Source organism: Pseudomonas sp. BP01 (genome assembly GCF_022760795.1).
Taxonomy (GTDB): Bacteria; Pseudomonadota; Gammaproteobacteria; order Pseudomonadales; family Pseudomonadaceae; genus Aquipseudomonas; species Aquipseudomonas putida_Q.
Window position 1 is genome coordinate 1 of sequence record NZ_JAFBKA010000006.1, and the last position, 57,671, is coordinate 57,671.

Here is a 57,671-nt window from a genome sequence, read left to right on the forward strand (position 1 = left end):
GCCCCACCCAGCCCCAAAGCCATAACCCTTAGTGCCCAAAAAAAGGGATCCGCCCCCATGCCTTTGCGCCAACTATCCATCCAGTGGAAGATCACCCTGCTCGCCGGCCTCTGCCTGGCCGGCATCGTCACCTTGCTCGTCGGCCTGTCGTTGTACCGCATGGACCACAGCTCGGACCTGGTCAAGGCCAGCAGCATGCAGATGCTGACCGAAGCGGCACAATCGCGCATCGAGTCGCAGGGTGAAGTGCAGGCGCTGAACATCCGTCGCCAGTTCATGGACGCCTACCAGTACGGCGCCGGCTTCGCCCGCCAGGTGCTGTTCCTGCGCGAACAGGCAGAAAAGCGCTACCTCGACGCGTTTGACCTGCGTGAGGACATGACCCGCCAGGTGCGCACCGCCCTGCAGGCCAACCCCGACCTGCTCGGCCTGTCGCTGGTGTTCGAGCCCAACGCGCTGGACAACAAGGACAACCTGTTCGCCGGCAAGCCGGAGCTGGGCAGCAATGAAACCGGGCGCTTTGCCCTGTACTGGTCGCAGCCCCGTGCCGGCCAACTCACCGCCATGGCGCTGCCTGAACATGACATGGCCAACACCGAAATCGGCCCCAGCGGCCAGCCGGCCAACACCTGGTGGGTGTGCCCGCGTACCACCGGCAAGGTGTGCGTGGTAGAACCCTACTTCTATGATATCGATGGCCAGCAGGTACTGATGACCAGCATCGTTTTCCCGCTGGCCGTCAACGGCAAGACCATTGCAACGCTGTCCATCGACATCAACCTCAACAGCTTGCAGGCCCTGAGCCAAGAGGCCAGCCGCAGCCTGTACGAGGGCCGCACCACGGTCGGTATCCTCAGCCCGGTCGGCCTGCTGGCCGGCTATAGCGCCGATGCCAGCAAGCTGGCCCAGCGCTTCGACCAGGTTGACACGGCCAAGGGCGCAGAACTGGTACGCAAGCTGGCTGATGGCAAGCTGACCATCCTGCACGACCAGCAGCGCCTGAAGGTGCTGGCCGCGTTCCGGCCGATCCCCGACGCGCAACCCTGGGGCGTGCTGCTGGATGTGCCGGAAAATGCCCTGACCGGGCCTGCCGAAAAACTCAAGCAGGAACTGGACGCGTTGAACACCAGCGGTACCCTGCTGGAGCTGGGCTTGGGCCTGGCGGCAGCCATCGCCGGCCTGCTGATGGTGTGGTTGATGGCCCGCGGCGTTACCCGGCCGATCCTCGGCGTGGCCGCCATGCTCAAGGACATTGCCAGCGGCGAAGGCGACCTGACCCGCCGCCTGACCTACCAGAAGCAGGACGAGCTGGGTGAACTGGCCGGCTGGTTCAACCGCTTCCTGGACAAGTTGCAGCCGACCATCGCCGAGGTCAAGCGCTCGGTACAGGCTGCCCGGGGCACCGCCGACCAGTCTTCGGCAATTGCTACGCAAACCAGCGCCGGCATGGAGCAGCAATACCGCCAGGTCGACCAGGTGGCCACGGCCTCGCACGAAATGAGCGCTACCGCCCAGGACGTGGCGCGCAGCGCGTCCCAGGCTGCACAGGCCGCCCGTGATGCCGACCAGGCCACCCGCGAAGGCCTGGCGGTGATCGACCGCACCACCCAAAGCATCGATGCCCTGGCGGCCGACATGAGCAACGCCATGGCCGAAGTCGAGGGCCTGGCGCAGAACAGCGAGAAGATCGGTTCGGTGCTGGAAGTGATCCGCTCGATTGCCGAACAGACCAACCTGCTGGCGCTCAACGCGGCCATCGAGGCAGCCCGCGCGGGTGAAGCCGGCCGCGGCTTTGCCGTGGTTGCCGATGAAGTACGCAACCTGGCCCGACGCACCCAGGAGTCGGTGGAAGAAACCCGCCAGGTGATCGAGGCCTTGCAAGACGGCACCCGCGAAGTGGTCGGTGCCATGGACAACAGCCACCGTCAGGCCCAGGGCGGTGTCGAACAGGTTGGCCAGGCCGTGACTGCGTTGCAGCGTATCGGCCAGGCGGTGACGGTGATCACCGACATGAACCTGCAGATCGCCTCGGCCGCCGAAGAGCAAAGCGCGGTGGCCGAAGAGATCAACAGCAACGTGGCAACCATCCGCGATGTCACCGAATCGCTGTCGGGGCAGGCCAACGAGTCGGCGCGTGTCAGCCAGTCCCTGAACAGCTTGGCCAACCAGCAGCAGGCGCTGATGGACCAGTTCCGCGTCTGAGGCAAACGGGGCCGTCCCGCGCGGCCCTGAGCCTCGCCATCACCTCGTCGTCTACACTTGCCCCCACCCCCAAGGCGCGGCAAACGACGAGGTCTGGATGAACAAGTTTTCAACGCTGCTGGCCGGCCTGATGCTGGCCGTAGGCCTGGCCAACACCCACAACGCTGTATTGGCAGAGCAACGCCCACCGATCCATTTCGGTGCCATCGGCTGGGAAAGCGGTGCCCTCACCACCGAAATCCTGCGGCTGATCGTGGAGCGCGGATATGGCTACACCACCGATACCCTCCCCGGCAGCACCGTCAGCATGGAAGTGGCCCTGGCCCGCAACGACCTCCAGGTGATCGCCGAAGAGTGGGCCGGACGCAGCCCTGCCTGGGTCAAGGCCGAGCAGGCAGGCCAGGTATTCGCACTGGGCGACACCGTCAAGCACGCAGAAGAAGGCTGGTGGGTACCCGCGTACGTGATCGAAGGCGATGCTGCTCGCAAGTTGAAGCCTTTGGCGCCCAAACTGCGCAGCGTCGACGACCTCAAGCGCTACCCGCAGGTCTTTCGTGACCCCGAGTCACCCGACAAGGGCCGTTTTCTGAACAGCCCCAGCGGCTGGACATCGGAAACGGTGAACAGCCAGAAACTCAAGGCGTATGGCCTGGATGAGCTGTATACCAACTTCCGCAGCGGCTCCGGTGCGGCGATGGATGCCGAAATCGGCTCGGCTATCCGCCGTGGCCAGCCAGTGCTGTTCTACTACTGGAACCCGACCCCGTTGATGGGGCGATACAAACTCATCCGCCTGCAAGAGCCGCCGTTCGATGCCCAGGCCTGGGCCACCCTGACAGATGCCGCCAACCCTGACCCGAAGGGCAGCCGCTCACTGCCGGCGAAACTGTCCATCGGTGTATCCAAAGCCTTCCGTGATGGCTACCCGGACCTGGTCGCGGTGTTCGAGCAGGTCGACCTGCCGATCGATCGGCTTAACAAGGCGCTGGCCGTCATGAGCGAAAAGCGCACACCACCGCGCGAGGCCGCCCAGACCTTCCTGCGTGACAACCCAGAGGTGTGGAAAGCCTGGCTGCCTGCCGACGTTGCCAACAAGGTCGAGGGCAGCCTGTGAGCAATGGCTTTCCCCAAGCCCTGCAATTTTCTTTCGCTGACAGCGTAAACAGGCTGGTCGACTGGCTGGTGCTGAATTACGGCGATCACTTGCGCACGTTCTCTGACCAACTGCTGCAACTGTTGGTCGGCCTGGAGAACGGGCTGCGACTGCTACCCTGGTGGCTGCTGTTGCTACTGGTTGGCCTGCTTGCCTGGCACGCCAGCCGCAGCCTGCTGCGCAGCGCGGTACTGGTGGCGCTGCTGGCCCTGATTGGCATGCTCGGGCTGTGGGACAAGCTGCTGCAAACCTTGGCCTTGGTACTGGTGAGTACCGGTTTGTGCGTGCTGGTGGGCGTGCCGCTGGGCATACTGCTCGCTTCCCGGCCACTGGCCAGACGCCTACTGCTACCGGTACTGGATGTGATGCAGACGCTGCCGGCCTTCGTTTACCTGATCCCGGTGCTGATGCTGTTCGGCCTGGGCAAGGTCCCCGCCGTTTTCGCCACGCTGATCTACGCCCTGCCGCCACTGGTGCGGTTGACCGAACTGGGCCTGAGCCAGATCGACCCTTCGCTGCTGCAGGCCGCACACGGCCTGGGGGCCAGCCGCTGGCAGCGATTGCGGCGCATTGCCATGCCGCTGGCGCTGCCAAGCATCATGGCCGGGCTCAACCAGTCGGTAATGATGGCCTTGTCGATGGTGGTGGTGGCGTCGATGATCGGCGCCCGCGGGTTGGGTGAGGATGTGCTGGCGGGCATCCAGACCTTGAATGTCGGCCAGGGTGTGGAGGCCGGCCTGGCGATCGTCGCCCTGGCGATGGTGATCGACCGGATCAGCCAGGCGTATGGGCGTATTGAGCGCTGAACAATGTTGCCTGTACCGGCCCTATCGCCGGCAAGCCAGCTCCCACAGGCTCAGCACAATGGCCGCTGCCTGTGGAGTACCTGTGGGAGCTGACTTGCCGGCGATAGGGCCGGGCCTGACAATACTGCCCTGTCAGCTTGTAACCGGATCTCCTCCGCATGTCTCTCAAAGCCTTGCGCACCCTGGTAACCATCGCCCGCCACGGCACCTTCGCCCGCGCCGCCGACCTGCTCAGCCTCACCCCTTCGGCGGTGAGCCTGCACATCAAGACCCTTGAAGACGAGTTGCAGGCACCCCTGTTCGACCGCAGCCGCAGGCAGGTGGTGCTGACCGAAGCAGGCCAGTTGGCGGTGGCCCGTGCCGAGACCCTTCTGGCTGCCTACGACGAGCTGGCCGACGCTGTGGCCAGCGGCCCTAGCCTGCGCGGCCGCCTGCGCCTGGGGGCGATCCATACCGTACTGGCGCGGCGCCTGCCCAAGGCGCTGGTGTGGATCAAGGCCCACTACCCGCAGTTGCACATCAGCGTGGCCTCGGGCATGTCGGCGGAGCTGGCACGCCGGGTGGAAGACGGTGAACTGGACGCGGCGATCACCACTGAGCCGGTCAGCCCGTACCCACAAAGCCTGGATTTCACGCCGCTGTTCGAGGACCACTTCTGGGCCATCGCCAGCCCCGAACTGGCCGGGCACACGGTACCGGAGCTGCTCGCCAGTCAACCGTTCTTGCGTTTCGACAAGCGCGCCTGGGCCGGGCGGCAGATCGAGCAGGAACTGCGCCGCCAGCATTTGCAGGTGAGCGAGCAGATGGAGCTGGACAGCCAGGAAGCCTTGGCAAGCATGGCCGTCATGGGCCTGGGCGTGGCGATCATCCCAATGGCAGACGACGACCTGAAACGCCTGCCGCCGGCCACCTGCCTGCCGTTTGGCGAACCGCAACTGACCCGGCGTGTGGTGTTGCTGGAGCATGAGAAAAGCCAACGACGGCATTTGAGCGCGGTGTTGAAGACTGCGCTTGAAGCGTAGTTGCAATTACTGACTGTCCTGGCGGGGTCTCTGTGGGAGCGGGCGCGCCCGCGAACACCGGCGCAGCCGGTGCCATCCATCGCATTGGATTCTTCGCGGGCACGCCCGCTCCCACAGAGGCCGTGTAATGCCTAAACCATGCATTTTTTCTCAACAGTCAGTGCAGAAAACAACGTTTTTACAGATCAGTCCCGAGCAGTAGTCTGTGCCCGTACCCGACCACGGACCGTCGACCATGCTCCACTTGCTGCTGACCACCCTGCTACCGATCATCCTGCTGATCACCCTGGGTACTTTCCTGCGCCTGCGCGGCTTTCTGGCCGAGGGTTTCTGGCCCGGCGCCGAGCGCCTGAGCTACTACGTACTGCTACCTTCGCTGTTCCTGCACGGCCTGGCCACCGCCAACCTCGATGGCGTACCGGTGATGGGCATGGTCGGGGTACTGATGCTCTCGACCCTGGCCGGCGCCGTGCTGCTGGTGATGTACCAGGGCGCGATCAACCACGACGGCGCTGATTTCACCTCGGTCTTTCAAGGCGGCATCCGCTTCAACAACTACATCGGCGCCACCCTGGCCGCCGGCATCTACGGCAGCGCCGGCATTGCCCTTGCAGCAGTGGCCAATGCCGCCATTGTGCCCTTGGTCAACCTGCTCTGCGTACTGGTGTTCGCCCGTTTCAGCGCCCGCCACAGCTCACCGGCCACGGTGCTGCGGGCAATCTTCGCCAACCCGTTGATCGTCGGCTGTGCTGGTGGCCTGCTGCTGCGGGTGACGGGGCTGGGCTTGCCGCCGGGCATCGAACCCACGGTCAAGGCGCTGGGCCAGGCCGCCCTGCCGCTGGGCCTGCTGTGTGTGGGCGCAGCGCTGGGTGGGGCCAGCCTGGGCCAGCAGGTGCGCCCGCTGATGGCGGCGTCGGCGTTCAAGTTCCTGGTCATGCCCTTGACCACCTGGGGCCTGTGCCGCGTGCTGGGCCTGAGTGGCCAGGCAGCTGTGGTGGCAGTGCTGTTCCAGGCCCTGCCCACCGCTTCGTCCTCCTATGTGATGGCCAGGCAAATGGGTGGCAATGCCCCCCTGATGGCTACCATCATTGCCCTGCAGACCGTAGCCGCCGCTGCCACCCTGCCTTTGGTATTAATGCTTACGCTTGGCTAGACTGGCAATTAGCCCCCATTCGGAAGCTTTGCCATGCGCGCTGCCTGGATAGTGATTGGCTTGACCTCGGCCCTGCTTGCAGGCCCCTTGCATGCTGCCGGTACAGCCAAGGCCGCGGCGGCTGAAGACAAGGCCGAAGTACTGGAAGAAAAGGTGGCCCACGATGCCCCACCGCCGAAAAAAACAGAAAAACTGACCTCAAGCGAAGCCCAGGCAGTCGACCCGGCCGGCCAGGCGCCACTGGACGACAGCATTACCTGCCTGGCCCGCACCATCTATTGGGAAGCCAAGGGCGCCGATGCCGAAGATATGTCAGCCGTAGCCAGCGTGGTACTCAACCGCCTGGGCCATGATGGTTTCCCCGATACCATCTGCGGCGTGGTCAAGCAGGGCGTGGAGACCAAGGCCTGCCAGTTTTCCTGGTGGTGCGACGGGCGCCCGGACCAGGTCGAGGAAGCGCAACGCTACGATGTGGCCAAGGAAATTGCACGCAAGGCGCTCAACCAGCAATTGAAAGACCCCACCGGCGGTGCACTGTACTTCCACGACCGCACGGTGCACCCCGATTGGGCAAAGGCCTACCGCAAGACTGCGCAGACCACGCACTTCCTGTTTTACAAGCCCAACCAGGCGTTGGCCCGTTGATGCCAAAACGTTGAAAGCTTTAGCTTGATACGAATGATTAGCAACCCATCGCACTTTTCCGGCGACCACTGGTCTACTCCCTCTTTTGCCGCCCGCAACCATTGCCGGCGTTTTCATTGCTTTGCACCAGCTAGGGCCAAAAGCCCCGGGCTTGTGTAGGATGAGCAGCGCATACCACGACGCTGCCAGTCATAGGGAGATCAACATGCGCGTCCTGCCATCCGTTGCCGCCTTCTCGCTGGGCCTGGTTGTCTCGACCGGGGCACTGGCTGTCACCGGCGAAGAGGCGCAACTGATCGACTCGATCAATGTCTACCGCAGCAAGGCCCAGCCCTGCGGTGGCGAGGCGTCGCTGGAGCTGCCGCCGCTCAACAGCGACACCCGCCTGGCGCTGTCGCCAGAGGGCACCCGTGACCTGCAGCAGGCCATGACCCGCGCCGCCTACCCCATGGTCAACGTCCAGGCCATCAGCCTGTCGGGGCCACGCGATGCGCGCGCGGCCATGCACGCCATCGAAGAAAGCTTCTGCCAAGTGGTGCTCGACCCGCAGTTTGTCGATATCGGCGTAAGCCAGGAGGGCCGCGACTGGCGCATCGTGCTGGCCCGACCGCTGCTCAGCGGTCGCCTGGGCGATTGGCAGGCCGAGGGGCAGAAGGTATTGCAAGAGATCAACGCTGCGCGCAAGGTGCCGCGCCAGTGCGGTGGCCAGCCGTTCGCCGCAGCCCCCGCACTGAGCTGGAGCACGGTACTGGCCGGGGTCGCCGCCAACCACACGCGGGCCATGGCCAACCAGAACTTCTTCGACCACATCGACAAGGATGGCCGTACCCCCGGTGACCGGGCGGAGCTGGCCGGCTACCTGTACCAGCAAGTCGGCGAAAATATCGCCGCCGGGCGTGACACCGCGCACAAGGTAGTTGATGGCTGGCTGGAGAGCCCGGGGCATTGTGCCACGCTGATGAACCCGGACTTCCGCGAACTGGGTGCCGCCTATGCCGTGGACCCGAAAAGCGATGCCGGGATCTACTGGACCGGCTTGTTCGGCACACCGCAGTAAGCCCTCCCACAAGGGGCTGCGCCGAGTTTCAGCTTGGGTGATTGGCTGCCCGCAGTGCCAGGGCCGTGCAGCCAAACCGCCGCCGTACACATTTACCCAGGTAACTGGCATCGCCCAGACCCACTTCATCGGCAATCTGCGCCAAGCTGTGGCTGGAGTTGAGCAAGCGCCAGCGCGCCTGCTGCAGGCGCATTTCCAGCCACCAGGCCTTGGCACTCATGCCGTGGCTGGCCTGGAACTGCCGGTCCAACTGGCGTCGGCTGATGCCCAGTTCAGCGGCCAGTTGCTCTACCGCCAGCGGGGTGCCCAAGTGGTGACGCATCAGGGCCTGTGCCCGCTGCACCTGGCGCCCCTGGCCCACGCCCAGCTCCAGCGAGCGCAAGGCATGGCGGCTGTCGCGGGTTTCGTCCACCAGCATGTCGGCCAGCCCTTTGAGCGCCCGGGTTCGCCCACAGGCCAGTGACAACAGCGCCACTGCCAGGTCGATGGCCGCTGTGCCGCCAGCGCAGGTGATACGGCCTGCATCGATGCAATACAGTTGATCGCGCAGCACCTGCAACTGTGGGAACGCTGCCCGAAACTCGGCTTCGTGACGCCAGTGCACCACCACCTTGTGCCCCCGTAACAACCCACACGCCGCCAACAGGAAGGCGCCATTGTCGACCCCTACCAGCTTGACTCCGGCTTTGCCGGCCTGTCTGAGCAAGGGTTGGTAGCGCGGCGCCAACGCAGCTGTAGCCATAGCGTTGCGCCCGCCGAACACCACCAGGTAGTCGAAACCGGCCAACTCGAGCTCGCCGGCCACAGCCTCGACTTGCACCACCGCACCGCTGCTCGAAGGTACCGGGTCGAGGGTGAGCCCTGCCACGGTCCAGCTGCAATAACGCTGCTGGCTGTAGTCCTCGTCGTCGGCGCTGAAACGCAATTTGTCGAGGAAACCGCCAAATGGCAGCAAGGCAAAATCCGGTAACGGCAGAATCAGCAGGCGGATATCAGGCAGCATGACATTGCGTCCAGAAAAGACCATTAAATGTCCAGATCATACCCTTCCTGACTGGGTCGCGCGCCATACACTGGCACCCTCCAAATCACCAAGGCTTCAACCACCATGGCACTCGACACCTGGCTTATCTACCTGCTGGCCAGCATCGGCCTGTCACTGACACCGGGCCCAAACAGCCTGCTGGCCCTCACCCATGGCGCCCTGTATGGCGCCCGCCGCACGTTATTCACCATTGTTGGCGGCGTGTTCGGCTTCAGCGCGCTTATCGCCCTGGCCATGTTTGGCCTCAGCGCGTTGCTGCAAACCTCGGCCTCGGTGTTAAGCGTGCTCAAGTGGGTGGGCGGCGCCTACCTGGTCTGGCTCGGTATCCAGCTGTGGCGCAGCCCGGGCCTGCACCTGGAATTGACCGAGCGCAGCGCACGGCTTGGTAATGCAGGTTTGTTCCGCCAAGGCTTGTTGTCGGCCATGGCCAACCCCAAGGTGCTGCTGTTCTATGGCGCCTTTCTGCCGCAGTTCATCGACCCGCAGCACGGGCTGATGCTGCAGTTCCTGGTGATGGCGGCGACCTTTGCCAGCGTCGAGTTTCTGGTCGAGTACCTGTTGGCCCGCCTGGCGTTTCGCATCCGGCCGTGGCTGGCTAAGGGTGGCAAAGGGTTCAACCGCTGCTGCGGCAGCCTGTTTGCCCTGATTGGCGTGGCGCTGCCGCTTGGCCGCTAGTACTTGGTGCAGGTATGCACGGTCTTTGTGGGAGCGCATACCGTTCAGGATCGGGGAGCTTTGGCCATAAAAGCGATCAATGCCAGGCCAGGCAACCCTGCCCCCACCAGCGCCACACCTTGCCAGCCAAACTGGCTGAACAGCGCACTGGCCACTGCCGACCCCAGCGCCCCACCCAGGAAGATGCTGGTCATGTACACCGCGTTCAGCCGCCCGCGGCTGGCCGGGTCCAGTGCATACACTTCGCGCTGGCCGATGACCATGTTCATCTGCACCGCAAAGTCCAGCAGCACGCCGGTCAGGCCCAGGCCGATCACGCTGTAGCCCGGCACCGTCAAACCCAGCAACAAGGCCGCCGGCGCCAGCAGCAGCGCCAGCAGCGAACCGGCCCGCGCATGCCCCGCATCTGCCAGGCGGCCGGCCAAGGGGGCGGCAACGGCCCCCACCGCGCCCACCAGGGCGAACACGGCGATCTGGGTCTGCGACAGGCCATGCTCACCCGCCAACGCCATCGGCACCGCAGTCCAGTAAAGGCTGAAGGCTGCAAACATCAGTGCCTGGTACAACGAACGCTGGCGGAGCAGCGGATAGCGGCGCAACAGTGTAAGCAACGAAAGCATCAAGCCGGCATAGCTGGCCTTGTGCTCGGGCCGCCGCTGCGGCAGGGTCAGGGCCAGCAGCATGATGATCGCCAGCATCACCCCGGCAGCGCCAATGAACACCGCCCGCCAGCCGAAGTGGTCGGCCACCAGGCTGGACAACGGCCGCGCCAGCAGGATACCCAGCAACAACCCGCCCATGATGTTACCGACCACCCGGCCACGCTGCTGCTCAGGCGCCAGATGCGCCGCCAGCGGAATGAGCATCTGCACCGCCACCGAGCTGAACCCGATCAACAGCGCATAGCCCAGGAACAGCCGGCCCTGGCCGCTGCTGCTGGTCCCCGCCAGCAGCAGGCTGACACAGGCCAGCACAGCAGTGGCGACCATCAAGCGGCGGTTTTCCAAAAGGTCTGCGAGCGGCACCAGCAACAGCAGGCCCAGGGCATAACCCAGCTGGGTGAGTGAAACGATCAGGCTGGCGTGCTCGGTGGACAGCCCCAGGTCCGGTGCGATCAAACCGACGATAGGTTGGGCGTAGTAGATGTTGGCGACGATCGCGCCGCAGCAGAACGCCAATAGCACGACCAGGGCCCGGCTCAGGCTTGTGGCTGCGGGCTGCGCTGCGGCAAGGGAGGGATTCATGCGAGGTTCCTCGACAGGGGTGGAATATGCCGCCTACCTTAACCAGACGCGTCAATGCCGAGAATCCAGCCCTGGCGCAACGCGCTTTTGCGCACAGCGCAACGCTAGCCGTGCCGACCTAACAAACCTTCGCAAAAATCGATAAACGCATTCACACGCCGCGAACCGCGGTGGTTGGGCAGGTACAGGGCGTTGATGCTGTCGTTGGCCGTACCAGGGCTGGCCCGCCAGTCAGGGAACACCCGCAGCAGGCGCCCGGCCAGCACATCCTCGCGCACCAGCCAGTCGGCCAGCAGCGCGATGCCACTGCCGGCCAGTGCGGTTTCGCGCAACATATCGGCATTGGCGCTGCGCAGCGGCCCGCTTACGTTCAACTCCAGGTTTTCCTGGCCAAGCACCAGCCGCCAGGGGCGCGCTTTCTGCCCGTAGCGAAAACGCAGGCAGGCGTGCTCCAGCAACTGCCGGGGGTGCTGCAGCGTATCTCGCCCGGCCAGGTAAGCCGGGCTGGCCACCAGCCAACGCTCGAAGCGGCCGAGCTGGCGACATACCAATTCGTCATTGGCCGACGGGTCGCCCAGGCGAATCGACAGGTCATAGCGCCCGTCCAGCAGGTCATCCAGGCGGTCGCTGAGGTCGATGTCCAGCTCCAGCGCCGGGTGCCGCGCCAGAAACGGCCCCAGGTGCGGGGCGATGACCCGCCTGCCGAACTCCACCGGCAGGCACAGACGCAACACGCCGACAGGCTCCTCGCCACGGTCGGCAACACTGGCATCGGCCTCATCCAGCGCCTCGAAAATGCCCCGCGCACGCTCGTAGTAACGGGCGCCGGCTTCCGTCAGGCTGACCTGGCGAGTCGAGCGGTTGAGCAAGGTGGTGCCCAGCGCCGTTTCCAGCGCATCAACCAGGCGCGTTACCGACGAAGTCGCCAGCCCAAGCCTGCGCGCAGCGGCAGAAAAGCCTTGGGCATCGACAGTGGCCACGAACATCTTCATCGCCAAGAGTTTGTCCATGTGCTGCCCGTCATCCAAATCTCGGAAAGGTCTTACAAACAGCCGGGCGGGTCAAGAAGCGCGCTGCAGGGTATTTGCGTCCATAGTGGCAACACACCTTCAAAGCGAGGCTTTCCATGACACCGAATAACCTGCTGACTGCCCTGCCACCCTGCGACCCCACCAGTGCCGAACGTGTCGACGAGCTGCTCAGCCGCCCTGGCGTGCGTGTGGAGCGTATTGTATCCAGCGGCCAGGCTAGCCCGCCCGGTTTCTGGTACGACCAGGCCGAAGGCGAGTGGATCGTGCTGCTCAGCGGTGCCGCCGGCCTGCGTTTCGAGCACGAGCACCACACCCGTTTGCTGGCGCCGGGCGATTGCCTGGACATCCCGCCCCACTACCGCCACCGCGTGGAGTGGACCGCCCCCGGCACAGCCACCATCTGGCTGGCAGTGTTCTACACCAGCTCCACCCCGTGGCCAGCGTGATACCTGGCCACTTTTGTACTCGACCAAAGTATGAATGCATATTACATAACGCGCATGAACACCTCGTTTAATGCATTTTTCAGCACCTGATCTACACTTTTAGCCACACCATCGCACGTTCAGCCCTGCGACAATCAGCCTCATTAAATTATGTACCAACTTGTTAATTAGCAAGCTAAGGGCTTAGACTGCGCGCATTCCACCTGCTGAGATCCCTGGCATGAACGAAACACCGCGCGCTTCCCGCGCCACAAACATCATCCTGATCGGCCTGGGCGTGATCATCGCCCTGCTCGGCCTCCTCCTGGCTGCTGGCGGCATCAAGCTGGCCGGCCTAGGCGGTTCCTTGTACTTCCTGATCGGCGGCCTGGCCATGGCCATCGCCGGTGTCCTTGTCGCCTGCCGCAAGAAGGCCGGTGCCTGGCTGTACGCTGCGTTCCTGATCGGTACCGCGATCTGGGCGCTGATCGATACTGGCCTGGTGTTCTGGCCGCTGTTCTCACGCCTGTTCATGTTTGCCGCGATCGGCATGGTGGTGGCGCTGGTCTACCCGCTGCTGGCCCGTGCCAACGGCGCCAGTGCCGGCCGTGGTGCCTACGGCGTTGCCGGGGTGATGGCCGTGGCACTGGTGATCGCCGCCGGCAACATGTTCGTTGCCCACCCAAGCGTCGCCCCCACTGGCAAGGGGCCGGGCATGACCCCGGTCGAAGCTGGCAAAGAGCAGAAGGACTGGGCCCACTACGGCAACACTGAAGGTGGCAGCCGCTTCGCCGCGCTGGACCAGATCAACCGTGACAACGTGAACAAGCTGAAGGTGGCCTGGACCTACCACACCGGTGACGTGGCCATCAGCGACGGCAACGGTGCCGAGGACCAGTTGACCCCGTTGCAGATCGGCAACAAGGTGTTCATCTGCACCCCGCACAACAACCTTATCGCCCTTGATGCCGACACCGGCAAAGAGCTGTGGAAGAACGAGATCAACGCCCAGTCCAAGGTCTGGCAGCGTTGCCGCGGCATGGCCTACTTTGACGCCGCTGCAGCCATCGCCCAGCCGACCCAGCCGAACAGCTCGCCGGTCGCCGGCGGTAGCGTGCCGGCCGGTGCCAACTGCCAGCGTCGTCTGCTGACCAACACCATCGATGGCCGCCTGATTGCCGTCGACGCCGACAATGGCGAGTTCTGCCAGGGCTTCGGCAACAACGGCCAGGTCAACCTGATGACCGGCCTGGGCAATGTGCCGGACTCCTATTACCAGCTCTCCTCCGCACCGTTAATGGCCGGTACCACCGTGGTGGTCGGCGGCCGTGTTGCCGACAACGTCCAGACCGACATGCCAGGCGGCGTGATCCGTGGTTTCGACGTCATCACCGGCGAAATGCGCTGGGCCTTCGACCCGGGCAACCCGGAAGACCGCCAGGCACCGCAGGGCGACAGCACCTATGTGCGCAGCACCCCGAACAGCTGGGCACCGATGTCCTACGACCCGGCGATGAACACCGTGTTCCTGCCAATGGGTTCGTCGTCCACCGACATCTACGGTGTAGAGCGCAGCAAGCTGGACCACACCTACGGCGCTTCGGTGCTGGCCCTGGACGCCACCACCGGCAACCAGAAGTGGGTGTTCCAGACCGTGCACAACGACCTCTGGGACTTCGACCTGCCGATGCAGCCGAGCCTGATCGACTTCACCAAGGACGACGGCCAGTCGGTTCCTGCGGTGGTGATCGGCACCAAGGCCGGGCAGATCTACGTGCTCGACCGCGCCACCGGCAAGCCGCTGACCCAGGTCGACGAAGTACCGGTCAAGCCAAGCAACATCCCGAACGAGCCGTACTCCCCAACCCAGCCGAAGTCGGTGGGCATGCCGCAGATCGGCGCGCAAACCCTGACCGAGTCGGACATGTGGGGCGCCACCCCGTATGACCAGTTGCTGTGCCGCATCGACTTCAAGAAAATGCGCTACGACGGCCTGTACACCGCGCCGGGCACCGACCTGTCGCTGAGCTTCCCGGGTTCACTGGGTGGCATGAACTGGGGCAGCATTTCTACCGACCCGGTACATGGCTTCATCTTCGTCAACGACATGCGTCTGGGCCTGTGGATCCAGATGATTCCGTCGCAGAACAAAGGCGGTGCGGCTTCCGGTGGCGAAGCGCTGAACACCGGCATGGGCGCAGTACCGCTCAAGGGCACCCCGTATGCGGTGAACAAGAACCGCTTCCTGTCGGTAGCCGGCATCCCGTGCCAGGCACCACCGTTCGGCACCCTGACCGCCATCGACATGAAGACCCGCCAGGTGGCCTGGCAAGTACCAGTAGGCACCGTTGAAGACACTGGCCCGCTCGGTATCCGCATGCACCTGCCGATCAAGATCGGCCTGCCAACCCTGGGCGGCACTCTGTCGACCCAAGGCGGCCTGGTGTTTATCGCCGGCACCCAGGACTTCTACCTGCGCGCCTACGACAGCAGCAACGGTAACGAAATCTGGAAGGCTCGTCTGCCAGTGGGCAGCCAGGGCGGCCCGATGACCTACGTTTCGCCGAAGACCGGCAAGCAGTATGTGGTCATCACTGCTGGCGGCGCCCGCCAGTCGACTGACCGTGGCGACTACGTGATTTCTTACGCCTTGCCGTAAGAGCGCGTCGCCCCCTTCGCGGGTGAACCCGCTCCCACAAGGTCAGCACTGGCCATGCGGGCGCGGGTTCATCCGTGAATGGCCCTGAATAACAACCCGAGACACAGCAATGCCATCCGCAATTCGCATTACCCCTACCCTGCTGCTGGCCCTGGCCAGCACCACCGCCCTGGCCGACGGCGACCTGATGACCCGCAGCACCCTGACAGGTGACTGGGGCGGCCTGCGTCACCAGCTTGAAGACGACGGCGTCAAGTTCACCGGCGACTACAGCGGCGAAACCGCCTACAACGCCCACGGCGGCCTGCACCGCTCGGCGCGCTATTCGCAGAACCTGAAGCTGGGCGTGCAGTTCGACCTGTCGAAACTGTATGGCCTGGACAACGGCGGCAAGGTCCAGCTGACCATCAACGACCGCCGCGGCAACAGTGCCTCGGAAGACCTGGTAGGCAACCGCCTGCCGATCCAGGAAAACTTCGGTGGCCTGTACACCCGCCTGACCGAACTGAGCTACGAGCGCACCCTGTTCACCCCGGCGCTCAACGTCAAGCTGGGCTACATGGCCATGGGTAACGACCTGGGCGGCCTGGACAGCGGCATCCTGTGCAACTTCATGAACGCCGGCTTCTGCGGCCACCCGCTGAACATGTCCGGTGGCAGCGGCTGGACCAACTACCCCAACGCTCACCTGGGCGTGCGGGTGAAGTACGACCTGTCGCCTGCCTGGCAATTGCGCGTGGCGGCGTTCAACGTCGACCCCGAGAGCAATGGCAACTCCAGCCGCGCCTGGCACCTGGGCCCCAAGCACACCACCGGCACCGTGGTACCGGTGGAACTGGTGTACAAGCTGCAGGGTGAACTGCCCGGCGAGTACAAGCTGGGCTACTACTACGACAGCTCCGACGTGAAACGCATCGGCAGCGATGACGAAGTATCCGGCCGTGGCGGCCACTACCTGCTGATCGACCAGGCCGTATGGAACGATCAAAGCTCGCCAGGCCGCAGCCTGCACGCCTTCGGCCAGTACTCGGCATCCAGCAAGGCCGCCTCGCCGTTCACTAAGTGGTATGGCGCCGGCGTGGTGCTGTACAAGCCGTTCGAAGGCCGCCCTAAGGATACCGTGGCGCTGGGTTACGGCCGTGCGGTGCCCAACCCGCGTAGCCGCGACGTGCTGGAAGATGCCGCTTTCAACGCAGGCCAGCAGTTCCCCGACATCGACAGCGCCGAACAGTTGATCGAACTGAGCTATGGCTACCAGGCGACCCCGTGGCTGAACTTGCGTCCGGATGTGCAGTACATCATCGAGCCGGGAGCGTTCTCGGGGAAGAAGATCGACAACGCGTTGGTGGTTGGCCTGCAGGTCAAGGCCAGCTTCTGACCTGAAGCAGACACCGATCCCTGTAGGAGCGGCCCATCGCGACGCAAGGCCGCTCCTACATACGTTCTTTACCCTGTCAGACGGGAGCCTGCCGCAGGTAATCCACCAACCTCAGCAGCATGGCATCACACCCCCGTAACTGCTCGACACTGACAAATTCATCCGGCTTGTGCCCCTGCTCCATGCTGCCAGGCCCGCACACCACGGTCGGGATCCCTGCCTGGTCGAACAAGCCGCCTTCGGTACCAAACGCCACCGTACCGAATTCATCCGTGCCACTGAGCAGCGCCACCAGCCGCGCCGCCTCGCTGTCTGCCGATGTCGCCAGCCCAGGGTACGCACTCAACGGTTGTAGGCGAATGTCACTGGCGGCATTGACCTTGCGCATGCGCGGCAGCAGCTCGGCCTCTGCATAGGTCTGCAACTGGTCGGCCACTGCCTGCGCTTCGAACCCTGGCAGCGCGCGCACTTCGAAATCGAACTCACACTCTGCCGGCACGATATTCAGCGCCCTGCCCCCTTTGATCACCCCGGTCTGCACCGTGGAGAACGGTGGGTCGAAGCGCGCGTCGTGATGCGCCGGCAATGCCAGCGCGTCACCAATGTCACCCAACTTGCCGATCAGCTTCGCCGCATACTCGATGGCATTCACCCCGTACGGCGCATACGCCGAATGGCAGGCCGCACCCTGCACCTGGCAGCGCATCGCCAGCTTGCCCTTGTGCCCCAGCACTGGCTTCAGCTCGGTGGGTTCGCCAATCAGGCACAGGCGTGGCTTGTGCGGGCGTTGTTCGAGCGCGGCCAGCATCGAGCGCACACCCAGGCAACCCACTTCCTCGTCATAGGAAAATGCCAGGTGCACCGGCATGTGCAACGGCTGGGCAAGGAACGCGGGTACGGCTGCCAGCACCGAGGCAATGAAGCCTTTCATGTCAGCCGTGCCGCGGCCATACAGGCGCCCGCCACGTTCGCTCAGGGCAAACGGCTCGACCGTCCAGGCCTGGCCGGCCACCGGCACTACATCGGTGTGCCCCGACAGCACCACGCCGCCAAGGCCCTGGGGGCCGATGGTGGCGAACAGGTTGGCTTTGGTGCGCTCCGAGTTGTGGAACAGTTCGCTTTCCACCCCCAGCTCGGCGAGGTAATCACGGATAAAGCCGATCAGCTCAAGGTTGGAGTCCCGGCTGACGGTGGCAAAGCCGACCAGCCGGGCCAGCAGCGCGCGGCTGGCAAAATCACTCATCGCCCGGCACCCCGTAGCTCGGTGCAGCCGTCGGGTTCAGGGCGCGGGTAACGTAATCCTGCATCTGCGGGCGGTACGCCTGCCACAGGCCAGCGAGCACACCGATCGGGTCGGTATCGGCCCAGTCCACGCGCAGGTCCACCAATGGCCAGGTCAGCTCGCCAGCGATCTTCAACGCCGCCGAGTGCACCGGCCCGGCCTCGCCACCTGCGGCCATCGCCGCATGCATGGCAGCCAGCAAGCGGTCGGCCAGGTGCCCGCCGGCCTCTTCAAAGGCCACTACCATCGCTTCGACCACCTGGGTCGAGGACAACAGGTTACCCGCTGCCGCGCATTGCTCACCGGCCACGGCATTGTGCGTGCCCAATGCCTCGCGACCGGTGAACAGTGCCACCTGGCCTTGGCTGTCGATCACTGTGACCTGGCGGTACTCGCTCCAGCCATTGGCGCTCAGTACCCGGTCCAGCGCAGCCGCAGGCGGCAACTGGCCCTGCTCCAGGGCATCGAGAATTTGCGGGCCCAGCGCCGGCAAGGTGATGTTCTGGGTGGAAACAGCGCCAACACCCGCACGTACCCAAGGGCAACGGGCGCCCACGGCGATGCTCGACGAACTGATGGCGATGCCGACCTGGCCGGTTTCCTGGCAGCGGCCGATGATGGAGAAGGTCATGGTAAAGCTCCTGTTGTCCTGTGCGATGCAGGGCATTCTGGGCGCAACCTTCTACCCCACGAAACCAACATTTTCCGAGGGGTTAGGCAGGAAAAAAATATGTTCTGGCAGAAATCGAGCGCCGCGCGGGCGGCGCTCGATTTCTGCACCACCCCATAAACCAAGACATGCACTGGGCCAACACACACTACACCCCACAAAATCCAAGGCCTTCGCCGTTTTATCGGCAAGCTCGAGCTAAATACTATTTTCGCCATTCGTGCAGCATCCCTAGTCTGGCTCCAGGCAACGGCGGTCCTCCAAACCGACCTTACAAAAACCGCCTGAACAAGGGCTCGGACATGACACTGAACAACCTCGAAATTGACACACTCGTCGTCGGCGCCGGCCAGGCCGGCGTGGCCATGAGCGAACACCTGAACAAGCTTGGCGTGCCGCACCTGGTGCTTGAGCGCAACCGCATCGCCGAGGCCTGGCGCACCGGCCGCTGGGACTCGCTGGTGGCCAACGGCCCGGTCTGGCACGACCGCTTCCCGGGCCTGGAATTCAACCTCGACGCCGACGCCTTCGCGGGCAAGGACCAAGTGGCCGACTACTTCGAGCAGTACGTACGCAAGTACAACCTGCCAGTGCGCACCGGCATCGAAGTGAAGCGCGTGCTGCGCAACAGCGACCGCCCAGGCTTCACCATCGAAACCAATGAAGGGGTGGTTCGCGCCAACCGTGTGGTCGCCGCCACCGGCCCGTTCCAGAAGCCGGTGATCCCGGCCATCGCGCCGAAGGACAGCAACCTGCACCAGATCCACTCTGCAGCTTACTTCAACCCCGAGCAGTTGCCTGAGGGCGCAGTACTGGTGGTGGGCGCCGGCTCTTCCGGGGTGCAAATTGCCGAAGAACTGATGCGCGCAGGCCGCCAGGTGTACTTGTCGGTCGGTGCCCACGACCGCCCGCCACGGGCCTACCGCAACCGCGACTTCTGCTGGTGGCTGGGTGTGCTGGGTGAGTGGGACGCAGAAATCGCCAAGCCCGGTCGCGAGCACGTGACCATCGCCGTCAGCGGCGCCCGTGGCGGCCACACCGTGGACTTCCGCGCCCTCGCCCATCAAGGCATGACCCTGGTCGGCCTTACCCAGTCGTTCGAGCACGGCGTGGCGCGCTTCCAGGACAACCTGGTCGAGAACATCAACCGCGGCGATGAAAACTACCTGGCCCTGCTGGATGCTGCCGATGCCTACATCGAAAGCAACGGCCTGGACCTGCCCGAAGAACCCGAAGCCCGCACGCGCCTGGCCGACCCGGCCTGCATGAGCAACCCGCTGCGCGAACTGGACCTGGCCAAGGCCGGCGTCACCAGCATCATCTGGGCCACCGGTTACGGCGTGGACTTCAGCTGGCTGCAGGTGGACACCTTCGATGCCAACGGCAAGCCCCAGCACCAGCGCGGCGTAGCCCGCGAGCCTGGCGTGTACTTTCTTGGCCTGCCGTGGTTGTCGCGCCGTGGTTCGTCGTTCATCTGGGGCGTGTGGCACGACGCCAAGCACGTCGCCGGCCACATTGCCACGCAACGCACCTACCTGGCCTACCGCGACCGCGAACAGCGCGAGGCGGATGAGCAGCAAGCCAACACGATCAGCAACGTCAGCACCCTCGGAGCCCACTGATGCCTACCCATACTCGCATCCGCATGTTCAACACCAAGGAAACCTACCCCAACCAGACCCTGGACAACGACCTGTGCCAGGCCGTGCGGGCCGGCAACACCATCTATGTGCGCGGCCAGGTCGGTACCGACTTCGAAGGCAAGCTGGTGGGCCTGGGTAACCCCCAGGCGCAGGCCGAACAGGCGATGAAGAACGTCAAGCAACTGCTTGAAGAAGCGGGCTCCGACCTGTCGCACATCGTCAAGACCACCACCTATATCACCGACCCGCGCTTCCGCGAGCCGGTGTACAAGGAAGTGGGCAAGTGGCTGAAGGGCGTGTTCCCGATCTCCACCGGGCTGGTAGTCGCCGGGTTGGCCCAGGCCGAGTGGCTGATGGAGATCGACGTGATCGCCGTGGTACCGGATCAGCAGTGACCGGCAAGCTGCACAGCGGGTGACACAGATCGCCTGCCGTGCAACCAGGCGTGGGTTACCTGTGCCGCCGCTTGCAGCCGCTGTTCTGCGGGGGAGCCGGCGCACGGCACCTCCACACTGATTTCCACGTCCCCCGGCAACGCCGCCAGCAACGCTGCCAGCGGCAGTTGCCCTTGCCCCGGCAGCAATCGGCCTTCGCGCGCCTCCCGGATGATCAGCTCATCTACGGGCGCCAGCATAGGTGCATCACACAGTTGCACCGCACGCAGCAAACCCGGGTCGACTGCGGCGATGTCGGCCACCTGGCCACCGGAGCGGAACAGGTGCAAGGCATCGACCAGCACGCCACTGTTGGCCTGCCCCGCCCCCGTCACCACCGCGCAAGCCTGTTGCAAAGTCGCCACCGGCCGCCAGCGCATGAACTCCAGGTCCACACGCAGGCCATGCCCACGCGCCATCTCACACAGCGCGGCAAAGTTGCCGGTCAGCCGCGCCACATCCTCATCGTCGCCGGACACTGTCAGGCTCACCGCGCCCAGCTCGGCACCTGCAGCCAACAGTGCCTGGTAGTCAGCCACCCGGGTTTGCGCCGTCAGCGACACGAACTCGATGTCCGTCACCCGCACGCCTTCCCCAGCCAGCACCGCCCGCAGCTCTCGCATTGCCTGGCTACCGGGCGCAACCGGGTAGGCCAGTGCACCCGCCATCACCGGGTGCAGGCGCAGCCCCACCGCACTGAACCCGGCGTGGCGCGCCTCGCGTACCAGCCTCGCCGGCGCCAGTTGCAGGGCCGTCAGGTGCGCCACGCCCAGGCCAGTCAATAGGTCGCCCTCCCACCACTGAGGTCGAATACAAAGCCGGTGGTAAAGCTGCACTCGGGCCCGGCAATCCAGCTGACCATATTGGCGATCTCCTCGGCCTTGAGGAAGCGCCCCATGGGGATCTTGGCCTTGCTCGCGGCAATATGCTCCGCTGTCATCTCGGCCATCAGCGGCGTCTCGACCATGGCCGGTGCCACGCAGTTGAGCAGCACACCGTCCTGGGCCAGCTCCTTGGCCGCTGCCTTGGTGAAGGCGATGACCCCGGCCTTGGCGGCCGAATAGGCCGAGATGTACTGCACGCCATCCTTGCCGGCCATGGAGGCGATATTGACGATACGCCCATAGCCACGTTCACGCATGTGCGGGATGGCGGTGCGGCAGCAATAGAACACGCCGTTCAGGTCGATGGCGATGACCTTGTCCCAGGCCTCTGCCGGGTACTCCCACGACGCCACCACCGGGCCGTTGATGCCGGCATTGTTGACCAGGATGTGCACCTGCCCCAGGCGCCCCAGCGTCTCGGCAAATGCCGCCTCCACCGAGGCCAGCGACGACACATCGACCGCCTGGCGCAGCACCGGCTCAAAGCCGTTTCCCACGCTGTCCCAGCCGTCGACAGCGAGGTCCCAGATCACCACTTGGGCGCCGGCCATATGCAGGCGCTGGGCGATTGCCAGGCCGATGCCACGCATGCCACCGGTCACGATTGCGGTCTGGCCTTGCAGGTACTGGCTCATTGTTTAGCTCCATTTTCGACAGTAGGAATTTCCGGCAAGCGACGCAGGTCGCTGACCATGAACAGGTAGCACAGCGCCCCCAGCACGGTGATCGACGACACGAACGCCAGGGCCCAGACGAACGAGCCGGTCAGCGAAACGATGATGCCGATGGTCAGGGGGGTAACGATGCCCGCCGCGTTGGCAAACAGGTTGAACAGACCACCACTGAGGCCCAGCAAACCTTTGGGGGCGATGTCGGAGACGATCATCCAGGCGAGCGCCGACATACCCTGGGCGAAATAGGCGATGCACAGGATGGTGATGACCAGCGCATCGGACTCCACATAGTTGGCCAGCACGATCACCGAAGCGGTGAGCAGCCCGGCGATTACCGGCAGCTTGCGCGCCACGTTCAGCGAGTAGCCCCGGCGCAGCAAGGCGTCGGACAACCAGCCGCCGACCAGCGTGCCCAGCGAAGCGGCAATGAACGGCAGCACCGCCACCCAGCCGACCTTGAGCCAGGGCATATGCCGCTCGGTGACCAGGTAAGTGGGGAACCAGGTCAGGAAGAACACGTTGGTGGAGTTGCAGGCGAACTGCCCCAGGCAGATGCCCAGCATGTTGCGGTGCTTGAGCAGCGCCGGGATCTGCGACCAACGGAACTGGGTGGCTTTCTGCCCGCCATCGACCACTCCACCACCGGCGGCGATGTAGTCGAGTTCGGCCTGGTTGGCGGTGGTCGACTCGTGCGGCTCGTGGTACTTGCGCCACCACACCAGGCCATAGAGGATGCCCATCAGGCCCACGGCCAGCAGCAGAAAGCGCCAGCCATAGGCATGCAGCACCCAGAACAACAGCGGCGTCAGGAACGCCAGCCCGGTGTATTCGGCAAAGGTGTAGATGCCGGTCGCCCTGGCCCGCTCACTCTGCGGGAACCAGGTAGCCACTACCCGGCTGTTGGTAGGGAAGCACGGTGCTTCGGTCATGCCCACCAGAAAGCGCATGCCCAGCAACGACAGAAAGCCCTGCGCCAGCCCTTGCAGGCCGGTGAACAGTGACCACAACGTCAGTGCCAGCCAGTAGGTGAGCTTGGTGCCCAACCGGTCGATGAGGATGCCACCGGGGATCTGCGCGGCAGCGTAGGTCCACGAAAAGGCAGAAAAAATCACCCCCATCATCGCCGCGTTCAGGCCCAGGTCGGCACTGATGCTGGGCGCGGCAATGCCCATCACGCTGCGGTCGAGGTAGTTGATCATGGTGCCGCCCGAAATCAGCGCCAGGATCATGAAGCGGGTGCGGGTGCGTTGCTGCGCGCGTGCCGGGGTGTCAAACACCCCGAGGCTGGCGTTCTGTTCAGTGTTCATGACGGTTGCTCTCTTGTTATTGGAGTGGCAAAACGAGCTTCTAGGCGAACCCGAACAGACGTCGTGGGGTGTCCCACATCACTGCCTGGCGCAGCCGGGCATCCGGCATCAGGCGCTCGGCCAGTTTCAGCAGCGGGCCGTAGTCCACCCGCGAGCGCTGGCGAATGAACGGCCAATCCGAACCCCACACGCAGGCATCCGCACCGAAGGCTTCGAGCAACGCGTGCACGTAGGCACGGCTTTGCTCCAGCAACGCATCGGCCGCCGCGAACTTCTGCATGCCAGACAGCTTGACGCTGGCGCGGCCACTGTCAGCCAGTTGCAGCAAGGCCTGGAAGCCCGGTTGCTGCACGCCAGCCGCCACGTCCGGCCGGCCGCAATGGTCGATCAGCAAGCGTGCACGCGAGCCCTGAAGCAGGCTACGCAGTTCAAGCAGTTGGTCTTCGCAGACCTGCACCTGGGCGAACAGGTCGAGCTCGGCAAGCTTGCCCAACAGGCCGTCAACGTCCTTCAGGCTCGCTACCCCGTACAGCGCGGGATTGAAGGCGACACCCACCACCCCTTGCGCCTGCAGCGCAGCCAGCGCATCGAGGTGGATATCCGCCTCGACCACCGCCACGCCCTTGAACCGCCCCTGCCCGGTGGCCAAGGCATGCAGCAGGCAGCGGTTGTCGGTGTGGTACCCGCTGTTGGGGCCCACCAGCAAGGCATGTTGCACACCATAGGTGTCCATCACCCGGGTGAACTGTTCCTGGGTGGCGACTTCCTGGCCGGAGGGCGCATAGGGTGCGTCGGGGTGGTACGGGAAACGGGCGGGGTCAAACAAATGGTTATGGCAATCGATCTTCGGTTCGTCAAAGATGTTCACGCAGCACTCCCGGCAGCGCCACTGCGCATGCCTTCAGATCTTGTTATTGTGCGCCGCAAGGGCAATTTGGCTGGGTTCAAGATACTGCGTGGCCGGGTTTGGCGCTCATACCCAGATGGCAAAGACCATAACCGAAGGTAATAGATATGCTGCTTGGCAACGAAGGCGCAGACGCAAGCCCCATGGTGTTCAAACTGCGGCACATGGAAGTGTTCCGTGCGGTGATGCTGACCGGCTCGATCAGCGCGGCGGCCAAGCTGCTGTACGTGTCGCAGCCGGCTGTCAGCAAGCTGATCCAGTACATCGAAGGGCGTTTGAGCTACCGCCTGTTCGAGCGCATCAACAACCGCCTGGTCCCCACGGCCGAGGCGCAGGTGCTGTTCCGCGAAGTCGAGCGGGTGTACCAGGCAGCGCTGGAGGTCAACGAATGCGCCCTGTCACTGGGCGCTGGCGGCCACCGCAAGCTGCGCATCTCGTGCAGCGCTTCGCTGTCAACGGTGGTCATCCCGATTGCCCTGGCCCAGCTCAAGCGTGAGGCGCCTTCGCTGAACATCGAGTGGCAAACCTCGCTGATGGGCGAGATGCCCAACCAGATCCTGTCGAAAAAGGTCGACCTGTCGATTGCCGCCCTGCCCGTGGTACACGATCACCTGCATTCTCAGCCCTTCATGCGCGGGCGCATGGTGGTGGTGATGCCACCCGAACACGCGTTGGCCGGGCATACCTCGCTGACCTTGCAACAACTGGAAGGCCATCCGCTGCTGCTGTTCAGGCCCGACATGCCGTTTGGCAAACTGCTTGCCGAGCACATCGAGCGGCACGGCGCGCAGTTGCCGTCACTGTTGTCGTTCACCAATGCCAACGAGGCTGTGGCGCTGGTCAAGCAAGGCATGGGCATCAGCGTGATCGACGAGTTCGTGGCGCAGGACAGCGGCCTGGCGGTGGTGCCGCTGGCAGACGAAATTCACTTCGACATCAGCTTTGTCTATTCGCGCTTCGAGCCACCGTCCCATGCGGCGGCGCACCTGATGCGCGTGTTGCAGGGCCAGGCGCAGAAGCTTGGGCGGGCGATTGTAGGCTAATGAGGCCATTGGGCCACTTTGCGGCCTATCGCCGGCAAGCCAGCTCCCACAGGGATGGCATTGTTCCCGGCTGGCGCGAACAGTGTGGGAGCTGGCTTGCCGGCGATGGGCCGCAAAGTGGCCCCGGCTGTCTGAGCTAGAAACCAACGGTTGCCGATAGCAGGTAGGTACGCGGCGTGGAAAGGGTCAGCCCCGGCTCACTGTCATCCGAGGCACCGGCCGAGCTCCAGTAGCGATCATCCAGCACGTTCTCGACACTGGCGCGCAAGGTAACCTCGGTAGCGTCCACCTTGAAGGCATAGCGCGCCCCCAGGTCGTAACGCTCCCAGCCATCGATCTGCTTGCTGTTGTTCTGGTCCAGGTATTGCGAGCTGGAGTGAATGCCCCGCGCCGTCAGGGTCAGGCCATTCACCCCCGGCACGTCCCATTCGGCGCCGAGGTTGACGTTGTACTCGGGCGTGGCCGGCGCACGGTTGCCATCAACGGCGCCACCCACGGTATCGGTCAGCTCGCTATCGATATACATCACCCCACCCAGCACCCGCACCCCTTGTACGGGTTCACCGAACACACTCAGCTCGATACCGCGGTTGTCGCGTTTGCCATTGGGGCCGAACACCCGCGAAGTGGCGTTGGTCTCGTACGCCGGCTGGCGGATGCGGAACGCACTGGCGGTAAAGGCGACCTGGCCCAGGTCGTACTTGGCTCCCACCTCGACCTGGCGGCTGGTGAACGGCGGGAAGATCTGGTCTTCGTTGATCGAAGTCGAAGGTGCGATCTTGCCCTGGCTCAGGCCTTCCATGTAGTTGGCGTACAACGACAGCTGGTCGGTAACCTTGAGCAACACGCCGCCAGAAGGCGAGACCTTTTCTTCGTCGTAGGCGGTGTCGCCTTTGACGCCGTCGCTCCAGTCATCCACCTGCACCCGCTGCCAGCGCGCCCCCAGGGTCAGCAGCAGACGGTCATCGAAAAACCCGAGGGTGTCGGCCAGGGCCACGCCAGAGAAGCGGTTTTCGGTGTAGACCTCTGGATCGATGCGGGTGGGGGTACCAGGCGTAGGCGTCACTACCGGGTTGTAGAGATTACTGGGCGCCGAAGCATAGCGCGCGCCGCCGTTGGTGAAGTCCATGTAGAAGTACGTGGCGGCCAGTTTCAGCTCGTGGCTGACTGGCCCGGTGTGGAACCAGTTGCGCACACCCGCCATGGCGGTGCGCACCGTTTCATCGCGGGTAAAGTCGCGCGGCTGCACGGTGAAATCACCGGCATCGTTGGTGATGGACACGTTATGCCGCAGGAAATCATGGTTGCTTTTGCGCGCGCCGACCGCGCCATAGGCCAGCAGCGACTCGCTGACGTCATACTCGGCATGCAGTGCGCCAAAGGTGTCGTTGGTGCGCGCCTTGCTCCAGGCCTGGGCATAGTTGTGGCGTACATCGTTGGCGTCCGGCACTTTGGCGTTGGCACCTATCAGCACACGCTCTTGCGGCGCATCGGTGTCACGCTCGGTGTGGCCGAGGTCTGCCGACAAGCGCAGGCGCTCGCCACGAAAATCCAGGCCCAGCACCGCCATTTCGCGCTCGACGCGCTGGTGGTCCCACTCGGTATCGCCCGCCTGCTTCACACCGTTGAAGCGCACGCCAAACTGCTGGCCTTCACCAAAGCGCCGGCCCACGTCCACCGCGCCGCCTGCCTGGCCAGCCGACGCATAGCTGCCGGTAAACTCGGTGAGCGGCTTGTCGCCGGCCCGCTTGGGCTGCACATTGATGCCGCCGCCCACGCTGCCTCGCGGCGAAATGCCGTTGATCAACTGGCTGGGGCCTTTGATGATATCAACCCGATCGGCCATTTCCATGTCAATCGAGTAGGTCGGCAAGATGCCGTACAGGCCGTTGTACGCCACATCACTGTTGAACAGGCTGAAGCCGCGAATGGTGAACTGCTCGAAACGCCCACCCGCCGGGTTGGTGGCACGCACCGAGGGGTCGGTGGCGATGAGCTCGCCCAAGGTTCGCGCTTGCTGGTTCTTCACCAGCTCGCTGGTGTAGCTGGTGATGCTGAATGGGGTTTCCATGAAGTCGCGAGAGCCAAGCAGCCCTTGTGCGCCCTGGCGCGCCACCTGGCCACCGGCATAAGGCTGAGCTTCGCCGCCCGCCGCCAGGCCGCCGACAATGCTGGTCGGGGCGATTTCCAGCGCCCCACCCGCCTGGGGCTGCGGCGCCAGGGTGAACGCACCCTCGCCCACCGGCAGCAACTGCAGGCCGCTGCCACGTAGCAGCTGCAGGAAGCCTTCTTCGACACTGTAGCTACCCGACAGGCCGCTACTCTGCCGGCCCCGGACCAGTGCCGGGTCCAGCGAAAGGCTGACGCCGGCCTGGTCGGCAAACCGGGTGAGTGCGGCGCCCAGGCTGGCGGCCGGCACCTGATAGGCACGCCGCGCCGCCTCATCGGCCCAGGCGGGTGCAGACAACAACAGGCTCATGGCGAACAACGGCCGCACTGCGCGCACCAGTGGGCGCAAGCGGCAAGACATTACTGCAGGCATTGAACAAGGCTCCCCTTTGGTTTCTTCTACCGGTAATGACCGGCGAGTGAAAAAAAGGGGACAGCCTCATGCACGATTTTCTCGCGCAGCCAGGCTCACCCAGTAACGCGTGCGTGCCTGCACCTGCAACGGCAGGCTGGCGGCAAGCAAGGCCAGCACCCGATCAGTATCGTCAAGGCGGAAAGTGCCGGTGACCCTGAGCTGTTCCAGTTCCGGGGACCAGCGCAGCACGCCGGGGCGGTACCGTCGCAGTTCATGCAACAGCTCGCCCAAGGGGCGGTCATCCAGACGCAGCACGCCTTCGCGCCAGCCCAGCAGCCATTCGTCCAGGGCCGTAACCGGGCCGACGCCAGCCACCTGCAAGCTGGCCTGCTGACCGGCCTGCAGCACCTGGGCCGCGCCACGCAGTGGCTGCAGGCTGGCCAGCCCCTTGACCACTGAAACCCGGCAGGCCTCATCGACCAGGCGCAAGCACACTTCACCTGCATTGAAGTCGCCAGCGCTGAGTGCAACCTGCCCGTAAGGCACCTGCACGGCCAGGCTCAGGCTATCGGGTACCCTGACCGCCACTTCGCCGCGCAACAGCGTCAGCCGGCGCGCGCGCAGGTCGATATCCACCGCACTGTCGGTGTTCAGCTGTACAAAGGTGCCATCGCTCAGCAGCACCTGCCGGCGCTCCCCTACCCCTGTGCGCATGTCGGCCGTCCAGGCCTCCAGCGGCAGCTCCCGGCTTGCCAGCCAGGCGGCCGGTAGCAGCGCCGCTACACCCAGGGCTTGCTTGAGCAGCGCGCGGCGGCCGGCGTCCGGGCGGTCGAGGGCGGCCATGGCCAACGCCCCGGGCAACCCGGAAAATCGCTCGCGCAGCAATGATGCCTTCTGCCAGGCGTCTTCATGCAGGCTGTTGCGGGCCCGCCATTGCGCCAGGCGCAACAAGTCCGTCTCGCTGGCATCGCCAGAATCCAGCAACGCCAGCCAGCGGGCGGCAGCACGCACCGCTTCGCGGTTCTCGGGGGAGTGGGTGGTCATTGCAACTCGGCCAGCAGGCAATGTTCGTAAGCCTGCGCCATGTAACGTTTTACGGAGCGCTCGCAAACGCCCAGCCGCTTGCCGATTTCGGCGTAACCCAGGCCTTCGAGCTGGCTCCAGAGAAAGGCTTTGCGCACCGGCGCCTTCAGGCCATCGAGCAGCTCGTCCAGGGCTTGCAGGGTTTCCAGCAACACCCAGCGCTGCTCTGGCGAGGGCACGTGCTGCTCGGGCAGATGCGCCAGGGCATCAAGGTAGGCCTGCTCCAGGCTGCGCCGCTGGTGGAAGTTGCTCAGCAGCCGCTTGCCCACGGTCAGCAGGTAGGCGCGTGGCTCACGAATGTCTGCCAATGGCTGGGCACTGGTCAGTACCCGCAGGAAGGTATCCTGGCTGAGGTCGGCGGCATCCCAGGCATTGCCCAGGCGCCGGCGTAGCCAGGTTTCAAGCCAGCTGCGATGCTCCCGGTACAGGGCAGGCAGGCTAGGCTCCGGTGGCGGCGCGACGTCGATCATGGGGATGGCCCTGCGGCGGCGTAAATAGGATTAATTCTAATTTACGTTGCACCGCAGCACCAAGCTGTTTGTTACCGGTCAGGCAATCGCCGCATCCACCAGCACCTGCGCTTCCTGCACCAGGCGCTGCAGGTGCGCCTCGTCGATAAAGCTTTCGGCGTAGATCTTGTAGATGTCCTCGGTGCCCGACGGCCGCGCGGCGAACCAGCCATTGGCGGTCATCACCTTCAGCCCGCCAATCGCCTGGCCATTGCCTGGTGCGTGGCTCAGGATCTGCACGATCGGCTCACCGGCCAGTTCGGTCGACTTCACCTGCTCCGGCGCCAGCTTGCTCAACAACGCCTTCTGTCGCGCATCGGCTTTGGCCTCGACACGGGTGGCGAACGGCTTGCCCAGCGCGTCAGTCAGGTCGGCATACGCCTGGCTCGGGTTGCGGCCGGTGCGGGCGGTCATCTCGGCGGCCAGCAAGGCCGGGATCAGCCCGTCCTTGTCGGTCGCCCAGACCGAACCATCACGGCGCAGGAACGACGCACCGGCACTCTCTTCGCCGCCAAAGCCAAGCGAGCCGTCGAACAACCCCTGGGCAAAGTACTTGAAGCCCACCGGCACTTCGTACAGCTCACGGCCCAGGCGCTGCGTGACGCGGTCGATCAGGCCGCTGGACACCACGGTCTTGCCCACCGCGGCGTCGGTGCGCCATTGCGGGCGGTGGCGGAACAAGTAGTCGATGGCGACGGCCAGGTAGTTGTTCGGCTGCAGCAGGCCGTCAGAGGTGACGATGCCGTGGCGGTCGTGGTCCGGGTCGCAGGCAAAGGCCACGTCGAAGCGCTCGCGCAGGCCGATCAGGCCTTGCATGGCATACGGCGAGGAAGGGTCCATGCGGATCTGGCCGTCCCAGTCGACAGTCATGAAGCGGAAGGTCGGGTCCACCTCGGTGTTCACCACTTCCAGGTCCAGCTTGTAGTGCTCGGCGATGGCCGACCAGTAGCGCACCCCTGCCCCGCCCAGCGGGTCGACGCCCAGGCGCAGCTTGGCGCTGCGGATGACGTCGAAGTCGATGACGTTTTCCAGGTCCGCCACGTAGCTGCTCACGTAGTCGTGGCGCTGGGTGGTCGGGGCCTTCAGCGCTTGGGCATGGTCCATGCGCTTGACGCCCGCCAGGTTCGCTGCCAGCAACTCGTTGGCCTTGGCCTCGACCCATTTGGTCACGTCGCTGTCTGCAGGGCCTCCATTGGGCGGGTTGTACTTGAAGCCACCGCTTTGCGGCGGGTTGTGCGAGGGGGTGATGACGATGCCGTCGGCCAGGCCCTGCTGGCGGCCACGGTTATGGCAGAGGATGGCGTGGGACACCGCCGGCGTGGGCGTGTATTCGTCGTCCTTGGACAGCATCACCTGCACACCATTGGCTGCCAGTACTTCCAGGGCGCTGGCAGTGGCCGGTGCCGACAGTGCGTGGGTATCGGCGCCGATGAACAGCGGGCCATCGATGCCCTTTTCCTGGCGGTACAGGCAGATGGCCTGGGTGATGGCCAGCACGTGGTATTCGTTGAAACTCAATTCAAGCGAAGTGCCCCGGTGCCCCGAGGTGCCGAAGGCCACCCGCTGGGCCGCCACGGCAGCGTCGGGGCGGCCGGTGTAGTAGGCGGTGAGCAGTCGGGGAATATCGACCAGCACGCTGGCCGGAGCCGGCTTGCCTGCCAAAGGACTGAGCGTCATGCAAAAACCTCGAGTTCAACGGATGTTGGTGTTTGAGCATGCAGTGTACTGAGAGTTGCAATGCCGTGCGATGGGCGACATCAAAGAAAACAGCAGGCAATGCTCCCACAAAGACCGTGTAAACCAGTACCCCGGCCGCAACCGTCTAGAGTAGTAGCCACACCCCAGTAAATGTGGCCCCATGGCTTTCCACCGCCTCACCCGAACCCACCCCCGCCTGAGCCTCGCCGCCGCAGTCGGCCTTGTCGGCGCCTGGCTGATCCCCGCCAGTGACACCATGCAGCACATCCTCGCCGGCTGGAACCTTGGCGTATGGCTGTACCTGCTGCTGGTGCTGCACCTCACCTGGGGCGCCAGCCCGGAAAAGGTCCGCAGGGTTGCCCGCCTCGAAGACGAAAACGCCGGCATGGTCCTGCTCACCGTGTGCATCGCGGCCATCGCCAGCCTCGCTGCAGTCACCCTGCAACTGGTGTCCAGCAAAGGCCTGCAGGGCACGGCACTGGCGCTGCATTATCTCTACACCGGCCTGACAGTGGCCGGCTCCTGGCTGCTGATCGGTTGCATCTTCAGCCTGCATTACGCCCGCCTGTTCTATACCGGACGCAACCATGAACCACCGTTACGTTTCGCCGACGGCGAGCGCAACCCGGACTATTGGGACTTTCACTACTTCTCGTTCACCATCAGCGTGGCCGTGCAAACCTCCGACGTAGGCGTTGCCGGCAGGCAACTGCGGCGGGTAGTGCTGGCACATTCGTTGGTGGGTTTCGTGTTCAATACTGCAATCCTGGGGTTCACCATCAACATCGCGGCCGGGCTGCTGGGGTGAGCCTGCCGCTCGTCCGAAAAATGTTTCGCCGATAACCCGTTAAAACGCTCGGATTGAAGCGGATAACCGGCGCTATCGCGTGAGGTAAACGTTTGCCTGAAGGCAGCCGGCTTATGGGCATGATCAGACGGATGTGACCCAAGTCATGGATTGCTACATTTGTCATGTTTGCAGCCGAGAATCGCCCGTGGCAGGTGCTATGTTTACCTTCCCGGCGGCTGCATCGATGTGGCCACCCGCTCACCACGTCCAGGCACGGACAAGGAGGCTGGCATGAACAAGATGACGTTCCCCAACGCCTGCCAGGTGATGCGCTGGCACTTTCATCCATTGGGCTTCGAAGCCAACATGGATGCGCCGCGCAGCATGGTCGCGCGGCTGTTCGACCGCGCCACCGGCGAAACCCTCATGGCTATCGCCGGCATCCCGTGTTCAGCAATCATGGCCGCAGCCGATGTGGAGCGCATTATCGAAGCCGTCGAAGCGGAAATGGACGCGTTCATACCCGCCCTCTCCTTGCGCCGCGCTGTTTAGCCTGCAACGCTCTTGTCCTGGCGCAAGGCCTGCAACTTGCCCATGAACTGCTCGGCCGGTACCGGCTGCCCCAGCAGGTATCCTTGCAGCGAATCACAGCCCAGTCGGGTCAGGAAGTCCTGCTGCTTGTCGGTCTCCACCCCTTCGGCAACGATGCGCAGGCCCAGTGCCTGGCCCAATGCGACGATTGCCGAGACAATCGCTGCATCGTCACTGTCCTGCTCCAGGTCTCGCACGAAGCCACGGTCGATCTTCAGCTCGTTGGCCGGCAGGCGCTTGAGGTACATCAGGCTGGAGTAGCCGGTGCCGAAATCATCGATGGACAGGTCCACGCCCATGTCGGACAGGCGTTGCAACACGGTCAGGCTGGCATCGGCGTCGTGCATGGCGGTGGTTTCGGTAATTTCCAGGGTCAGGCAATTGGCCGGCAACCCGTTCTCCTGCAGGGCCCGGGCCACACTTTCGACCAGCCCTGCATGGCAGAACTGGATGGCCGACAGGTTCACCGCCATGCGCCAGCCCTCGTGCCCCTCATCCAGCCAATGCCGCATCTGCCGGCAGGCTTCGTCAAGTACCCACTCACCGATCGGTATGATCAGGCCGGTCTTTTCCGCCAGGCCTATGAAGCGGTCGGGCAGCAACAGACCGTGCTGCGGGTGTTCCCAACGCAACAAAGCCTCGGCACCAATCGGCAGGCAGGCCTGGGCGTCGAACTTGGGCTGGTAATGCAAGCGGAACTGGCCTTGCTCCAGGGCCTGGCGCAGGTCCTGCAGCAGTTGCAGTTGCTGACGTGCGTTGCTGTTCATCGACACATCAAAGAAGCTGTAGCCGTTCTTGCCCGCGCTCTTGGCGTGGTACATGGCAGCATCGGCATTGCGCAACAACTCGTGCTGGTCCTGGCCGTTGCCGGGGTACAGGACGATGCCCAGGCTCGCCGACAGTTGCAGGTCGTGCTCGGCCACGCGGAATGGCCGCGACACCAGGTTCACCTGCTTGACCGCCACGTCCATGGCATCATCAGGTTCCTGCAGCTCTACCAGCAGCACGAATTCGTCGCCGCCGATGCGCGCCAGGGTGTCCTGGCTGTGCAGATGGCCGCGCAGGCGCGCTGCGACGGCCTTGAGCAGCAGGTCACCGATATGGTGGCCAAAGGCATCGTTGACCGGTTTGAAGCCATCCAGGTCGATGAACATCAGGGCAAAACAGCCGCCCTGCTCCGCCACCTTGGCGATGGCCTGCTCGATGCGGTCAGCCAGCAATGTGCGGTTGGGCAAGTCGGTAAGGGTGTCGTGCAGGGCAAGCTGAGTGAGTTCCTGGTTGGCCAGTGTCAGCGAACGGGCCAGCTCGGCGGTGCGTGCCTCCAGGCGGGCGTCCAGCACCGAGGTCAGCAAGGCCACCGCCAGCACCGCCAGGGTGGTGATCAGCACCAGATACACCAGGCCGTCGCCCTGCAGCCCGTCGCCCAGCGCACCACAGAAGCTGCCTGCGGGGAAATTCGCCGCCGCCATGCCGGTGTAATGCATGCCAACGATGGCAATGCCCATGACCACCGCGGCCAGACCACGGATCTGCCGCACATACGGGGTGTGCCGGCGCAGGCGGAAGGCAATCCACAACGCCGCCGCCGAGGCGCCCACGGCAATCAGCAGCGAGGCACCGAACAACGTCGGGTCGTAATCGATGCCCGGCAGCATGCGCATTGCGGCCATGCCGGTGTAGTGCATGCAGGCGATGCCGGCCCCCATGATCAGCGCGCCGAACCCCAGTTGCAGCGCCGGCAGGCTCGGCTGGCTCACCAGCCACAAGGCAAAACCCGAGGACAGCACGGCGATCAACAGCGAGAACGCGGTCAGGGCAAGGTCGTAACCCAGGTCGATGGGCAGGCTGAACGCAAGCATGCCGATGAAGTGCATCGACCATACACCGATGCCCATGGCCAGCGCACCGCCGCCCATCCACAAGTAGGCAGCGCGGCCCTTGGCCGTGGCGATGCGGCCAGTCAGGTCAAGGGCGGTGTAGGACGCCAGGATCGCCACGCACAGCGAAATCAACACCAGCGAAGAGGAGTAGCTACCGGTCAGCATTGGGAGTTCCAGCGACGGGACGGGGGGCCCGGCAAAAGCTGACGATTGTACTCAAGCTTAGGCGAAACGCACGGGGTTTTTGCGAATGGGAATGGATCCAATAGACGCCACGCCCCAACCTGAACGCGATCTCTGTAGGAGCGGCCCGATCGCGACACAAGGCCGCTCCTACAGGGGTACACGTTTATGGGTAAGGTCAATCCTGCTCGGCAAAGGCTTGTTCTGCATCCCAGCCGCCGCCCAATGCGGCCACCAACTGCACACTGGCCACCAGGCGCCCTTGCAGCAGGTTCAACACGCTGCGCTCGTTGCTCAGCGCCGTGGTTTGTACGTTGACGACATCCAGATAGCCAATCAGCCCCGCGCGGTACTGGTTCTCGGTCAGGCGCAGCGACTCGCGTGCGGCGTCCAGCGCCTCCTGGCGCACCACCGCTTCATCGCCGTACACCTTCAACTGCACCAGCAGGTTTTCCACTTCCTTGAAGCCGTCCAGCACAGTCTGACGATACTGCGCCACGGTCTGGTCATACACCGCCACCGTGCGGTCCACCTCGGCGCTGCGCTTGCCGGCGTCGAACAGGGTCAGCGCCAGCTGCGGGCCTACCGACCAGTAGCGGTTGGGCAGCTCGATCCAGTTGCTGAAGCTGCTGCTGGAATAACCACCACTCATGCTCAGGCTGAGGTCGGGGAAGTACGCAGCCCGCGACACGCCAATATTGGCGTTGGCCGCCATCACGTTGCGTTCGGCAGCAGCGATGTCCGGGCGACGTTCCAGCAGTTGCGAAGGCAGCGACACCGGAATTACCGGTAATGCCGGGATAGCCTTGCTGTCAGCCAGGGCAAAGTCGGCCGGGGTCTTGCCCAGCAGCACAGCGATGGCGTTCTCGAACTGCGCACGCTGCCAGATCAGGTCGATCAGGTCAGCCTGGGTGCTTTTGAGCTGGGTGCGTGCCTGGGCCACGGCATCCGGCCCGGAGACACCGGCGCGGTACTGGTTTTCGGTCATTCGCAGCGAGCGCTCATAGGCCGCCACGGTGGCTTCCAGCAAACGTTTCTGCTCATCGATAACACGCAATTGCAGGTAGTTCTGCACCAGCTCCGATTGCTGGCTCAAGCGGATCGAAGCAAGGTCGGCGAAGCTGGCTTCAGCGCTGGCCTCGTTGGCATTCATGGTTTCGCGCAGCTTGCCCCACAGGTCGATTTCCCAACTCACGCCCAACTGCGCGGTGTAGGTGTTGCGAATACCACTGCTGTTGTTGGACAGGCTGGAACTGGAGCTGCCGGTACCCTGCGCCGAGCGGTTCTTGCCAGCGCTCAGGTCCAGGCTGGGAAACAGCGCCGCACGGCTGCTGCGCACCAGCGCCTGAGCCTGGCGGTACTGCGCTTCTGATTGCGCCACGGTCTGGTTGCTGCGGTTAAGCTCCTCGACCAGCGCATTGAGCCCTGCATCGCCGTAGATTTCCCACCAGGCGCCGCGGGCGATGGCATCGGACGGCGTGGCCTGGGTCCAGCCTTCAGCGTGTTTGAACTGCGCCGCCGTGCTGTTCAGCTCGGGGCGGTGGTAGTCCGGGCTCAAGGTACAGGCACTGAGCAAGGCCACGCACAACCCGGCGCCGAGCAGGCGCGAGCCACGCCCTCGGGTCAACGCTTGCAGCGCACGGTGAAGTGGGGTCTGGGCAAAAGTCATAGCGGGGTTTCCAGGGCGACGTCGGTGCGCACGCCGCGCCAACGGTTGAAACGGTGGCGCAGGCGGTCCAGGTACAGGTAGACAACCGGCGTCGTATAAAGGGTGAGCACCTGGCTGAACACCAGGCCACCAATGATGGTCAGGCCCAGTGGCTGGCGCATTTCCGCGCCTTCTGCGTGGCTTAGCAGCAGCGGCAAGGCGCCAAGGATGGCTGCAATGGTGGTCATCAGGATCGGTCGCAGGCGCAGCAGGCAGGCCCGGCGGATAGACTCTTCCGGCGACAGGCCCTGGTGACGCTCCAGCTGCAAGGCCAGGTCGATCATCAAGATGGCGTTCTTCTTCACCACACCGATCAGCAGGAACAGCCCCAGCAGCGAGATCAGGCTGAATTCGCCACCGGTGACATACAGCGTCAGCAGGGCGCCGACGCCTGCCGAAGGCAGTGTCGACAGAATGGTCAGTGGGTGGATGTAGCTTTCATAAAGAATGCCCAGCACCAGGTACACCAGCAGCAGCGCGCCGAGGATCATGAATGGCTGGCCCTGCTGGGTCTTGGCAAAGGCATCGGCAGTACCGCCGAGCTTGGCAATCACCTCCTCGGGCAAGCCCAGCTTGGCCACCGCGCGCTCCACCGCCGCCATGGCCTGGTCGGGGCTGTAGCCTTCGGCGACGTCGAAGGCGATGTCTTCGGAGGCGAACTGGCCTTCGTGGCTGACCCGGTCGTTGGCCAGGCTGTTCTCGTAGCGGGCGATGGTCGACAGCGGCACGCGGGCGCCGTCAGCGGTGATTACCTGTACTTGCTCAAGGGTGCTCGGGTCCCAGGCGTATTTCGGGTTGATTTCCAGCACCACCTGGTACTGGTTGAGGCTGTCGTAGATGGTGGAGATCTGCCGCTGGCTGTAGGCGTTGTTCAGTACCGTGGTCACCATGTCCATGTCGATGCCCAGGCGCTTGGCCTGGTCACGGTCGACCACCAGCGTCACCTGCTGGGTACCGGAACCGTCACGGGCGTCGATGGCGGTCAGCTCCGGCAGTGCACGCAGCGCCGCGACCACCTTGGGGAACCACTGGCGCAATGCCGCCAGGTCGCCGCTCTGCAGGGTATACAGGTACTGTGACGAGGTCTGGTCACGCCCACCACCACCCAGTTGCAAGTCCTGGTCCGCCATCAGGAACAGCCGCCCGCCTGGCACTTTGGGCATTTCCTTGCGCAGGCGCTCGATCACTTTCTGCGCATCGATCTTGCGCTCGTTGATCGGCTTGAGGCGCACCAGCACCATGGCATTGTTGGTGCCGCTGTTGCCACCGATGAAACCGGCCACACTCTGCACGGCCGGGTCCGCCAGCAAGGCGCGGCGGTAGATTTCCATTTTCGGTTGCATCACGGTGAACGACAGGCCGTCGTCACCGCGGATAAAGCCCATCAGCTGGCCGGTGTCCTGCTGGGGCATCAGCGTCTTGGGCACCACCACGTACAGGGCGATGTTGATCCCGATGGTCGCCAGCAGGCTGAGCAGGGTCAGGCGCTTGTGGCGCAAGACCCAGCCCAGGCTGCGGTCATAGGCGTTGACCATGCGCTGGTGCACCTTGTCGCTCCAGCGCTGCACGCGGGTCTGCTCGGCCTGGTGTGGTTTGAGCCAGCGGGCGCACAGCATCGGCGTGAGCGTCAGCGATACCACCAGCGACACGATGATCGCCGCCGCCAGTGTGATCGAGAACTCCTGGAACAGGTTGCGCACGATGCCGCCCATGAACAGGATGGAGACGAACACCGCCACCAGCGACACGTTCATCGACAGCAAGGTGAAGCCCACCTCCCTGGCCCCTAGGAAGGCCGCCTTCATCGGCGGCTGGCCGTCCTCGATGTGCCGCGAGATGTTCTCCAGCACAACGATGGCGTCGTCCACCACCAAGCCAGTGGCGAGGATCAACGCCATCAGCGACAGGTTGTTGAGCGAGAAGCCGCACAGGTACATGACCGCAAAAGTACCCACCAGCGAGACTGGCACTGCCAGGCTGGGAATGAGTGAGGCGCGCAGGCTGCCGAGGAACAGGTACACCACCAGGATCACCAGCACCACAGCGATCAGCAGGGTGTGTTCGGCCTCCTTCAGGGTGGCCTTGATCACCGGCGAGCGGTCCATCGCCACGTTCAGTTGCACACTGGCCGGCAGCAGCGACTGCAGGGCTGGCAATTGCGCCTTGATCTGGTCGACCGTTTCGATGATGTTGGCACCGGTCTGGCGGTTGACCACCAGCAGCACCGCGCTCTGGTCATTGAAGAAACCGCTGTTGTAGCGGTTCTCCACGCCATCGGTAATGGTAGCCACGTCGGACAGGCGCAGGATGGTGCCGTTCTGCTGGCGAATCACCACCGGCTCGTAATCCTTGGCGCTTTCCAGCTGGTCGTTGGCCCTCACCTGCCAGTTACGCTCGGCATCCTCGACAAAGCCCATGGGCCGGCGCTGGTTGGCGTTGGACACGGCCGTCCGCACATCATCCAGCGACACGCCGTACTGGTTGAGCAATTGCGGCTCGACGGCAATGCGCACCGCCGGCAGCGAACTGCCGCCGATCTGCACCTCCCCTACCCCCGACACCTGGGCCAGGCTCTGCGACAGGATAGTGTCGGCCAGGTCGTACAGCTGGCCTTTCTGCAACACGTCCGACGTCAGCGACAGCACCATGATGGGGGCTTGCGACGGGTTGATCTTCTTGTAGGTGGGCATGCTGCGCATGCCGCTGGGCAGCAGGTTGCGGGTGGCGTTGATCGCTGCCTGCACCTCGCGAGCCGCGCCGTCGATGTCGCGGCCCATTTCGAAGCCGATGATGACCCGCGTGGAGCCCTGGTTGGAGCTGCTGGTCAGCGTGGTCACGCCAGCGATGCTGCCCAGCTTGCGCTCCAGTGGCGTGGCCACGGTGGAGGCCATGACCTCCGGGCTGGCGCCGGACAAGTTGGCCGACACCACGATTACCGGGAAGTCCATCTGTGGCAGCGGTGCCACGGGCAACAGGCCGAAGCTGACGCCGCCCAGCAGCATGATCGCCAGGCTTAGCAGCATGGTCGCTACCGGGCGACGGATGAAAGGACCAGACAGGTTCATGCCTCGGCCTGCTTCACGTCAGTGGCCGGGCGCCAGCGGCGGGCCAGGCGGTCGAAGTACAGGTAGATGACCGGGGTGGTGAACAGCGTCAGCACCTGGCTGACCAGCAACCCGCCGACCATCACCAGGCCCAGCGGCTGGCGCAGCTCGGCGCCGGAACCGGTGGCGAGCATCAGCGGCACGGCACCAAACAGCGCGGCCAGGGTGGTCATCAGGATCGGCCGAAAGCGCAGCAGCGCCGCCTGGTAAATCGCATCGCGCGGGCTCATGCCCTGGTGGCGCTCGGCCTCAAGGGCAAAGTCGATCATCATGATCGCGTTCTTCTTGACGATGCCGATCAGCAGGATGATGCCGATGATGGCGATCATGCCCAGGTCGTTGCCGCTGATGAGCAAGGCCAGCAAGGCACCCACCGCCGCCGATGGCAGGGTCGAGAGGATGGTCACCGGATGGATGTAGCTTTCATACAGCACGCCCAGCACGATGTACATGGTCACCACCGCTGCCAGAATCAGCAGCAAGGTGCTGGACAGCGACGCCTGGAAGGCCTGCGCGGCGCCCTGGAAGCGGGTTTGTACACCCAGCGGCATGCCGATGTCCTGCTGCACCTGCTCGATCACCTGCACGGCTTCGCCCAACGACGCGCCATGGGCCAGGTTGAACGACAGGGTCACCGCCGGGAACTGGCCGATGTGGGAAATGGCCAGCTGGGCCTGGCGCTGCTCGATGCGCGCCAGCGCCGACAGCCGCACCTGGCCGCCATCGGTGGCCTTGACGTGGATCGACTCCAGCGCCTGCGGGCCGATCACTGAGGCGTCCTTGGACTGCAGCACCACGCGGTACTGGCTGGCCTGGGTGTAGATGGTGGAAATTTGCCGCTGGCCGAAGGCGTCGTACAGGGCGTTGGTGATCTGCGCCACGTTGATGCCCAGGCGGCTGGCCATGTCACGGTCGATCACCAAGTACACCTGCAGGCCCTTGTCCTGCAGGTCACTGGCCACGTCGGCCAGTTCCGGGCGCTGCTGCAGCTCCTGCACCAGCTTGCCGCTCCACTGCGACAGCAGGTCGGCGTCCGGCGATGACAGGCTGAACTGGTACTGGGTACGGCTGACCCGGTCTTCGATGCTCAGATCCTGCACCGGTTGCATGAACAAGCGGATGCCCACCAGCCGGTCAAGTTGCGGCTGCAAGCGGCTGATCACTTCAGTGGCGGTGACATCGCGCTCGCCGTGAGGCTTGAGGTTGATCAACAAGCGGCCGCTGTTGAGCGTGGCGTTGTCGCCATCGACGCCAATGTAGGACGATAGGCTCTGCACGGCAGGGTCCTGCAGGATCACCTTGCTCAGGGCCTGCTGGCGCTCGCTCATGGCGGCGAACGAAGTGGACTGCGGTGCTTCGGAAATGCCCTGGATCACCCCGGTGTCCTGCACCGGGAAGAAGCCCTTGGGTACCACGATGTACAGGAACACGGTCAGCACCAGGCTGGCCACGGCTACCAGCAGGGTAAGAGGCTGGTGCTTGAGCACCCACTGCAGGGCGTTGCCGTAGTGTTTGATCAGCCAGTCGATCCAGGCGCCACTGGCGCGGTAGAAGCGGCCTTGTTCTTCTTCCTTGGGCTCGCGCTTGAGCAGGCGCGCGCACATCATCGGCGTCAGGGTCAGCGACACTACCAGGGAAATCAGGATGGCCACCGCCAGGGTGATGGCGAACTCGCGGAACAGGCGGCCGACCACGTCAGCCATGAACAGCAGCGGGATCAGTACAGCGATCAGCGAGAAGGTCAGCGAAATCAGGGTGAAGCCGATCTGCCGGGCGCCCTTGAGCGCCGCCTGCATGGGCGTCTCGCCCTCTTCGATGTGCCGGGAGATGTTCTCCAGCATGACGATGGCGTCGTCGACCACAAAGCCGGTGGCAATGGTCAGGGCCATCAGCGTCAGGTTGTTCACCGAGAAACCGGCCAGGTACATCACGCCGAACGTGCCGATCAGCGACAGCGGCACGGCAATCGACGGGATGAGGGTGGCACTGAACCGGCGCAGGAAGACGAAGGTGACCATCACCACCAGGACGATGGCGATCAGCAGTTCGTGCTGTACGTCCTTGACCGCAGCACGAATGGTCTGGGTGCGGTCGGTCAGTACCGAGACATCGAGGCCCGCCGGCAGGTTGTCGGTGATCGACGGCAACAGTTCCTTGATGCGGTCGACCACTTCGATGACGTTGGCGCCTGGCTGGCGCTGGATGTTCAGCAGCACCGCGTGGTTTTCGTTGGCCCAGGCGGCCAGGCGCTCGTTTTCTGCACCATCGACGATTTCGGCCACATCTTTCAGACGCAGCGGCGCACCGTTGGTGTAGGCCAGGATCAGGTTGGCGTATTCCTCGGGGGAGCGCAGCTGGTCATTGGCATCGAGCATCGACACCCGGGTGGGGCCATCGAAATTGCCCTTGGGCTGGTTGACGTTCGAGGCACCGATCAGCGTGCGCACGTCATCCAGGTTCAGGCCGTTGGCCGCCAGGGCGTCGACGTTGACCTTGATGCGTACCGCCTGGCGCTGGCCGCCAGCAATGCTGACCATGCCTACGCCGCTGATCTGTGCAAGCTTTTGCGCCACGCGCGTATCGACCAGGTCGTTGAGCTTGGGCAGCGGCATGGTCTTGGACGAAATGGCCAGGGTCAGCACCGGGGTATCGGCCGGGTTGACCTTGTTGTACACCGGCGGCGCAGGCAGGTCGCTGGGCAGCAGGTTGCTGGCAGCGTTGATCGCGGCCTGCACCTGTTGCTCGGCAACGTCCATGTTCATGTCGAGGTTGAAGCGCAGGGTCAGCACCGAGGCACCACCAGAGCTGGTCGAAGCCATTTGCTCCAGGCCGGGCATCTGGCCGAACTGGCGCTCCAGGGGTGCGGTGACGGCGCTGGTCATGACCTCCGGGCTAGCGCCGGGGTACAGGGTCATGACGCGGATGGTTGGGTAATCTACCTGCGGTAGAGCGGAGACCGGCAGCAGCTTGTAAGCGATCAGGCCGGCCAGGACGATGGCCAGCATGCTCAGCGTGGTGGCGACCGGCCGCAGGATGAACAGGCGCGAGAGGTTCATGCGCCCGCCTTGCCCGCTGCGTTGCCAGGCTGTGCTTCACCAGTGTGCGCCGCCCCCTTGGTGTCCTGCCCTTGCAAGTGCTGGCCAGGCGTGGTCGGCACTTGCGAGCTGTCTTCGACCACTTCCACCTTGGTGCCTTCGCGCAGGCGGTCGGTGCCTTCCAGCACCAGGCGGTCCCCGGCCTTCAGGCCTTCGAGGATGACGCTGTTCTCGCCATCGCTGGCGCCAACCTTGAGCTTGCGAACGTTCACCGTGTTTTCGGCGTTGACCACATAGGCAAAGGTACCGTCATTGCCAAACTGGATGGCCGCTGCCGGGGCCACGACCACCTGCTTGAGGGTATCGGCCAGCAGACGCACGTTGACGAACTGGTTGGGGAACAGGGCCAGGTCCTTGTTCTCGAAGCGCCCCTTGAACTTGAGCGTACCGGTGGTGGTGTCGATCTGGTTGTCGATACTGCCCAGCACGCCGGTAGACTGCAGCTTGCTGTCACTGCGGTCCCAGGCCTCGACCGGCAGGCTGGCGCCGCTGCGGTAGCGTTCCAGCACGGTGCTCAGTTCGGTCTCCGGCAGGGTGAAGGCGACGTTGATCGGCTCGGTCTGGGTAATCACCACCAGTGCCGTGGTGTCGTTGGCCGCAACGAGGTTGCCCAGGTCGAGCTGGCGCAGGCCCACGCGGCCGTTGATCGGCGCACGGATCTGGGTGAAGTCGAGGTTCAGGCGGGCGTCGTTGACCTGTGCCTGGTTGGTCTTGACCAGACCCTGGAACTGCGCCACCTGCGCTTCGGCGGTATCGAGGGTTTGCTTGGCAATACTGTCTTCGGCGTAGAGGCCTTTATAGCGGGCTACATCCACCTGGGCGTTTTTCAGCTGCGCCTGGTTTTGCGCCAGCGTACCTTCAGCCTGCTGCAGGGCGATACGGTACGAGCGTGGGTCGATTTCGGCGAGCAGGTCGCCGGCCTTGACCTGCTGGCCTTCCTTGAAGTGGATCTTCACCAGTTCGCCAGCCACGCGGCTGCGCACATTGACCGTGTTGGTGGCAGTGACTGTGCCCAGGGCTTTGTAATACAGGGGGAAGTCGCCCACGCGTACCGGTTCGACGCGCACCGGCACCGCTTCGCTGGAGCCGCCGAAGCCCGGGCGGCCGCCCATCATGCCCATGCCCTTGCCGCCGCGCCCGCCGCCGCCGGCTTCTTTATGCGCAGGCGTTGCTGCAGGCCACAGCCACCAGGCCAGTGCAGCCACCAGCAGCAGGATCAGCAGGCCGACGAGCCAGCGACGGGGGGAACGGGAGTTGGACACTTGCATGGGTTGAACGAACCTTGTTCGGAATGGCGGCTTGGGGAGGGTGAACGATAAGCAATGGCATCGTTTTAGCAAAGGGCCTTTACCAGAGGTTTACCTTTGGCTGACGTTGCCAAGACGCTGAACTTTAAATGAAAACGGCCCGGAAAGCGTTCCGGGCCGTTACAGGGTGTTGCTTGGAGCGGTGGCGGGCTGAAAGGTTTCGGTTGCTTGAGCTGGCCCTTTCGCGGGTGAACCCGCTCCCACAGGTACCGCACAGATTTCAAAAGCTGTGCTTTACCTGTGGGAGCGGGTTCACCCGCGAAGAGGCCAACACAGGACTCAGCCGCCCTGCCCCACAACCCTTACTTCAGTACTGCCAGCGCTGCATCGTAGTTCGGCTCGTCAGCAATTTCGCCAACCAGCTCGCTGTGCAGCACGTTGTCGTTTTCATCCAGCACCACCACGGCGCGGGCAGCCAGGCCGGCCAGCGGGCCGTCGGCGATGGCGACGCCGTAGTTTTCGAGGAACTCACGGCCACGCAGGGTCGACAGGTTCTTCACGTTTTCCAGGCCTTCGGCACCGCAGAAGCGTGCTTGGGCAAACGGCAGGTCGGCGGAGATGCACAGCACCACGGTGTTGGCCACATCGTTGGCCTGGGCGTTGAACTTGCGCACGGAGGTGGCGCAGGTTGGGGTGTCAACGCTTGGGAAGATGTTCAGCACCTTGCGCTTGCCGGCGTAGTCCTTCAGCGACTTGTCAGCCAGGCCTTCACCGACCAGGGAGAATGCCGGAGCCTGGGCGCCGATTTTCGGCAGTTCGCCGTTGACCTGAACCGGGCCGCCTTTGAGAGTCACTTGAGCCATGACGAAATCCTTATGCTGGGTTTGAAAAGGACACTGAGTTAAGCATGAAGGCGGCCGGGTGCCTATGGGGGCAGGTGAAATTGTTCTATTGCCGGACAATTTTTGTGGACAAAAAAATGCCCAGGTTGCGACAAGCGACCCGGGCATTCTTTATTTCAGGCAGCGAATCAGCTCAGCAGGCCGTACACCACCGAGGTCAACGCAACCAGGCCGACCACTACAACGAACACGTTGGAGGCTGCACCGCTGTACTTGCGCATCGACGGAACACGGTGGATGGCGTACATCGGCATCAGGAACAACAGCACCGCAAGGATCGGGCCGCCGAGCGATTCGATCATGCCGAGGATGCTCGGGTTGAGGGTGGCAACGATCCAGCACACCACCAGCATCAACGCGGCTACCACGCGGTCCAGGGTCTTGGCACCCGGGCGTGCACCGGTCTTGGCGATAATACCTTTCAGGCCTTCGCTAGCACCGATGTAATGGCCCAGGAACGACTTGGCGATGGCCACGAAGGCGATCAGCGGCGCAGCGAACGCGATGGTCGGGTTGCTGAAGTGGTTGGCCAGGTACGACAGGATCGACAGGTTCTGTGCCTTGGCTTCGGCCAGTTGGGCGCTGCTCAGGGTGAGCACGCAACTGAACACGAAGAACAGCACCATCACCACCATCAGCAGGTGGGCGCGGCGCAGGATCTGGCCGCTGCGCTCGTCGGCATGCTCGCCGTAGCGGCGCTTCTGGTCGACGGCGAAGGCCGAAATGATCGGCGAGTGGTTGAACGAGAACACCATTACCGGAATGGCCAGCCACAGGGTGTGCAGGAAGGCCGAGGCCGGCGGCACCTGGGTGGCGCTGTCGAGGATGCCACCGGTCCAATGCGGCACCAGGTACAGGCCCAGCAGGGCCAGGGCGACGATGAACGGGTACACCAGCAGGCTCATGACCTTGACCGTGGCCTGCTCGCCGCAGCGCACGATGGCCAGCAGGCCGAGGATCAGCACAAACGACAGGATGGCCCGTGGTGGCGGCGCCATGTGCAGCTGGTGCTCCATGAAGCTGGACACGGTGTTGGTCAGTGCCACGCTATAGATAAGCAGGATGGGGAAGATCGCGAAGAAGTACAGCACGGTGATCGCGGCACCGGCGTTGCTGCCGAAGTGCTCTTTGACCACTTCGGTGATGTCGCCACCATTGCGCCCGGAGAGCACGAAGCGGGTCAACCCGCGGTGGGCGAAGTAGGTCATTGGGAAGGCCAGTACAGCCAGGATCAGCAACGGCCAGAAACCGCCAAGGCCGGCGTTGATCGGCAGGAACAGGGTTCCGGCGCCAATGGCTGTGCCGAACAGGCCCAGCATCCAGGTGGTGTCGTGACGCGCCCAGCTGCCGAGGGTGGCGGGGGTCGATTCTACAAAGCGTTGTTCAACGCTTGGGGCCTGCTCATTCATTCCGGGTGAAGCTCCACTCGCAAGACTGTAACAGGCTGAGAATGGCGAAACAGTGCCTTCGCCCAACTCAACCGGAAAAGAGGGGCGCGATTGTGCACCGAAAGGTTGCACTTGCGAAGCCCTTTTCCGAGGGGCGGTTGCACTTGTCTTTACAAGCAGGCTACACCGGGGGGTAAAGGAGATAATTGTGGGAGCGGCCTTGCCGGGGCGCTCCCACAAAGGCCGCGCTCCCACAGGAAGGGCCGCGCAGGGCCCCTTGAGAAATTACTTCTGAACAGCAGCGAACGCTTCGGCAACCCGTTGCAGGTTGGCCGGGCGCAAGCCGGACATGCACACGCGGCCACTGTCGATCAGGTACACGCCAAACTCGTCACGCAGGCGGCGCACTTGCTCGACGCTGAAGCCCGTGTAGCTGAACATGCCACGCTGGCGCAGGAAGAACTGGAAGTCCTGACCTGGCAGCAGCACGGCCAAGGCATCGACCAGCGCCTGGCGCATGTCGAGGATGCGCTTGCGCATCACTTCGACTTCCTCGGCCCACTGGGCATTGAGGGCTGCATCGCTGAGCACGCCTGCCACCAGCTGGGCGCCGAAGTTGGGCGGACTGGAGTAGTTGCGGCGCACGGTAGCCTTCAGCTGGCCAAGCACGCTCTGGGCAGTGGCTTGGTCGTCGCAGACCACCGACAGGCCGCCTACCCGCTCGCCGTAAAGCGAGAAGATTTTCGAGAACGAGTTGCTGACCAGGCACGGCACGCCGGCGCGGGCCATTTCGCGGATGGCGTAGGCGTCTTCCACCAGGCCTTCGGCAAAGCCCTGGTAGGCGATGTCGAGGAACGGGATCAGCTGGCGTGCCTTGACCACTTCGACCACTTGTTGCCACTGGTTTTGCGTAAGGTCGGCACCGGTGGGGTTGTGGCAGCAAGGGTGCAGCAGTACCACGCTGTTGGCCGGCAGGGCCTGCAAGGTGGCCAGCATGCCGTCGAAGTCCACGCCACGGGTGGCCTGGTCGAAGTACGGGTAGGTGTTTACCTTGAAGCCGGCACCTTCGAAGATGGCGCGGTGGTTGTCCCAGGTCGGGTTGCTCACCCAGACTTCGGACTGCGGGAAGTAGCGCTTGAGGAAGTCGGCACCGACTTTCAGGGCGCCGGAGCCACCCACGGTCTGCACAGTGGCCACGCGACCGCCGGTCACGGCCGGGTGATCGGCACCGAACAACAGCGCCTGGATCGCCTGGCGGTAGCTGGCCAGGCCTTCCATCGGCAGGTAAAGGGATGCTTCGTGGTCCTGGCCGGCCATGCGTTTTTCCACCGCATCCACAGCCGCCAGTTGCGGCACCACGCCGGCCTCATCGTAATACAGGCCGATACTCAGGTTGACCTTGTCGGCGCGCGGGTCGGCCTTGAAGGTTTCCATCAGCGAGAGGATCGGGTCGCCGGCATAGGCATCGACATGTTTGAACACAGCGTGCAGCTCCTTGGATCAGGACAGTTCGAAAAGGCAGACCTGAGCATACCCGGTGTGTGGGCTCAGGAACATCCACTATTGTGCAAGGTTGTCTATGCAACATTGCATGGCTGGAGATTGGTGCTGACAGCGATGCCCTCATCGCCGGCAAGCCAGCTCCCACAGGTACACCACAGGCCTTGAGGTTGGTGATGTACCTGTGGGAGCTGGCTTGCCGGCGATAGGCCGGGTCAGGCAAGCAGCTCTTTCAGGCCCTGCAACTCCTGCTCGGTCAATGCCACGCCCTCCTCCTCGGCCACCTCGCGCTCGCGATAGCGCCGCTCGCCCGGCATGCGCGTCAGCCCCACCGCCTGCATCTGCTCCACCAGTTCGCGACTGCGCTGGGCAAACCGCTCGCCTTCGGCCTTGCTGGGGTCGATAAGGATGATCAACTGCCCGGTCCAGGGTGTTTTCGCCCCTGGGTGACCCGACCAGTCGAACTCCCAGGAGAAATTACCCCCGGTCAGCGCCGCCGCCAGCAACTCCACCATCATCGACAGCGCCGAGCCCTTGTGCCCGCCAAATGGCAGCAGGGCGCCGCCCTCCAGAATCGCCTTGGGCTCGGTGGTCGGTTCGCCATTGGCATCCACACCCATGCTTTCAGGCAATTGCTGGCCGGCACGTGCGGCAATCTGCACATCGCCGTGGGCCATGGCACTGGTGGCCATGTCGAAGACGATCGGGTCATGTTCGGCACAAGGCGCAGCAAAAGCGATGGGGTTGGTACCGAACAGCGGCTTGCGTGCGCCATGCGGCACCACGCAGGTCATGCTGTTGACCACGCTGAGGGCCACCAGGCCTTCTTCGGCGAACGGTTCTACATCCGGCCACAGCGCGGCGAAGTGGTGCGAGTTGTGGATCGCCAGCACGGCAATGCCGGCGTTGCGTGCCTTTGCCACCAATAGCTCACGGGCCGCCGTCAGCGCCGGCTGGGCAAAACCGCCCGCAGCATCGACACGCACATAGCCGGCGGCCACGTCGCTGACCTCTGGCGTGGCCTTGCCATCGACCCAACCACTGGCCAGGGTCGAGACATAACCAGGCATGCGGAACACCCCATGGCTATGGGCGCCATCACGCTGGGCGCTGGCGCAGTTGTGGGCCAGTACCCGGGCCACGGCCTCGCTGCACCCATGGCGCTGGAAGATGGCCTGCAACAGGCTCTGGAGCTCGTTAAAAGGCACGCGCACGTCGGTGCTGGTGGAGGGTGCGGACATCTGAAGCTCCTTGTTGGAATTGGAATGGCTACAGCGTTGCAACGACAAAAACTTTCCTGCATGTGACAGCAATCTGTCAAATATTGACTTGATGACAGAAAACATTCATTTTCTTCCCAAGCCTTACCCTTGGAGCCGCAGCATGAGCCAACCGATCAAGCAACGCCTGGAAAACAGCCTCGAAGGGGCCGCTGCCTCGGGCCGCAAGATCGCCACCTACATGCTCGCCAACCTGCACGAACTGCCGTTCCAGACCTCGGCCAGCATCGCCGCCAAGCTGGACGTCAGCGAATCCAGCGTCGGGCGCTTCTGCCGCTCACTGGGTTATGCCCACCTCAAGGCGCTTAAGCAAGACCTGCAGAACGACCTGGGCGACGGCCCGTGGATGGTGGGCGACCGATTGCAGGATTACCGCCAGAACCAGGACGCCAGTGACAACGCCGGCAGCCTGGAGCTGGAAATCGCGGCCTTGATGCGCGTCCACGAATACCGCCAAAGCCCAATCTGGCACAGCGTAGCGCAACGCCTGGCGAGCAAGCCGCGGGTATTCATCGCCGGTTTCCAGACCGAGCGCGGCATCGCCATGTGCATGAGCCACCTGCTTCAGTACCTGCGCGATGGCGTGCAACTGGTCGATATCAGTGCCGGGCACTTCGGTGACGTGCTGCTGGGCCGCGCCGAAGACAGCGCCCTGGTGGTGTTCGAGGCGCGCCGTTATTCGCGTCACGCCCTGCTGCTGTGCCAGAAGGCACGTGAGGCAGGCATTGCGGTCACCCTGGTGACCGACACCTTCTGCGACTGGGCCGATGCCAACGCCGACGAGGTGTTCCGCATACCCACCGAGTTCAATCTGTTCTGGGAATCCACCTCGACGATGCTGTCGTGGGTGCACCTGATGGTCAACGAGGTTTGCAAAAAACTCGGGCCTGATGTGGAAAAACGCTTGGAAGCGACTGCCGCTCTACATAACGAGTTCGTCGGCTACACCTCGTGGCCGACGGGCAAACAACAATAGCAAGAGTGCAATGAGGTGCGAGATGAACAAGACCATGGCCTTGGTGGGTGCGTGTGCCCTGCTGCTGACGGGCGCTGCCAGTGCCGAAACCCTGCGCTTCGCCACCGAGGGCGCCTACCCGCCCTTCAACTATGTAGACGCCGATAACAAGCTGCATGGCTTCGATATCGACATCACCCATGCCCTGTGCGAACAGATGAAAGTCGAGTGCACGCTGGTGGCCCAGGACTGGGAAGGCATCATCCCCGCCCTGATGGCGCGCAAGTACGACGCCATCGTCGCGTCGATGATCAACACCGAAGAGCGGCGCAAGAAAATCGCCTTCACCGACCACTACTACCGCACCCCGCTGACCGTCGCAGTCGCCAAGGACAGCAAGATCGACAGCGCCCAGACCGACTTCGTCGGCTACACCGTCGGTGCCCAGTCGTCGTCCACCCAGGCTATCTACGCCGAAGACGTGTATGGCAAAGCCGGGGCCGATGTGAAGCTGTACCCGACCATGGACGAAGCCAACGCCGACCTGGCCGCCGGGCGCCTGGACGGGGTAATTGCCGATAAATTCCCGCTGCACGAGTGGATGACCAAGAACGGCGGGGACTGCTGCAAGATCCTCGGCGACGTGGCCGACACCAAGGCCGATGCCGCCATCGCCGTGCGCAAGGACGACGAAGCCCTGCGCCAGCGCCTGAACACCGCGCTGCAACAGATCGTGGCCAACGGCACGTACCAGAAGATCGCCAGCAAGTACTTTGCTTTCGATATCTACAACTGATCTTAGAGCCCGTCTCGCCTGATCCGGCCTCATCGCCGGCAAGCCAGCTCCCACAGAACCGCACAAGGCCTGACAGATGTGCAGTCCCTTGTGGGAGCTGGCTTGCCGGCGATGAGGCCAGTAAGGTCAACACAAGGTGTTCGTCATGCTCGATCAATTGTCCTTGCTGTCCTTCGCCAGCGGAGGCTGGGGCCAGGCGCTGCTGGCCGGCGCCCTGGTGACTGTTTCACTGGCACTGGCCTGCCTGCCCATCGGCCTGCCGCTGGGCCTGGTAGTCGCCCTGGCGGCGCGCTCGCGCAAGCGCCTGCCACGGGCCTGGGCCACCACCTTCTCCACTGTTTTCCGCGGCCTGCCCGAGCTGCTGACACTGCTGATCATCTATTACGGCTGCCAGATCGCCGCGCAGAAAATTCTCGGGGCCATGGGCTATCAGGGTGAATTCCTGATCAACACCTTCCTCGCCGCGATGATCGCCTTCAGCCTGGTGTTCGCCGCGTTCTCAAGCGAGATCTGGCTGGCCGCCTTCAAGACTCTGCCCAAGGGCCAGCTGGAGGCCTGCTCGGCACTGGGCCTGAGCAAGCGCACCGCCTTCTTCAAGGTGTTGCTGCCACAACTGACCCGCATCGCCCTGCCCGGCCTGTCGAACAATTGGCTGTCGCTGCTCAAGGACACCTCGCTGGTGTCGACCATTTCGCTGGTCGACCTGATGCGCCAGACCAACCTGGCCGTCAGCGTGACCAAGGAGCCAATGTTCTTCTATGGCGTAGCGTGCCTGGGTTACCTGTTGTTTGCAGCGCTTTCCGGGCGTGTGTTCGCCTTTATCGAACGGCGCAGTAACCGCCACCTGCAAGGAGCACGGGCATGAGCCTGGAACAACTGCTGGCACTGGTGCTAGACCCCGACCTGCTGGACCGCTACGGGCCACGCTTTCTTGATGGCCTGCTGGTAACCGCCAAACTGGTGGCCATTTCCTTCAGCCTGGGCGCCGTACTTGGGCTGTTACTGGCCTTGGCACGCATGTCGCGCAGCCTGCTGCTGCAACGCATGGCCGCCGGCTACGTTTACTTCTTCCGCGGCTCGCCCCTGCTGGCCCAGCTGTTCCTGCTGTACTACGGCCTGGGTTCGCTCAAGGGCTTCTGGCAGGACGCCGGCCTGTGGTGGTTTTTCCGCGAGGCGTGGTTCTGCACCTTGCTGGCCTTCACCCTTAACACCGCTGCCTACCAGGCGGAGATCTTCCGCGGCAGCCTGATGGCCGTTGCGCCGGGGCAGCATGAAGCGGCGCGGGCGCTGAACCTGAAGCGCTCGACCACCTTTTTCAAGGTGATTCTGCCGCAGTCGTTGCTGGTGGCCATCGGCCCGCTGGGCAACGAACTGATCCTGATGATCAAGGCCAGCGCCATTGCCTCGCTGGTGACCATCTACGACCTGATGGGCGTGACCAAACTGGCCTTCTCGCGCAGTTTCGACTTCCAGATCTACCTCTGGGCCGCCGTGCTCTACCTGGTAATCGTCGAACTGGTGCGGCGCCTGCTGAAACACCTGGAAGGCCGACTGGGCCGCCACCTGAACTGACCGAAGGATACGTTCCATGCATTGCCAGACCCTTGTCCTCGGCGCCGGCATCGTCGGCGTCAGCACCGCCCTGCACTTGCAGGCCCGCGGGCGTCAGGTTGTCCTGATCGACCGCGATGAGCCCGGCAGCGGTACCAGCCACGGCAACGCCGGGCTGATCGAGCGCTCCAGCGTCATCCCCTACGCCTTCCCCCGGCAGTTCGGCGCATTGTTGCGCTACGGCCTGAACCGCCAGCCCGACGTGCGCTACAGCCTGGCGCACCTGCCCAAGGCCGCGCCGTGGCTGTGGCGCTACTGGCGCCAGTCGGCCCCCGGGCGCCTGGCCGGGGCCGCCGCCGACATGCTGCCGCTGGTACAGCGCTGCGTCGAAGAACACGACGCGCTGATCAAAGCCGCCGGCCTTGAAGGGCTGGTGCAGGCCAAAGGCTGGATCGAAGTGTTCCGCGACCCGGCCCTGTTCGAGCAGGCCAAGGCCGACGCCAAAGGCCTGAGCCGCTATGGCCTGCAATTTGAAATCCTGGAATGCGGGCAGTTGCAGGCCCGCGAGCATCAGCTGGACGCCACCGTGGTCGGCGGCATTCACTGGCTCGACCCCAAGACCGTGAACAACCCCGGCGCCCTCACCCGCGGCTATGCGGCGCTGTTCCAGCAGCGCGGTGGGCAGTTCCTGCATGGTGATGCGCGCAGCCTGCGCCAGGCCAACGGCAAATGGCGGGTAGAGAGCCGCCGTGGCCCGATTACCGCCGACGAGGTGGTGGCCTGCCTCGGCCCGCAGTCGGCCGACCTGTTCAGCGGCCTGGGCTACCAGATTCCGCTGGCGATCAAGCGCGGCTACCACATGCACTACAGCACCCGTGACGGCGCAACGCTTGAGCATTCAATCTGCGACACCCAGGGCGGCTACGTGCTGGCGCCAATGGCGCGCGGTGTGCGCTTGACCACCGGCATCGAGTTCGACGCCAGCAGCGCGCCGGGCAACCAGATCCAGCTGGGCCGCTGCGAGGCCCTGGCGCGCAAGCTGTTCCCGGCCTTGGGTGAACGCCTGGACGACACCCCTTGGCTGGGCCGCCGCCCATGCCTGCCCGACATGCGCCCGGTCATCGGCCCTGCAGCGCGCCACCCGGGGCTGTGGTTCAACTTTGGCCACGCCCACCACGGCCTCACCCTGGGCCCGGTCAGCGGCCGGCTGGTGGCCGAGCTGATCACCGGCGAGCACCCTTTCACCGACCCCGCGCCCTACAGCGCGACCCGTTTCGACTGAACCCACGCGGGAGAACAACAACATGACCGCACCACTGAGCCTTGCAAGCCTTGCCCCCGAGCCCGACCCACGCCCGGTGCTGATCCGTATCGAAGGCCTGAACAAGCACTACGGCGCGTTCCACGTGCTGCACAACATCAACCTGCAGGTGCGCGAAGGCGAACGCATTGTGCTGTGCGGGCCGTCCGGCTCGGGCAAGTCGACCCTGATCCGCTGCATCAACCGCCTGGAAGTGGCCCAACAGGGCAACATCCAGGTGGACGGCATCGACCTGGCAGCCACCACCCGTGAAGCGGCGCAGGTGCGCAGCGACATCGGCATGGTGTTCCAGCACTTCAACTTGTTCCCGCACATGAGCGTGCTCGACAACTGCCTGCTGGCCCCCACCAGCGTGCGCGGGCTGTCGCGCAAGGACGCCGAAGAGCGGGCGCGCATGTACCTGAGCAAGGTGGGTATCGAAAGCCAGGCGCACAAATACCCCAGCCAGCTGTCGGGCGGCCAGCAGCAGCGCGTGGCGATTGCCCGGGCCCTGTGCATGAAGCCTCGGATCATGCTGTTTGACGAGCCTACGTCGGCACTGGACCCGGAAATGGTCGCCGAAGTGCTGGATGTGCTGGTGCAACTGGCCGGCACTGGCATGACCATGCTCTGTGTCACCCATGAAATGGGCTTTGCCAGGCAGGTAGCCGAGCGGGTGCTGTTCCTTGAGGGTGGGCAGATCATCGAAGACAGCCCGCCGCAGGTGTTCTTCAACCAGCCGCGTACCGAGCGCGCCAAGGCGTTCCTGGCGCAGATACTGCACTGAGCAAAATGTTTGATGCCTGTGCTGCCCCTATCGCCGGCAAGCCAGCTCCCACAGGATATCTGCAGCTTTTAGGGCCGATGCAGTACCTGTGGGAGCTGGCTTGCCGGCGATAGGGCCAGTAGCACAAACTCCAGCCCCCTTCATTGCACCGCTGCAAAGACCCAACTGCGTCGTTAAATATTATTGACCAACACCGCCGCCAAACCCACGCCGCCACAGGCCCGCATCGGTTTCAACCCCCAAAAACCGGTGCATTCCCCGCGTTAAAGCCCTCTTCCGTCGTTTGACATATCGAACGGCTCTGGCAAGCTATCTACAAGCCCCGACCGGAATCGTCGCCTCTGACGAGCCGGCAGTGCTCGGAGCTTCAGGCTGCACTCAGGGCCCCGCGCCGTGCACCTGCACAACAACGACAGGCTGAACCTGTCCCAAGGTGACATATGTCCAACAGCAACATTGGCAACAAGCAACCTTCCCTGCGCAAACCCATCGTCCTGATGACCATGGGCAGCCAAGAGCGCAAAGGCCATGACTATCAGGTCATGACCCACAAATACATCACCCCGCTGGTCGAATTCTCCGATTGCGTCCCGGTACTGGTGCCCACCTGCTGCGGCACCGAAGACCTCGACACCTATCTGGACATGGCCGACGGCGTTTACCTGACCGGCGCTGGCAGCAACATCGACCCGGCCCTGTACGGCCAGGAAAATGAAACCCCAGGCAAGGGCCAGGACCAGAACCGCGACCTGTTCGACATCCCGCTGGTCAAGGCGGCGATCAAGCGTGGCCTGCCGATCTTCGGTATCTGCCGTGGCATGCAGGAAATCAACGTGGCCTTGGGTGGCGACATCTACCAGAAGGTGTACGCCGAGCCTGGCTTCAACGACCACCGGGAAAACCCGGAAGACCCGGTTGACGTGCAGTACGCCCAGGTACATGGGGTAAAGATCAAGCCGGGCAGCTGGCTGCGTGACACCCTGGGTACCGACGAAATTCGCGTCAACTCGCTGCATGGCCAAGGTCTGCGCACGCTCGGCGCCGGCATCGAAGCCATCGCCTTGGCCGAAGACGGCCTGGTCGAAGCCATTCACGCCCCGAGCATTTCGCCGTTCCTGTTCGCGGTGCAGTGGCACCCAGAGTGGCAAGCTGCGAAAAACCCGGATTCGATCAAGATGTTCCAGGCCTTCGGCGATGCTTGCCGTGCCCAGGTACGCAAGGCGCAGATCAAGCGCCAGCACGCTGCCTGACCTTCAGTTTCCTCTGCTTTGATCGCGGGGCGGCGCAAGGCCGCCCCCGTTTCCCCGGTCACCCTCTGCTGGTCCCAGAACACTTCCCGTGGAATCGGGCGGCGGCCTAGTGCCTGTCTCCGCGATCGTTTTTTCCTTCCACGCCAAGAGATACGATGACTGATTGCGGATAGTCTGCCATCGGTGTCTTTTCCTTCCGTTATTGTTCGCCTACACCGGCCGCTTCGCGGGCACGCCCGCTCCCACAGGGATCTCCACTGTCCTTGAAGGTATTAACGTACCTGTGGGAGCGGGCGCGCCCGCGAACAGGCAATAACCCTTCCTCCCTGCCCACTGCAAAAAATCTCGCAAAAAGGACTAGTCATCGAACATGTTGTACGATAACTTACCTCCAACGCAAAACAACACCCTTCACCCAAGCGCCACAGGATGCCTACAACAATGAATCCACAAGAACTTAAATCCATCCTCTCTCACGGCCTGCTGTCATTCCCGGTCACCGACTTCAATGCCCAGGGCGATTTCCACCAGGCTGGCTACATCAAACGCCTGGAATGGTTGGCCCCGTATGGCGCCAGCGCATTGTTCGCCGCCGGTGGCACCGGTGAGTTCTTCTCCCTGGCCGCCAGCGAATATAGCCAGGTGATCAAGACTGCCGTCGACACCTGCGCTACCTCGGTACCTATCCTCGCTGGCGTGGGTGGCTCCACCCGCCAGGCCATCGAATACGCACAGGAAGCGGAGCGCCTGGGTGCCAAGGGCCTGCTGCTGCTGCCGCATTACCTGACCGAAGCCAGCCAGGACGGCGTCGCCGCCCACGTCGAAGCAGTCTGCAAATCGGTGAAGATCGGCGTGGTGGTGTACAACCGCAACGTCTGCCGCCTGAATGCCGACCTGCTGGAAAAACTGGCCGAGCGCTGCCCGAACCTGATCGGCTACAAAGATGGCCTGGGTGATATCGAGCTGATGGTGTCGATCCGTCGCCGCCTGGGCGATCGTTTCAGCTACCTGGGTGGCCTGCCGACCGCCGAAGTGTATGCTGCCGCCTACAAGGCCCTGGGCGTGCCGGTGTACTCCTCCGCCGTGTTCAACTTCGTGCCGAAGACCGCCATGGACTTCTACCACGCCATCGCCCGCGATGATCACGCCGCCGTGGCCAAGCTGATCGACGATTTCTTCCTGCCGTACCTGGACATCCGCAACCGTAAGGCTGGCTACGCCGTGAGCATCGTCAAGGCGGGCGCCAAGATCGCCGGTTACGACGCAGGCCCGGTGCGCACCCCGCTGACCGACCTCACCGCAGAAGAGTACGAGATGCTCGCCGCGCTGATGGACAAGATGGGCCCGCAGTAAGCGTCGCCCGCGGCCTGCCACATGCCGCGCCCGGAGTGGGCCAGCCCCACTCCGGTTACAATTCGTGAGCCCGCACAAAAATAACTAGTGGGAGTATTGCCAGCATGCAAGCGACTAAGAAGACGCATGTGCGCTACCTGATCCTGTTCATGCTGTTCCTGGTGACCACGATCAACTATGCCGACCGCGCTACCATTGCTATCGCAGGCTCCAGCCTGCAGAAAGACCTCGGCATTGACGCCGTAACCCTCGGTTATATCTTTTCCGCCTTTGGATGGGCTTACGTGGCTGGCCAGATTCCTGGTGGCTGGCTGCTCGATCGCTTCGGTTCAAAAAACGTCTACGCCTTCAGCATCTTCACCTGGTCGCTGTTCACCCTGCTGCAGGGGTTTGTCGGTGGCCTGCCGGTTGCCTGGGCCGTGGTCACCCTCTTCACCCTGCGCTTTCTGGTCGGCTTCGCCGAAGCCCCGTCGTTCCCGGGCAACGCACGTATCGTCGCCGCCTGGTTCCCGACTCAGGAGCGCGGCACTGCCTCAGCCATCTTCAACTCGGCGCAGTACTTCGCCACTGCGCTGTTCGCCCCGATCATGGGCTGGATCGTGTTCAGCTTCGGCTGGGAGCACGTGTTCGTGGTCATGGGTGTACTGGGCATCATCTTCTCGATGGTGTGGCTGAAAACCATTTACAACCCGCGCCAACACCCACGCATCAGCCCAAGCGAGCTCGAACACATCGAGCAGAACGGCGGCCTGGTGGACATGGACCAGAAGCGCGGCAACACCGGCCCAAAATGGGGCTACATCAAGCAACTGCTGACCAGCCGCATGCTGCTGGGCGTGTACCTGGGCCAGTACTGCA

Annotated in this window: 47 protein-coding genes and 1 pseudogene (1 of these 48 running past the window's edge); 26 read left to right on the forward strand and 22 right to left on the reverse strand. The window is 63.9% G+C overall.

Annotated elements, in window-relative coordinates:
• Positions 1–378 precede the first annotated feature (378 nt).
• From JOY50_RS29220 to JOY50_RS07220, 8 genes and pseudogenes are all read left to right on the forward strand, one after another.
• A pseudogene (locus JOY50_RS29220) lies at positions 379–1,344 on the forward strand (HAMP domain-containing protein); the annotation flags it as partial.
• A gap of 102 nt (positions 1,345–1,446) precedes the next feature.
• A complete protein-coding gene (locus tag JOY50_RS29225) occupies positions 1,447–2,202 on the forward strand; it encodes a methyl-accepting chemotaxis protein (protein ID WP_370453613.1) in 756 nt (251 codons plus the stop codon).
• Between the two features lie 97 nt (positions 2,203–2,299).
• On the forward strand, positions 2,300–3,316 hold the full coding sequence (locus JOY50_RS07195) for an ABC transporter substrate-binding protein (protein ID WP_243054997.1): 1,017 nt from the start codon (positions 2,300–2,302) through the stop codon (positions 3,314–3,316).
• A complete protein-coding gene (locus JOY50_RS07200) occupies positions 3,313–4,161 on the forward strand; it encodes a proline/glycine betaine ABC transporter permease (protein WP_132843449.1) in 849 nt (282 codons plus the stop codon). The genes JOY50_RS07195 and JOY50_RS07200 overlap by 4 nt, the downstream gene beginning before the upstream one ends.
• 158 nt (positions 4,162–4,319) lie before the next feature.
• Positions 4,320–5,183 carry a LysR family transcriptional regulator gene (locus tag JOY50_RS07205; RefSeq protein ID WP_132843465.1) on the forward strand — a complete coding sequence of 288 codons (864 nt, stop codon included), beginning with the start codon at positions 4,320–4,322 and terminating at the stop codon, positions 5,181–5,183.
• Positions 5,184–5,418: 235 nt separating this feature from the next.
• On the forward strand, positions 5,419–6,336 hold the full coding sequence (locus JOY50_RS07210; protein ID WP_132843468.1) for an AEC family transporter: 918 nt from the start codon (positions 5,419–5,421) through the stop codon (positions 6,334–6,336).
• Positions 6,337–6,369: 33 nt separating this feature from the next.
• Positions 6,370–6,981 (forward strand): cell wall hydrolase, encoded by a 612-nt coding sequence (locus tag JOY50_RS07215; protein ID WP_028613064.1) that lies wholly within the window; start codon positions 6,370–6,372, stop codon positions 6,979–6,981.
• Positions 6,982–7,186: 205 nt separating this feature from the next.
• Positions 7,187–8,038, forward strand: a complete 852-nt coding sequence (locus JOY50_RS07220) for a CAP domain-containing protein (RefSeq protein ID WP_028613065.1) — start codon at positions 7,187–7,189, stop codon at positions 8,036–8,038.
• A 28-nt stretch (positions 8,039–8,066) separates the two neighbouring features.
• On the opposite strand, the gene JOY50_RS07225 is transcribed toward JOY50_RS07220, so the two are convergent.
• On the reverse strand, positions 8,067–9,041 hold the full coding sequence (locus JOY50_RS07225; protein WP_132843473.1) for a GlxA family transcriptional regulator: 975 nt from the start codon (positions 9,039–9,041) through the stop codon (positions 8,067–8,069).
• Between the two features lie 105 nt (positions 9,042–9,146).
• On the opposite strand from JOY50_RS07225, the gene JOY50_RS07230 reads away from it, so the two are divergent.
• Complete coding sequence (locus JOY50_RS07230) at positions 9,147–9,758, forward strand: LysE family translocator (RefSeq protein ID WP_243054998.1); 612 nt, start codon at positions 9,147–9,149, stop codon at positions 9,756–9,758.
• Between the two features lie 44 nt (positions 9,759–9,802).
• Here the strand turns inward: JOY50_RS07230 and JOY50_RS07235 are convergent, their stop codons facing one another.
• Complete coding sequence (locus JOY50_RS07235) at positions 9,803–11,002, reverse strand: MFS transporter (RefSeq protein ID WP_132843477.1); 1,200 nt, start codon at positions 11,000–11,002, stop codon at positions 9,803–9,805.
• Between the two features lie 104 nt (positions 11,003–11,106).
• Positions 11,107–12,012: a LysR family transcriptional regulator gene (locus tag JOY50_RS07240; protein WP_138737014.1), complete on the reverse strand. Its 906-nt coding sequence runs from the start codon at positions 12,010–12,012 to the stop codon at positions 11,107–11,109.
• A gap of 116 nt (positions 12,013–12,128) precedes the next feature.
• On the opposite strand from JOY50_RS07240, the gene JOY50_RS07245 reads away from it, so the two are divergent.
• The 3 genes from JOY50_RS07245 (at position 12,129) to JOY50_RS07255 (ending at position 16,495) form a co-directional block, all read left to right on the forward strand.
• A complete protein-coding gene (locus JOY50_RS07245; protein ID WP_043196586.1) occupies positions 12,129–12,479 on the forward strand; it encodes a cupin in 351 nt (116 codons plus the stop codon).
• 220 nt (positions 12,480–12,699) lie between these two features.
• Positions 12,700–15,117 (forward strand): glucose/quinate/shikimate family membrane-bound PQQ-dependent dehydrogenase, encoded by a 2,418-nt coding sequence (locus tag JOY50_RS07250; protein WP_132843482.1) that lies wholly within the window; start codon positions 12,700–12,702, stop codon positions 15,115–15,117.
• A gap of 109 nt (positions 15,118–15,226) precedes the next feature.
• On the forward strand, positions 15,227–16,495 hold the full coding sequence (locus JOY50_RS07255; RefSeq protein ID WP_016499341.1) for a carbohydrate porin: 1,269 nt from the start codon (positions 15,227–15,229) through the stop codon (positions 16,493–16,495).
• A 76-nt stretch (positions 16,496–16,571) separates the two neighbouring features.
• Here the strand turns inward: JOY50_RS07255 and argE are convergent, their stop codons facing one another.
• Positions 16,572–17,738 carry an acetylornithine deacetylase gene (gene argE / locus JOY50_RS07260; protein WP_132843484.1) on the reverse strand — a complete coding sequence of 389 codons (1,167 nt, stop codon included), beginning with the start codon at positions 17,736–17,738 and terminating at the stop codon, positions 16,572–16,574.
• Positions 17,731–18,408, reverse strand: a complete 678-nt coding sequence (locus tag JOY50_RS07265) for a DUF1028 domain-containing protein (RefSeq protein ID WP_132843487.1) — start codon at positions 18,406–18,408, stop codon at positions 17,731–17,733. Before JOY50_RS07265 ends, argE begins: the two co-directional genes overlap by 8 nt.
• 341 nt (positions 18,409–18,749) lie before the next feature.
• On the opposite strand from JOY50_RS07265, the gene JOY50_RS07270 reads away from it, so the two are divergent.
• Together JOY50_RS07270 and JOY50_RS07275 are read left to right on the forward strand one after the other, a co-directional pair.
• Positions 18,750–20,069: an NAD(P)/FAD-dependent oxidoreductase gene (locus JOY50_RS07270; protein WP_243054999.1), complete on the forward strand. Its 1,320-nt coding sequence runs from the start codon at positions 18,750–18,752 to the stop codon at positions 20,067–20,069.
• Complete coding sequence (locus tag JOY50_RS07275; protein WP_028613076.1) at positions 20,069–20,485, forward strand: RidA family protein; 417 nt, start codon at positions 20,069–20,071, stop codon at positions 20,483–20,485. The genes JOY50_RS07270 and JOY50_RS07275 overlap by 1 nt, the downstream gene beginning before the upstream one ends.
• Here the strand turns inward: JOY50_RS07275 and JOY50_RS07280 are convergent.
• The 4 genes from JOY50_RS07280 to JOY50_RS07295 are packed head-to-tail and all read right to left on the reverse strand — an operon-like array spanning position 20,476 to position 24,257.
• A complete protein-coding gene (locus JOY50_RS07280) occupies positions 20,476–21,306 on the reverse strand; it encodes a sugar phosphate isomerase/epimerase (RefSeq protein WP_132843494.1) in 831 nt (276 codons plus the stop codon). The two genes, JOY50_RS07275 and JOY50_RS07280, sit on opposite strands and share 10 nt — an antisense overlap.
• Positions 21,303–22,043 (reverse strand): SDR family NAD(P)-dependent oxidoreductase, encoded by a 741-nt coding sequence (locus JOY50_RS07285; protein WP_132843496.1) that lies wholly within the window; start codon positions 22,041–22,043, stop codon positions 21,303–21,305. The genes JOY50_RS07280 and JOY50_RS07285 overlap by 4 nt, the downstream gene beginning before the upstream one ends.
• Entirely contained in the window at positions 22,040–23,389 is a 1,350-nt protein-coding gene (locus JOY50_RS07290) for an MFS transporter (protein ID WP_132843499.1), read from the reverse strand. The genes JOY50_RS07285 and JOY50_RS07290 overlap by 4 nt, the downstream gene beginning before the upstream one ends.
• Before the next feature lie 40 nt (positions 23,390–23,429).
• Positions 23,430–24,257, reverse strand: a complete 828-nt coding sequence (locus JOY50_RS07295) for an amidohydrolase (protein WP_028613080.1) — start codon at positions 24,255–24,257, stop codon at positions 23,430–23,432.
• Between the two features lie 146 nt (positions 24,258–24,403).
• On the opposite strand from JOY50_RS07295, the gene JOY50_RS07300 reads away from it, so the two are divergent.
• Positions 24,404–25,339, forward strand: coding sequence for a LysR family transcriptional regulator (locus JOY50_RS07300; RefSeq protein WP_132843501.1), 936 nt, complete (start codon positions 24,404–24,406; stop codon positions 25,337–25,339).
• 136 nt (positions 25,340–25,475) lie between these two features.
• Here JOY50_RS07300 and JOY50_RS07305 read toward each other — a convergent pair whose 3' ends face one another.
• The 4 genes from JOY50_RS07305 to pgm all read right to left on the reverse strand — a co-directional run bounded on the left by JOY50_RS07305 (position 25,476) and on the right by pgm (position 31,132).
• Complete coding sequence (locus JOY50_RS07305; RefSeq protein WP_243055000.1) at positions 25,476–27,881, reverse strand: TonB-dependent receptor; 2,406 nt, start codon at positions 27,879–27,881, stop codon at positions 25,476–25,478.
• Between the two features lie 66 nt (positions 27,882–27,947).
• Positions 27,948–28,907: a FecR domain-containing protein gene (locus tag JOY50_RS07310; RefSeq protein WP_243055001.1), complete on the reverse strand. Its 960-nt coding sequence runs from the start codon at positions 28,905–28,907 to the stop codon at positions 27,948–27,950.
• Positions 28,904–29,416, reverse strand: coding sequence for a sigma-70 family RNA polymerase sigma factor (locus tag JOY50_RS07315; RefSeq protein ID WP_132843511.1), 513 nt, complete (start codon positions 29,414–29,416; stop codon positions 28,904–28,906). The genes JOY50_RS07310 and JOY50_RS07315 overlap by 4 nt, the downstream gene beginning before the upstream one ends.
• Positions 29,417–29,494: 78 nt before the next feature.
• Positions 29,495–31,132: a phosphoglucomutase (alpha-D-glucose-1,6-bisphosphate-dependent) gene (gene pgm / locus JOY50_RS07320; RefSeq protein WP_132843515.1), complete on the reverse strand. Its 1,638-nt coding sequence runs from the start codon at positions 31,130–31,132 to the stop codon at positions 29,495–29,497.
• 181 nt (positions 31,133–31,313) lie between these two features.
• Here pgm and JOY50_RS07325 point away from each other — a divergent pair, with 181 nt between their 5' ends.
• Positions 31,314–31,961 (forward strand): DUF1345 domain-containing protein, encoded by a 648-nt coding sequence (locus JOY50_RS07325; RefSeq protein ID WP_243055002.1) that lies wholly within the window; start codon positions 31,314–31,316, stop codon positions 31,959–31,961.
• A 273-nt stretch (positions 31,962–32,234) separates the two neighbouring features.
• A complete protein-coding gene (locus JOY50_RS07330; RefSeq protein WP_132843521.1) occupies positions 32,235–32,495 on the forward strand; it encodes a DUF1652 domain-containing protein in 261 nt (86 codons plus the stop codon).
• Here the strand turns inward: JOY50_RS07330 and JOY50_RS07335 are convergent.
• The 9 genes from JOY50_RS07335 to JOY50_RS07375 form a co-directional block, all read right to left on the reverse strand.
• Positions 32,492–34,579, reverse strand: a complete 2,088-nt coding sequence (locus tag JOY50_RS07335; protein WP_132843525.1) for a bifunctional diguanylate cyclase/phosphodiesterase — start codon at positions 34,577–34,579, stop codon at positions 32,492–32,494. The two genes, JOY50_RS07330 and JOY50_RS07335, sit on opposite strands and share 4 nt — an antisense overlap.
• 196 nt (positions 34,580–34,775) lie before the next feature.
• Positions 34,776–36,266, reverse strand: coding sequence for an efflux transporter outer membrane subunit (locus tag JOY50_RS07340; protein WP_132843527.1), 1,491 nt, complete (start codon positions 36,264–36,266; stop codon positions 34,776–34,778).
• Positions 36,263–39,370 (reverse strand): efflux RND transporter permease subunit, encoded by a 3,108-nt coding sequence (locus JOY50_RS07345; RefSeq protein ID WP_132843530.1) that lies wholly within the window; start codon positions 39,368–39,370, stop codon positions 36,263–36,265. The genes JOY50_RS07340 and JOY50_RS07345 overlap by 4 nt, the downstream gene beginning before the upstream one ends.
• Positions 39,367–42,465: an MdtB/MuxB family multidrug efflux RND transporter permease subunit gene (locus tag JOY50_RS07350; protein ID WP_243055003.1), complete on the reverse strand. Its 3,099-nt coding sequence runs from the start codon at positions 42,463–42,465 to the stop codon at positions 39,367–39,369. Before JOY50_RS07350 ends, JOY50_RS07345 begins: the two co-directional genes overlap by 4 nt.
• Positions 42,462–43,772 (reverse strand): MdtA/MuxA family multidrug efflux RND transporter periplasmic adaptor subunit, encoded by a 1,311-nt coding sequence (locus tag JOY50_RS07355; RefSeq protein WP_138737021.1) that lies wholly within the window; start codon positions 43,770–43,772, stop codon positions 42,462–42,464. Before JOY50_RS07355 ends, JOY50_RS07350 begins: the two co-directional genes overlap by 4 nt.
• Positions 43,773–44,113: 341 nt before the next feature.
• Positions 44,114–44,614: a thiol peroxidase gene (gene tpx, locus JOY50_RS07360; protein WP_016487454.1), complete on the reverse strand. Its 501-nt coding sequence runs from the start codon at positions 44,612–44,614 to the stop codon at positions 44,114–44,116.
• Between the two features lie 167 nt (positions 44,615–44,781).
• Positions 44,782–46,062: a serine/threonine transporter gene (locus JOY50_RS07365; RefSeq protein WP_132843539.1), complete on the reverse strand. Its 1,281-nt coding sequence runs from the start codon at positions 46,060–46,062 to the stop codon at positions 44,782–44,784.
• A gap of 264 nt (positions 46,063–46,326) precedes the next feature.
• Complete coding sequence (locus tag JOY50_RS07370) at positions 46,327–47,523, reverse strand: amino acid aminotransferase (protein WP_132843543.1); 1,197 nt, start codon at positions 47,521–47,523, stop codon at positions 46,327–46,329.
• A gap of 233 nt (positions 47,524–47,756) precedes the next feature.
• Positions 47,757–48,782 carry an Ldh family oxidoreductase gene (locus JOY50_RS07375; RefSeq protein WP_243055004.1) on the reverse strand — a complete coding sequence of 342 codons (1,026 nt, stop codon included), beginning with the start codon at positions 48,780–48,782 and terminating at the stop codon, positions 47,757–47,759.
• A 142-nt stretch (positions 48,783–48,924) separates the two neighbouring features.
• Here JOY50_RS07375 and JOY50_RS07380 point away from each other — a divergent pair, with 142 nt between their 5' ends.
• The 9 genes from JOY50_RS07380 to JOY50_RS07420 form a co-directional block, all read left to right on the forward strand.
• Complete coding sequence (locus tag JOY50_RS07380) at positions 48,925–49,797, forward strand: MurR/RpiR family transcriptional regulator (RefSeq protein WP_243055005.1); 873 nt, start codon at positions 48,925–48,927, stop codon at positions 49,795–49,797.
• 22 nt (positions 49,798–49,819) lie between these two features.
• On the forward strand, positions 49,820–50,572 hold the full coding sequence (locus tag JOY50_RS07385; RefSeq protein WP_132843549.1) for a transporter substrate-binding domain-containing protein: 753 nt from the start codon (positions 49,820–49,822) through the stop codon (positions 50,570–50,572).
• Positions 50,573–50,717: 145 nt separating this feature from the next.
• Positions 50,718–51,437, forward strand: coding sequence for an ABC transporter permease (locus tag JOY50_RS07390; RefSeq protein ID WP_132843551.1), 720 nt, complete (start codon positions 50,718–50,720; stop codon positions 51,435–51,437).
• Positions 51,434–52,144 carry an ABC transporter permease gene (locus JOY50_RS07395; RefSeq protein ID WP_243055006.1) on the forward strand — a complete coding sequence of 237 codons (711 nt, stop codon included), beginning with the start codon at positions 51,434–51,436 and terminating at the stop codon, positions 52,142–52,144. Before JOY50_RS07390 ends, JOY50_RS07395 begins: the two co-directional genes overlap by 4 nt.
• A gap of 16 nt (positions 52,145–52,160) precedes the next feature.
• Positions 52,161–53,405, forward strand: a complete 1,245-nt coding sequence (locus tag JOY50_RS07400; protein ID WP_132843554.1) for an FAD-binding oxidoreductase — start codon at positions 52,161–52,163, stop codon at positions 53,403–53,405.
• Between the two features lie 22 nt (positions 53,406–53,427).
• Positions 53,428–54,210 (forward strand): amino acid ABC transporter ATP-binding protein, encoded by a 783-nt coding sequence (locus JOY50_RS07405; protein ID WP_086974531.1) that lies wholly within the window; start codon positions 53,428–53,430, stop codon positions 54,208–54,210.
• 440 nt (positions 54,211–54,650) lie between these two features.
• The gene (locus JOY50_RS07410) at positions 54,651–55,460 is read left to right on the forward strand and encodes a gamma-glutamyl-gamma-aminobutyrate hydrolase family protein (RefSeq protein WP_132843559.1); all 810 of its coding nucleotides are present in this window, start codon (positions 54,651–54,653) and stop codon (positions 55,458–55,460) included.
• A gap of 441 nt (positions 55,461–55,901) precedes the next feature.
• A complete protein-coding gene (gene kdgD / locus JOY50_RS07415; RefSeq protein WP_028613096.1) occupies positions 55,902–56,813 on the forward strand; it encodes a 5-dehydro-4-deoxyglucarate dehydratase in 912 nt (303 codons plus the stop codon).
• Between the two features lie 104 nt (positions 56,814–56,917).
• A protein-coding gene (locus tag JOY50_RS07420) for an MFS transporter (protein ID WP_028613097.1) crosses the window boundary here: on the forward strand, positions 56,918–57,671 show its 5' portion. The gene runs 611 nt beyond the window's last position; 754 of the gene's 1,365 nt are visible here — the first part of the coding sequence; the start codon lies at positions 56,918–56,920; its stop codon lies off the right edge, out of view.

Coding starts and splice junctions, on each gene's coding strand:
- JOY50_RS29225 (WP_370453613.1), top strand. CDS start 1,447: ATGGAGCAGCAATACCGCCAGGTCGACCAGGTGGCCACGGCCTCGCAC.
- JOY50_RS07195 (WP_243054997.1), top strand. CDS start 2,300: ATGAACAAGTTTTCAACGCTGCTGGCCGGCCTGATGCTGGCCGTAGGC.
- JOY50_RS07205 (WP_132843465.1), top strand. CDS start 4,320: ATGTCTCTCAAAGCCTTGCGCACCCTGGTAACCATCGCCCGCCACGGC.
- JOY50_RS07210 (WP_132843468.1), top strand. CDS start 5,419: ATGCTCCACTTGCTGCTGACCACCCTGCTACCGATCATCCTGCTGATC.
- JOY50_RS07215 (WP_028613064.1), top strand. CDS start 6,370: ATGCGCGCTGCCTGGATAGTGATTGGCTTGACCTCGGCCCTGCTTGCA.
- JOY50_RS07220 (WP_028613065.1), top strand. CDS start 7,187: ATGCGCGTCCTGCCATCCGTTGCCGCCTTCTCGCTGGGCCTGGTTGTC.
- JOY50_RS07225 (WP_132843473.1), bottom strand. CDS start 9,041: ATGCTGCCTGATATCCGCCTGCTGATTCTGCCGTTACCGGATTTTGCC.
- JOY50_RS07230 (WP_243054998.1), top strand. CDS start 9,147: ATGGCACTCGACACCTGGCTTATCTACCTGCTGGCCAGCATCGGCCTG.
- JOY50_RS07235 (WP_132843477.1), bottom strand. CDS start 11,002: ATGAATCCCTCCCTTGCCGCAGCGCAGCCCGCAGCCACAAGCCTGAGC.
- JOY50_RS07240 (WP_138737014.1), bottom strand. CDS start 12,012: ATGGACAAACTCTTGGCGATGAAGATGTTCGTGGCCACTGTCGATGCC.
- JOY50_RS07245 (WP_043196586.1), top strand. CDS start 12,129: ATGACACCGAATAACCTGCTGACTGCCCTGCCACCCTGCGACCCCACC.
- JOY50_RS07250 (WP_132843482.1), top strand. CDS start 12,700: ATGAACGAAACACCGCGCGCTTCCCGCGCCACAAACATCATCCTGATC.
- JOY50_RS07255 (WP_016499341.1), top strand. CDS start 15,227: ATGCCATCCGCAATTCGCATTACCCCTACCCTGCTGCTGGCCCTGGCC.
- argE (WP_132843484.1), bottom strand. CDS start 17,738: ATGAGTGATTTTGCCAGCCGCGCGCTGCTGGCCCGGCTGGTCGGCTTT.
- JOY50_RS07265 (WP_132843487.1), bottom strand. CDS start 18,408: ATGACCTTCTCCATCATCGGCCGCTGCCAGGAAACCGGCCAGGTCGGC.
- JOY50_RS07270 (WP_243054999.1), top strand. CDS start 18,750: ATGACACTGAACAACCTCGAAATTGACACACTCGTCGTCGGCGCCGGC.
- JOY50_RS07275 (WP_028613076.1), top strand. CDS start 20,069: ATGCCTACCCATACTCGCATCCGCATGTTCAACACCAAGGAAACCTAC.
- JOY50_RS07285 (WP_132843496.1), bottom strand. CDS start 22,043: ATGAGCCAGTACCTGCAAGGCCAGACCGCAATCGTGACCGGTGGCATG.
- JOY50_RS07290 (WP_132843499.1), bottom strand. CDS start 23,389: ATGAACACTGAACAGAACGCCAGCCTCGGGGTGTTTGACACCCCGGCA.
- JOY50_RS07300 (WP_132843501.1), top strand. CDS start 24,404: ATGCTGCTTGGCAACGAAGGCGCAGACGCAAGCCCCATGGTGTTCAAA.
- JOY50_RS07305 (WP_243055000.1), bottom strand. CDS start 27,881: ATGCCTGCAGTAATGTCTTGCCGCTTGCGCCCACTGGTGCGCGCAGTG.
- JOY50_RS07310 (WP_243055001.1), bottom strand. CDS start 28,907: ATGACCACCCACTCCCCCGAGAACCGCGAAGCGGTGCGTGCTGCCGCC.
- JOY50_RS07315 (WP_132843511.1), bottom strand. CDS start 29,416: ATGATCGACGTCGCGCCGCCACCGGAGCCTAGCCTGCCTGCCCTGTAC.
- pgm (WP_132843515.1), bottom strand. CDS start 31,132: ATGACGCTCAGTCCTTTGGCAGGCAAGCCGGCTCCGGCCAGCGTGCTG.
- JOY50_RS07325 (WP_243055002.1), top strand. CDS start 31,314: ATGGCTTTCCACCGCCTCACCCGAACCCACCCCCGCCTGAGCCTCGCC.
- JOY50_RS07330 (WP_132843521.1), top strand. CDS start 32,235: ATGAACAAGATGACGTTCCCCAACGCCTGCCAGGTGATGCGCTGGCAC.
- JOY50_RS07335 (WP_132843525.1), bottom strand. CDS start 34,579: ATGCTGACCGGTAGCTACTCCTCTTCGCTGGTGTTGATTTCGCTGTGC.
- JOY50_RS07340 (WP_132843527.1), bottom strand. CDS start 36,266: ATGACTTTTGCCCAGACCCCACTTCACCGTGCGCTGCAAGCGTTGACC.
- JOY50_RS07345 (WP_132843530.1), bottom strand. CDS start 39,370: ATGAACCTGTCTGGTCCTTTCATCCGTCGCCCGGTAGCGACCATGCTG.
- JOY50_RS07350 (WP_243055003.1), bottom strand. CDS start 42,465: ATGAACCTCTCGCGCCTGTTCATCCTGCGGCCGGTCGCCACCACGCTG.
- JOY50_RS07355 (WP_138737021.1), bottom strand. CDS start 43,772: ATGCAAGTGTCCAACTCCCGTTCCCCCCGTCGCTGGCTCGTCGGCCTG.
- tpx (WP_016487454.1), bottom strand. CDS start 44,614: ATGGCTCAAGTGACTCTCAAAGGCGGCCCGGTTCAGGTCAACGGCGAA.
- JOY50_RS07365 (WP_132843539.1), bottom strand. CDS start 46,062: ATGAATGAGCAGGCCCCAAGCGTTGAACAACGCTTTGTAGAATCGACC.
- JOY50_RS07375 (WP_243055004.1), bottom strand. CDS start 48,782: ATGTCCGCACCCTCCACCAGCACCGACGTGCGCGTGCCTTTTAACGAG.
- JOY50_RS07380 (WP_243055005.1), top strand. CDS start 48,925: ATGAGCCAACCGATCAAGCAACGCCTGGAAAACAGCCTCGAAGGGGCC.
- JOY50_RS07385 (WP_132843549.1), top strand. CDS start 49,820: ATGAACAAGACCATGGCCTTGGTGGGTGCGTGTGCCCTGCTGCTGACG.
- JOY50_RS07390 (WP_132843551.1), top strand. CDS start 50,718: ATGCTCGATCAATTGTCCTTGCTGTCCTTCGCCAGCGGAGGCTGGGGC.
- JOY50_RS07395 (WP_243055006.1), top strand. CDS start 51,434: ATGAGCCTGGAACAACTGCTGGCACTGGTGCTAGACCCCGACCTGCTG.
- JOY50_RS07400 (WP_132843554.1), top strand. CDS start 52,161: ATGCATTGCCAGACCCTTGTCCTCGGCGCCGGCATCGTCGGCGTCAGC.
- JOY50_RS07405 (WP_086974531.1), top strand. CDS start 53,428: ATGACCGCACCACTGAGCCTTGCAAGCCTTGCCCCCGAGCCCGACCCA.
- JOY50_RS07410 (WP_132843559.1), top strand. CDS start 54,651: ATGTCCAACAGCAACATTGGCAACAAGCAACCTTCCCTGCGCAAACCC.
- kdgD (WP_028613096.1), top strand. CDS start 55,902: ATGAATCCACAAGAACTTAAATCCATCCTCTCTCACGGCCTGCTGTCA.